General features: G+C 51.1%; 51 protein-coding genes (2 of these 51 running past the window's edge). 10 read left to right on the top strand and 41 right to left on the bottom strand.

Features of this window, described 5'->3' with window-relative positions:
* Together CGC65_RS04355 and CGC65_RS04350 are read left to right on the top strand one after the other, a co-directional pair.
* Positions 1-62 carry the final stretch of a LytR/AlgR family response regulator transcription factor gene (locus CGC65_RS04355; RefSeq protein WP_002568144.1) on the top strand. Its footprint begins 649 nt before the window's first position, so the window shows 62 of its 711 coding nt (coding positions 650-711); its start codon lies off the left edge, out of view; its stop codon occupies positions 60-62.
* Between the two features lie 31 nt (positions 63-93).
* Positions 94-1,398 carry a sensor histidine kinase gene (locus CGC65_RS04350; RefSeq protein WP_002568145.1) on the top strand — a complete coding sequence of 435 codons (1,305 nt, stop codon included), beginning with the start codon at positions 94-96 and terminating at the stop codon, positions 1,396-1,398.
* 73 nt (positions 1,399-1,471) lie between these two features.
* On the opposite strand, the gene CGC65_RS04345 is transcribed toward CGC65_RS04350, so the two are convergent.
* The gene (locus CGC65_RS04345; RefSeq protein WP_002568146.1) at positions 1,472-2,923 is read right to left on the bottom strand and encodes a HAMP domain-containing sensor histidine kinase; all 1,452 of its coding nucleotides are present in this window, start codon (positions 2,921-2,923) and stop codon (positions 1,472-1,474) included.
* Positions 2,920-3,621, bottom strand: coding sequence for a response regulator transcription factor (locus CGC65_RS04340; RefSeq protein WP_002568147.1), 702 nt, complete (start codon positions 3,619-3,621; stop codon positions 2,920-2,922). Before CGC65_RS04340 ends, CGC65_RS04345 begins: the two co-directional genes overlap by 4 nt.
* A gap of 219 nt (positions 3,622-3,840) precedes the next feature.
* On the opposite strand from CGC65_RS04340, the gene CGC65_RS04335 reads away from it, so the two are divergent.
* Entirely contained in the window at positions 3,841-4,317 is a 477-nt protein-coding gene (locus CGC65_RS04335; RefSeq protein ID WP_002568148.1) for a hypothetical protein, read from the top strand.
* Positions 4,318-4,382: 65 nt separating this feature from the next.
* Here CGC65_RS04335 and CGC65_RS04330 read toward each other — a convergent pair whose 3' ends face one another.
* On the bottom strand, positions 4,383-5,258 hold the full coding sequence (locus CGC65_RS04330) for a LysR family transcriptional regulator (RefSeq protein WP_002568149.1): 876 nt from the start codon (positions 5,256-5,258) through the stop codon (positions 4,383-4,385).
* A gap of 181 nt (positions 5,259-5,439) precedes the next feature.
* Between CGC65_RS04330 and CGC65_RS04325 the strand changes: the two genes are divergently transcribed.
* Complete coding sequence (locus tag CGC65_RS04325; protein WP_002568150.1) at positions 5,440-6,480, top strand: YeiH family protein; 1,041 nt, start codon at positions 5,440-5,442, stop codon at positions 6,478-6,480.
* A 68-nt stretch (positions 6,481-6,548) separates the two neighbouring features.
* Here CGC65_RS04325 and CGC65_RS04320 read toward each other — a convergent pair whose 3' ends face one another.
* From CGC65_RS04320 to CGC65_RS04200, 24 genes are all read right to left on the bottom strand, one after another.
* Positions 6,549-7,298 (bottom strand): GntR family transcriptional regulator, encoded by a 750-nt coding sequence (locus CGC65_RS04320; protein WP_002568151.1) that lies wholly within the window; start codon positions 7,296-7,298, stop codon positions 6,549-6,551.
* Between the two features lie 13 nt (positions 7,299-7,311).
* Positions 7,312-7,959, bottom strand: coding sequence for a hypothetical protein (locus CGC65_RS04315; protein ID WP_002568152.1), 648 nt, complete (start codon positions 7,957-7,959; stop codon positions 7,312-7,314).
* Positions 7,960-8,008: 49 nt separating this feature from the next.
* Positions 8,009-10,138, bottom strand: coding sequence for a hydantoinase/oxoprolinase family protein (locus tag CGC65_RS04310; RefSeq protein ID WP_002568153.1), 2,130 nt, complete (start codon positions 10,136-10,138; stop codon positions 8,009-8,011).
* A 132-nt stretch (positions 10,139-10,270) separates the two neighbouring features.
* Positions 10,271-11,614, bottom strand: coding sequence for a hypothetical protein (locus tag CGC65_RS04305; protein WP_002568154.1), 1,344 nt, complete (start codon positions 11,612-11,614; stop codon positions 10,271-10,273).
* A 489-nt stretch (positions 11,615-12,103) separates the two neighbouring features.
* The gene (locus CGC65_RS04300; protein ID WP_002568155.1) at positions 12,104-12,934 is read right to left on the bottom strand and encodes a MurR/RpiR family transcriptional regulator; all 831 of its coding nucleotides are present in this window, start codon (positions 12,932-12,934) and stop codon (positions 12,104-12,106) included.
* Between the two features lie 49 nt (positions 12,935-12,983).
* The gene (locus tag CGC65_RS04295) at positions 12,984-13,880 is read right to left on the bottom strand and encodes an ROK family protein (protein WP_002568156.1); all 897 of its coding nucleotides are present in this window, start codon (positions 13,878-13,880) and stop codon (positions 12,984-12,986) included.
* A 153-nt stretch (positions 13,881-14,033) separates the two neighbouring features.
* Positions 14,034-14,489, bottom strand: coding sequence for a NanQ anomerase/TabA/YiaL family protein (locus tag CGC65_RS04290; RefSeq protein WP_002568157.1), 456 nt, complete (start codon positions 14,487-14,489; stop codon positions 14,034-14,036).
* A 23-nt stretch (positions 14,490-14,512) separates the two neighbouring features.
* Positions 14,513-16,015: a sodium:solute symporter family protein gene (locus tag CGC65_RS04285; protein WP_002568158.1), complete on the bottom strand. Its 1,503-nt coding sequence runs from the start codon at positions 16,013-16,015 to the stop codon at positions 14,513-14,515.
* 188 nt (positions 16,016-16,203) lie between these two features.
* Positions 16,204-17,121, bottom strand: coding sequence for a dihydrodipicolinate synthase family protein (locus CGC65_RS04275; RefSeq protein WP_002568159.1), 918 nt, complete (start codon positions 17,119-17,121; stop codon positions 16,204-16,206).
* Positions 17,122-17,187: 66 nt separating this feature from the next.
* Entirely contained in the window at positions 17,188-17,874 is a 687-nt protein-coding gene (locus CGC65_RS04270) for an N-acetylmannosamine-6-phosphate 2-epimerase (RefSeq protein WP_002568160.1), read from the bottom strand.
* Positions 17,875-18,104: 230 nt separating this feature from the next.
* Positions 18,105-19,718, bottom strand: a complete 1,614-nt coding sequence (locus CGC65_RS04265) for a response regulator (RefSeq protein WP_002568161.1) — start codon at positions 19,716-19,718, stop codon at positions 18,105-18,107.
* Complete coding sequence (locus CGC65_RS04260) at positions 19,702-21,513, bottom strand: sensor histidine kinase (protein ID WP_235622202.1); 1,812 nt, start codon at positions 21,511-21,513, stop codon at positions 19,702-19,704. Before CGC65_RS04260 ends, CGC65_RS04265 begins: the two co-directional genes overlap by 17 nt.
* 52 nt (positions 21,514-21,565) lie before the next feature.
* Positions 21,566-22,723 (bottom strand): MalY/PatB family protein, encoded by a 1,158-nt coding sequence (locus CGC65_RS04255; protein WP_002568163.1) that lies wholly within the window; start codon positions 22,721-22,723, stop codon positions 21,566-21,568.
* On the bottom strand, positions 22,714-24,066 hold the full coding sequence (locus CGC65_RS04250) for an extracellular solute-binding protein (protein WP_002568164.1): 1,353 nt from the start codon (positions 24,064-24,066) through the stop codon (positions 22,714-22,716). The genes CGC65_RS04255 and CGC65_RS04250 overlap by 10 nt, the downstream gene beginning before the upstream one ends.
* 35 nt (positions 24,067-24,101) lie before the next feature.
* Positions 24,102-24,953 carry a carbohydrate ABC transporter permease gene (locus CGC65_RS04245; RefSeq protein ID WP_002568165.1) on the bottom strand — a complete coding sequence of 284 codons (852 nt, stop codon included), beginning with the start codon at positions 24,951-24,953 and terminating at the stop codon, positions 24,102-24,104.
* Positions 24,954-25,877, bottom strand: a complete 924-nt coding sequence (locus CGC65_RS04240) for a carbohydrate ABC transporter permease (protein ID WP_002568166.1) — start codon at positions 25,875-25,877, stop codon at positions 24,954-24,956.
* Positions 25,878-26,034: 157 nt separating this feature from the next.
* The gene (locus tag CGC65_RS04235; RefSeq protein WP_002568167.1) at positions 26,035-27,450 is read right to left on the bottom strand and encodes an extracellular solute-binding protein; all 1,416 of its coding nucleotides are present in this window, start codon (positions 27,448-27,450) and stop codon (positions 26,035-26,037) included.
* A 94-nt stretch (positions 27,451-27,544) separates the two neighbouring features.
* Positions 27,545-28,582 (bottom strand): zinc-binding metallopeptidase family protein, encoded by a 1,038-nt coding sequence (locus CGC65_RS04230; protein ID WP_002568168.1) that lies wholly within the window; start codon positions 28,580-28,582, stop codon positions 27,545-27,547.
* 272 nt (positions 28,583-28,854) lie between these two features.
* Complete coding sequence (locus tag CGC65_RS04225) at positions 28,855-30,363, bottom strand: AMP-dependent synthetase/ligase (protein ID WP_007036617.1); 1,509 nt, start codon at positions 30,361-30,363, stop codon at positions 28,855-28,857.
* A gap of 22 nt (positions 30,364-30,385) precedes the next feature.
* Positions 30,386-30,616 carry an acyl carrier protein gene (locus CGC65_RS04220; RefSeq protein ID WP_002568170.1) on the bottom strand — a complete coding sequence of 77 codons (231 nt, stop codon included), beginning with the start codon at positions 30,614-30,616 and terminating at the stop codon, positions 30,386-30,388.
* Between the two features lie 121 nt (positions 30,617-30,737).
* Positions 30,738-32,144 carry a condensation domain-containing protein gene (locus CGC65_RS04215; protein WP_002568171.1) on the bottom strand — a complete coding sequence of 469 codons (1,407 nt, stop codon included), beginning with the start codon at positions 32,142-32,144 and terminating at the stop codon, positions 30,738-30,740.
* Complete coding sequence (locus tag CGC65_RS04210; protein WP_002568172.1) at positions 32,141-33,100, bottom strand: alpha/beta hydrolase; 960 nt, start codon at positions 33,098-33,100, stop codon at positions 32,141-32,143. The genes CGC65_RS04215 and CGC65_RS04210 overlap by 4 nt, the downstream gene beginning before the upstream one ends.
* A 57-nt stretch (positions 33,101-33,157) precedes the next feature.
* A complete protein-coding gene (locus CGC65_RS04205; RefSeq protein WP_002568173.1) occupies positions 33,158-33,475 on the bottom strand; it encodes an SCP2 sterol-binding domain-containing protein in 318 nt (105 codons plus the stop codon).
* Positions 33,472-34,023, bottom strand: a complete 552-nt coding sequence (locus tag CGC65_RS04200) for a 4'-phosphopantetheinyl transferase family protein (protein WP_002568174.1) — start codon at positions 34,021-34,023, stop codon at positions 33,472-33,474. Before CGC65_RS04200 ends, CGC65_RS04205 begins: the two co-directional genes overlap by 4 nt.
* Positions 34,024-34,183: 160 nt before the next feature.
* On the opposite strand from CGC65_RS04200, the gene CGC65_RS04195 reads away from it, so the two are divergent.
* The 3 genes from CGC65_RS04195 (at position 34,184) to CGC65_RS04185 (ending at position 38,161) form a co-directional block, all read left to right on the top strand.
* On the top strand, positions 34,184-34,801 hold the full coding sequence (locus tag CGC65_RS04195) for a TetR/AcrR family transcriptional regulator (RefSeq protein WP_002568175.1): 618 nt from the start codon (positions 34,184-34,186) through the stop codon (positions 34,799-34,801).
* A gap of 206 nt (positions 34,802-35,007) precedes the next feature.
* Positions 35,008-37,827, top strand: coding sequence for a transglycosylase domain-containing protein (locus tag CGC65_RS04190; RefSeq protein ID WP_002568176.1), 2,820 nt, complete (start codon positions 35,008-35,010; stop codon positions 37,825-37,827).
* Positions 37,814-38,161: a hypothetical protein gene (locus CGC65_RS04185; RefSeq protein WP_002568177.1), complete on the top strand. Its 348-nt coding sequence runs from the start codon at positions 37,814-37,816 to the stop codon at positions 38,159-38,161. Before CGC65_RS04190 ends, CGC65_RS04185 begins: the two co-directional genes overlap by 14 nt.
* Before the next feature lie 197 nt (positions 38,162-38,358).
* Here CGC65_RS04185 and CGC65_RS04180 read toward each other — a convergent pair whose 3' ends face one another.
* From CGC65_RS04180 to CGC65_RS04165, 4 genes are all read right to left on the bottom strand, one after another.
* Positions 38,359-39,015: a shikimate kinase gene (locus CGC65_RS04180; protein WP_002568178.1), complete on the bottom strand. Its 657-nt coding sequence runs from the start codon at positions 39,013-39,015 to the stop codon at positions 38,359-38,361.
* Entirely contained in the window at positions 39,012-39,623 is a 612-nt protein-coding gene (locus CGC65_RS04175) for a flavin reductase family protein (RefSeq protein ID WP_002568179.1), read from the bottom strand. Before CGC65_RS04175 ends, CGC65_RS04180 begins: the two co-directional genes overlap by 4 nt.
* Before the next feature lie 33 nt (positions 39,624-39,656).
* Positions 39,657-41,327 carry a putative manganese-dependent inorganic diphosphatase gene (locus CGC65_RS04170; RefSeq protein WP_002568180.1) on the bottom strand — a complete coding sequence of 557 codons (1,671 nt, stop codon included), beginning with the start codon at positions 41,325-41,327 and terminating at the stop codon, positions 39,657-39,659.
* 381 nt (positions 41,328-41,708) lie between these two features.
* Positions 41,709-43,163: an N-acetylmuramoyl-L-alanine amidase family protein gene (locus CGC65_RS04165; RefSeq protein ID WP_002568181.1), complete on the bottom strand. Its 1,455-nt coding sequence runs from the start codon at positions 43,161-43,163 to the stop codon at positions 41,709-41,711.
* Between the two features lie 326 nt (positions 43,164-43,489).
* Here CGC65_RS04165 and CGC65_RS04160 point away from each other — a divergent pair, with 326 nt between their 5' ends.
* Complete coding sequence (locus CGC65_RS04160; protein WP_002568182.1) at positions 43,490-44,038, top strand: GNAT family N-acetyltransferase; 549 nt, start codon at positions 43,490-43,492, stop codon at positions 44,036-44,038.
* 44 nt (positions 44,039-44,082) lie between these two features.
* On the opposite strand, the gene CGC65_RS32665 is transcribed toward CGC65_RS04160, so the two are convergent.
* From CGC65_RS32665 to CGC65_RS04145, 3 genes are all read right to left on the bottom strand, one after another.
* Positions 44,083-44,313, bottom strand: a complete 231-nt coding sequence (locus CGC65_RS32665; protein WP_227125332.1) for an RraA family protein — start codon at positions 44,311-44,313, stop codon at positions 44,083-44,085.
* A 104-nt stretch (positions 44,314-44,417) separates the two neighbouring features.
* Positions 44,418-45,920: a 4-alpha-glucanotransferase gene (gene malQ / locus CGC65_RS04150; RefSeq protein WP_002568183.1), complete on the bottom strand. Its 1,503-nt coding sequence runs from the start codon at positions 45,918-45,920 to the stop codon at positions 44,418-44,420.
* 196 nt (positions 45,921-46,116) lie between these two features.
* A complete protein-coding gene (locus CGC65_RS04145; protein ID WP_002568184.1) occupies positions 46,117-47,136 on the bottom strand; it encodes an AraC family transcriptional regulator in 1,020 nt (339 codons plus the stop codon).
* Positions 47,137-47,280: 144 nt separating this feature from the next.
* Between CGC65_RS04145 and CGC65_RS04140 the strand changes: the two genes are divergently transcribed.
* Together CGC65_RS04140 and CGC65_RS04135 are read left to right on the top strand one after the other, a co-directional pair.
* A complete protein-coding gene (locus tag CGC65_RS04140; protein ID WP_002568185.1) occupies positions 47,281-49,569 on the top strand; it encodes a glycogen/starch/alpha-glucan phosphorylase in 2,289 nt (762 codons plus the stop codon).
* 107 nt (positions 49,570-49,676) lie between these two features.
* Positions 49,677-50,930 carry a S8 family peptidase gene (locus tag CGC65_RS04135; protein WP_002568186.1) on the top strand — a complete coding sequence of 418 codons (1,254 nt, stop codon included), beginning with the start codon at positions 49,677-49,679 and terminating at the stop codon, positions 50,928-50,930.
* On the opposite strand, the gene CGC65_RS04130 is transcribed toward CGC65_RS04135, so the two are convergent.
* The 7 genes from CGC65_RS04130 to CGC65_RS04100 form a co-directional block, all read right to left on the bottom strand.
* Positions 50,908-51,969: a lactonase family protein gene (locus CGC65_RS04130; protein WP_002568187.1), complete on the bottom strand. Its 1,062-nt coding sequence runs from the start codon at positions 51,967-51,969 to the stop codon at positions 50,908-50,910. The genes CGC65_RS04135 and CGC65_RS04130 overlap by 23 nt on opposite strands.
* Before the next feature lie 51 nt (positions 51,970-52,020).
* Positions 52,021-52,680 carry an RraA family protein gene (locus CGC65_RS04125; protein WP_002568188.1) on the bottom strand — a complete coding sequence of 220 codons (660 nt, stop codon included), beginning with the start codon at positions 52,678-52,680 and terminating at the stop codon, positions 52,021-52,023.
* A gap of 1 nt (position 52,681) precedes the next feature.
* Positions 52,682-53,704: an aldose 1-epimerase gene (locus tag CGC65_RS04120; RefSeq protein ID WP_235622203.1), complete on the bottom strand. Its 1,023-nt coding sequence runs from the start codon at positions 53,702-53,704 to the stop codon at positions 52,682-52,684.
* Positions 53,705-53,775: 71 nt separating this feature from the next.
* A complete protein-coding gene (locus CGC65_RS04115; protein ID WP_002568190.1) occupies positions 53,776-54,519 on the bottom strand; it encodes an SDR family NAD(P)-dependent oxidoreductase in 744 nt (247 codons plus the stop codon).
* A gap of 22 nt (positions 54,520-54,541) precedes the next feature.
* Positions 54,542-55,609, bottom strand: coding sequence for a mannonate dehydratase (locus CGC65_RS04110; protein ID WP_002568191.1), 1,068 nt, complete (start codon positions 55,607-55,609; stop codon positions 54,542-54,544).
* 23 nt (positions 55,610-55,632) lie between these two features.
* On the bottom strand, positions 55,633-56,649 hold the full coding sequence (locus CGC65_RS04105; RefSeq protein ID WP_002568192.1) for an ABC transporter permease: 1,017 nt from the start codon (positions 56,647-56,649) through the stop codon (positions 55,633-55,635).
* Positions 56,646-57,671 carry the 3' portion of a sugar ABC transporter ATP-binding protein gene (locus tag CGC65_RS04100; protein WP_002568193.1) on the bottom strand. 468 nt of this gene lie beyond the right edge of the window, so 1,026 of the gene's 1,494 nt are visible here — the last part of the coding sequence; its start codon lies beyond the right edge, outside the window; it ends in the stop codon at positions 56,646-56,648. Before CGC65_RS04100 ends, CGC65_RS04105 begins: the two co-directional genes overlap by 4 nt.

Below are 57,671 nucleotides of genomic sequence, written 5' to 3'. Positions count from 1 at the left end.
GCAAGCACAAGCGTCGGGAAGTGAACCAGGAATTCTTAAGCTATATGGAGGCAAATCTATGATGAAATTCCCAGCCTGCATGGAGGCAGACCTATGATGAACGTCATTCAGCATGCCTGGGTCAGCTTTGTGCTGTCCGTGGCCGAGACCCTGATTCTTTATTGGCTGTGCAGCAACTTTCTTCACCGGAACCTGCGGCCTATGTCCCAGTACACGGTGGGCATCCTGATTTATTTTATATTCCAGTGGGTAACCTACTGGTTCAACGCGCCTCTGTTCAGCATGTGCGTTTTTTACTGCGCCTTCACAATGCTGGTAAGCTGCATATTCTTTACGGATTCCCTCAGGACCAAGGTGCTGGTTGCTTATCTGTTCGTTGTCCTCAACTATGCCTGCAAGCTGCTGTCCGCAGTGCTGTTGCGTTTTCTGCACAACGAGCCCCTTCCCTCAGAGCCCAATTTCCTGATTCAGAGCCCCCTGGCCCAGATGACGGCCTGCATCCTTTTTTTCTTCTTCACCCTCTTGTTCATCCTGTGCAGAAACATGAGAAAGAGCAACAAAGCTACCCTTTACAATGCCATTTCCTTCCTGGTCCCCTCCGTGATCCTGTTCATTACCATCCAGATTTTTCACATGAGGAACAGCGTATCCCACTTTTACCTGGAGATATCGGGAATCCTTTTCTGCTCCTCCATGTTCCTGTTCTATCTGGTGGACGATTATGCCATTATCAACGAGGAAAGCCAGAAAAATATGATTGCGGACAAACTCCTTACCATGCAGTCCTCCTACTATCAGAAGGTGGAGGACTCCCAGAGGGAAATCACCTCCCTGCGCCACGATTTAAAAAAACACCTCCATTCCCTGGTGGTGTTTTTAAAAGCAGGCCAGTATGAGGAGGCCCTTACATACATTGAACAAATCTATGAATCCGCCAACGGCATGAAGGTGCCCCTAACCGGCGGAAACAGCATGGTCAACATCCTGGTCAACAATGCCCAGCAGCAGGCCGCTGCCTGCTGCGTTCCCCTGACAGCCAACATCATGGTGCCTCCTGAACTGCCGTTTGAGAACGTGGACCTGTGCATCATCCTGGGCAATCTCCTGGACAATGCCCTGGAGGCATGCTGCCGTATGGGAAAGGGGGCCAACCGGTTCATCCACACGGAAATCCGCTGCCAGAAGGCATTCCTGATCATCAGCATCTCCAATTCCTACAATGGCCAGCTGCGCATAGAAGGCAACCGGTACGAAAGCATCAAGATTGGAGAGCAGTACTGCGGCATAGGGCTGTCCAACGTATCCACGGTCATCCATAAATATAACGGCGACATGAAAATCAGCCACAATAACGACGTATTCACGGTATCCGTCATGCTGCCTCTGGTTTGCAGGTAAACGCCGGCTGCCGCCTGCCTCTGGTCCGCATAAGCGCCTGCCGATGCCTGCCTCTGGTCCGCATAAGCGCCTGCTACCCTTTCCTGCCAGCCGCTTCCTCCACAGGCAGCATCAGCCGGAACTCGGCTCCATGACAGGGCGGACGCCTGTTGCGGGCTTGGACCCGTCCTCCCATGTACTCCATGGCAGCGCGCGCGATGGAAAGCCCGATTCCAAAATTCCCTTTATTGCCCTTATAAAACCGCTCAAACAGATGGGGAATCTCTTTTTCATCCAGACCGGGCCCATCGTCCTTTACACAGACAGCAGCCCATTCCCCCTCCCTTTTAAGAGAGACTGTGACACTGCTTTGTGCATATCTGGCGCAGTTGTTCACCACATTCTGAAATGCTTTTCCAAGCAGGGACGGGTCTGCACTGACCCTGATATCCTCCTGCTCCTTTTCCATCCCAATGCTCACCTTCTCCGCTATCCCTAACCCCTGTAAAATGTCAATCTGCTCCTCTATAAACTCCCCAAGGCTTATGACCTCTGTACGCAGCCTTGTGTCATGGCTGTCCAGCCTGGATATAGTCAGTATGCCGTCCACCAGCTCCTTCATCCTCATGGTTTCAGACAGAATCACAGCGGCTGCCTGGGCATGGTCCGGGAACACATTGCACTGAATTCCCTGGGCATAACCGCAGATGGACATAAGCGGGGTCCGAAGCTCATGGGATGCATTCTGGAAAAAGGCCAGCTGTTTTTGTTCGGTCCGGTCCAGCTCTGCCGCCATGCCGTTCATTGCATTCTTTAAATCTTCTATTTCCGAGATCGGATAATGAACCCGGGACGGCTCAAATTCCCCTTTGCCTATGGCGCCGGCCTGCCTGCACAGCCCCTTAAGCTGCCCGGATATGCTGCCTGCCACAAACCAGGCAGCAACCAGGGACAGAAATGCCAGAACACCGGCAATGGCAGCAAGAAGCCCTCCCGTGTAGGACAGAAGGGCTTTTGTGTCGGGTATCTCCACATATCCCACCAGATATTTTCCCCTTATATTGCCGGAGCTCTCTGTCTCATAGAGCCGGAACATGTACTGCCGCTTTCCCACAGCAGCCGTGACATCCGCCCCTTTATTTTCCTCAAACATCCCGCCGGCAATCATCTCACGGCACGCCCCGCTGATTTCCTCTCCTTCCCATTCCTCCTCCCCCTGCCTGGGAAAGGTAAGCTTCAGTCGGGAATTAAAGGCAATGAGACTGGCTTCCGGGCGTCCCTTTCGTATATACTCCCTGACCTGGCTCAGAAATTCCCTGGAATACATCTTCTCCTCATCCCTGGTCAGAGTTTCGTTTCCATCCCGCGGATACACCTGATCCGCCATGGACTGGACGGATTCCATCAGATGCTCTAAGCTCTGGCTGGATATCCGCTTTACGTACCAGCCTGAGGCAGAGGAAAACAGTGCCCAGGAAAGGACAGGAAACAACACAATCAGGATTACCACAGGAACAAAGATGCGTGAACGAATGGCAGACATCATGATCTCTCCCCCCTGTCTTCCTCCAGCCTGAATCCATAGCCCCATACGGTTTCAATGGCTGCCCTGCACCCGGCCTCCCTGAATTTGCGCCTGAGGCGTTTTACCAGATCATCCGCCACCCTGGTATCCAAATCGTAATCCGGCAGCTCCCACACTTCCTTCAAAAGCACCTGCTTGGAGACCGCCTCCCCCCTGCGCTCCATCAGATACTGCAGGAAAGCAAATTCCGTGGGTGTCACGGAAAAGTGGGCGCCGTCCACGGTCATGCAGCGGGAGCGCGGGTCCAGGCTTAAATTAGCGCAGACCAGCGTCTCCCCTGCATCCTGCCGGATGTATCCGGCCCTGCGAAACAGCGCCTTGACCCTGGCTACCAGCTCCAGAGGAAGAAAGGGCTTAACCATATAGTCATCGCTGCCAAGGGTGATGCCCGTGACCCGGTCCATGGGAGCGTCCTTGGCTGACACGATGATAATGGGAACCCGGCTCTCCCTGCGGATCGCCGTACACAGGGCAAAGCCGTCCATTCCAGGCATCATGATATCCAGAATGATCAGGTCCGGACAGGATGCATGGAATGCCTCAAACAGGCTCTTTCCATCCTCAAATGTCTCCACCTCATATCCCTCGTTGACAAGGAATGTCTGTATCAAAGTGCGGATATGCAGTTCATCATCCGCCACATATATGCGTTTCGCCATAATAACCTCCCTGCATGTAACAGTATTTACGGATAGCATACCATCCCGTCAGGAATCCGTAAACCGCTGCCACATTTTTGCCGCATTTTTAACCTGTATCCGCCCTGTGCATCTGTGCTATCCTGTTGGTGTGGACGGCGGATACCGGTACCGCTGTTCCGTATTATCCCGGACATATTCCGGACTGACATTCACAGCCACAGAAAGGAGTTTTCATTCATGAAAAAAATAACAGTCTTTATATGCGCTGCAGCCCTGGCCTGCTCCATGAGCTTCCCTGCCTTTGCAGCCCAGACAAAAAAGGAGTATAACACCGAAACAGCCCAGGTCCGCCAGGAACTGGCCGACACATCTGCCTCCATCAAAAATCTCCAGAAGAGCAGCCGCACTGCCTCCGATGCAGCCAAGACAGTCCGCCAGGGCTGGAAGGACAGCGGCCAGTTAAAGGAACACAAGGATACATGGAACCAGGTCAGGGAATTAAAGGATGATATCACAGAAGTGCAGGTGTCCTATACGGAAGCCAGCGGCCAGGCCAGGCTGTTGAAGGCCCAGGCAAAAAACGATGTGAAGGATGGAAAGTATGACGAGGCCATCGCCAAACTGAACCAGTGCCTGGAACAGAAGAAAAAAGCCCTGAGCTCCATGGAACAGATAAATGGAATCTGGGCGCAGATTGACAGTCTGTTAAAATAACAAATAAGGCATTGTCCGTCCCTCCGGGGTTACGGCAATGCCTTTCTTTTGGCCGGATCATTCCTTCACTGCAGTTCCCTGCAGATCTTCCTGTACGTATCCGCGTATATGCTTCCCTTATTCCATATAAAGGCAAAGTCATGTTCCATCTGGAAATCCCTCAGCTCCAGTTCCCTGAACACGCCCTCCCTTATCCCCTCCTCCACCGCGGTCCGGTACAGGAAGGTGATTCCCGCATCCTTTTCCAGCAGCTGGAGAATGACATGCATACTTCCGATTTCCGTAATGTGGGCAAAATCAGACAGGCGGATATTCTTGATATCCAGATTCTTCTCCAGGATATCCCTGGTTCCCGACCCAGGCTCCCGTATGAGCAGATGTTCCTCTAAAAGGTCCCTTAACTGGACCGGCTCCCCGGCAAATACATGACCGGCAGCACATACAGGTATGAAAGGCTCTGTCCTGAAAACCATGGAATCAAAATCCACGTCATCGTAGTATCCCTCAACCAGGGCAAACTGAATCTCCCCGGAAACCAGCTTGTGCAGAAGCTCGTCCGTGTTGTTGATGACAACGCTGATGCGGTCCTTGGGATGGCTGTGGATATAGCGGGCCAGGGGGGTGGATATCACTGACTCCCCGATTGTCCTGGTGGTCCCAAACCGCAGGCTCAGTCCCTTCCCGGCCCCCTCAAACATCTGTTTTCGCAGGAATACCTCATCGTTCTTAAGGGTGGTGGCTGCGTGAAGCAGACGTTCTCCCGCCGGGGACAGGTGTATCTTCTTTCCCTCTGCCAGGAACAGCTTCACCTGGTACATGTTCTCCAGATACCGTATATGCTGTGACACGGCGGGCTGCGTGATGTGCAGCGCCTCCGCAGCCCTTGTATAATTCATGTACTCACAGACAGCAAGAAATGTGTAAACCCTGAAATCCAGCATCTGATTTCCTCCTTTTGTTCTCCCTCTGTTTCTCTTAATCATAACACATTCTTATTAAAATATAAATATATATAATTTTACTTTATGCTTTCCATAAGTTACCATATAAACCGTGTGCTGGGTTTTACACCCGGCACCCTGTCAAATATCAAGCTATCGGGAATATGAGGAGGAAAAAGAAATGGCATCATTACAAAAGAAATGGAAAGGATTGGCATTCTGCCTGCTGCTGGCTGTCCCTTCCTGGTTTCTGGGGAAAATGTTCCCCATCATCGGCGGCGCTGTCATCGCCATCCTTGCCGGCATGGTCATAGCCGTATTCATGAAAACTAAAAACGGGCTGGAGGACGGTATCAAGTTTACCTCCAAAAAAATACTGCAGTGGGCGGTCATCCTTCTGGGCTTTGGCATGAACTTAAATGTGGTGCTGGAGACGGGAAGGCAGTCCCTGCCCATCATTGTGTGCACCATCACCACCTCCCTGGTGATTGCCTTTGTGCTCCATAAGCTCATGCATATCCCATCCAACATTTCCACTCTGGTGGGTGTGGGCTCCTCCATCTGCGGCGGTTCCGCCATTGCAGCCACGGCGCCTGTAATCAATGCGGATGACGATGAGGTTGCCCAGGCCATATCCGTTATTTTCTTCTTTAACGTGCTGGCAGCCATCCTGTTCCCCACCTTCGGCAAGTTCCTGGGATTTGACACCGCTTCCGGCAATGCCTTTGGAGTCTTTGCAGGGACAGCCATCAATGACACGTCATCCGTCACTGCCGCGGCAGCCACCTGGGACAGCATGTGGAATCTGGGGGCAGCCACCCTGGACAAAGCAGTCACGGTAAAGCTCACCAGGACCCTGGCCATTATTCCCATCACCCTGTGTCTGGCCTTTATCCGGACCAGGAAAGAAGAAAAGGCGGATCAGGCCAGCGGACAGTCCGTAAGCTTTAAAGATATCTTCCCGTTTTTTATTCTCTACTTCATCGGGGCTTCGGTCATCACCACCATTGCCATGGGAGCAGGGATTCCTGCCTCAGTCTTTGCCCCCATTAAGGAGCTGAGCAAGTTCTTCATCGTCCTGGCCATGTCAGCCATCGGACTGAACACGGATCTGGTAAGGCTCATCCGCACCGGCGGCAAGCCCATCCTCATGGGAGCCTGCTGCTGGGTGGGAATCACCGCAGTGAGCCTGGCACTTCAGAGCACGTTGGGAATCTGGTAAAATACATACATGTAACTTCAAAAGGGCTTTCCCGGCAGCAGTTAAAATGCAGCCGGGAAAGCCCTTTTTTACGCATGATATTTAAGTTTTGTCTCCACCAGGAAATCCACGCCCAGCTCGTCCGGCTCCCTTCTCACCTCCACATTTTCCCGTTCAAAGAGGTCCGGATATTTGGACAGCAGGGCACGCTCCTGATTCACAAGGCGGTTCAGATGAAAATTCAAAATAGTGTGAAGCCGCTCCCAGTCCTTGGCCAGAATGGCGTCTGTTATCTCCTTATGCTGCTTAAGGGCTTCCCGGTCTATGCCCTGGTCCGCCATGGCCAAAAGACGAATCCGCATGTAATGGCCTGAATTGGCCGATATGATGTCGTTGCAGTATCCCTTGTTGACCCCCACGTAAAAAATAGAATGAAAGTACATATCCTCGGCCAGAAATGCCCGTATGTCCTCCTCCTCCACAAACTTCTCCTGACGGTCCAGGGACATCTCCAGCTCTGTGATGGCCTTTAAATCACACACTGCCATAAACTCCAGAATCACCTTCTCCTCCACACAGGTCCTGAGAAAGCGCTCGTTAAGCACCTTGTCATAATTAATCTTGGATATCATGGTTCCCCGCTGGGGAAGAAAGGTGATAAGCCCCTCCTTGGAAAGGCTAATGAGGGCATCCCTCACCGGCGTCCTTCCCACCTGGTAGGCCTCGCTGATATCCCTGATGCTGAAAATCATCCCGGGACGCAGCTTCAGGTTCAGAATGTCCGTGCGCAGTACGTCATATATGTTGTCTTCCGAATTCCTGCTGTCTGTGCTGCCCATAGAACTCCTCCTGTCAGATCTCTGCTACCTCCCTGTACATGTTCAGGGCTGTCTCTGAATTATAATTATAGTACAAAAGGATATCTAAGGCAAATGGGGAATAGGGAAAACCATTTAATTTTTTGGAAAAATACATTCCGGCTATCTCCGACAGGGCCCTTATGGTGGAACGGTTCTCAAAACCAAGGATTTTCCACAGGCGTATCTTCTCGGTCCTGGTATAAATCCCATCGTACTCCTCTTCCAGATAGTGGTAAATTTCATGGCCCAGAATCAAATCTTCCAGCTGCTCCCTTGTGGTAAAGCCGTCCAGTGAACCGCCTTTAACCGCCTTGTCGATAGGCTCCCTCATAATTTGTATCAGGTCGGGAGGGGTGAAAAGGGCAAATAGCACCCTGTCCGCTATCTGCCCCTTATCCAGGTATTCCACCCTGAGTCCCAGCTTTCCGGCAATCTCCCGGGGATTTGAAGTACCCGTCTGGTCCATGATTTTATCCGCTGTTTCATAGCCGCAGCAGATGGATTTTTCTATCATCTCTTTTTTCCGGCCGCAGTCCACCTTATCCCGGAGCGCATCCCTGGAGAATGCGTACATTCCCCAGGTCATGTCGTCCACGGCAGCCAGCCCCTTCATCATTTTCCTCAGGTTCATCTCTTCCATATCTCTGTCCTCCAGACCGGTCCCATGGCCCCCTTAGCGGGTCCGCGCCTTAATTCTGCCTGATGTTGGCAGCCACCACCAGGATTTCTTCATCCGGTTCCAGTGAAGATACCTCCAGGTCCGTCAAAAGCTCCAGCTGCTCAAAGTCCTGGGCCGTAAAATCCATGACCCTGGCGCCCATGCACAGGTAGTAATCCGGCCTTGCAATCAGCTCTGTCTGGTATACTGCCATATCGTCCCAGAGCTGTTTCAGCGCGTCCAGATAGGCTGCTGCCGTGGTTTTTAAACACATGGCCCTTCCCCGCTGTACCTTTATGAATCCCTTCTTATCCACGATGCGGACAGCGCCCGGCGTACCCGGCTCTGTTCTTTCGCCGTACACATAGAAGTAGGGTGACGTTGCCAGAAGGGCTGTATCCCCATCCGCCAGCCTCATGTCCTCTGCTGCCAGATGCCTTGCCTCAGTCTCATCGCATTCCTTTAGCAGGTCCGCTGTCTTCACCTCCGTTGAACCGGTGGCAATGGCCGTCACCTTGGAGGTCTGGGGATCTATTTCAATATGAATCTCCACGGATTCCGCTGTTGCACCTGACTCAATGGCCTTGTTAAGGGCCTCATTTTTAATGGCCCGGATATCGTCCTTGGACGGGGAAGGCATGATGCGCTCCACCACGTCACGGACCATGGACAGGGCCACTCCTATGGATGAAATGACCTCGGCATTCTCCGGAATGGAGTACTTGACCCCCATCTTATTGCTGAAATACACGATCAGGGAAGCGGCTCCGCCTCCGACGCCCACCAGGGATATCTGGTCCTTTTCCAGCTTATATTTCTCAGCCAGCTCCAGTATCACCGGCTCAATCTTGGCATACGCCTTTTCCATAATTTGCTTTGCAATGTCCTCCACCGTTGTACCGCAGTAGTCAGCCAGGGCTTTCATGGCCTTTCTGGCGGATTCCACATTGCCGTAGGAGAAATGTTCCGGCTTTACCAGTCCCAGCACATTGGCTGCGCAGGAGTTGGTGAGGGTGACAGCGGATCCGTCCTCCATCCGGATTCTCACATAGTCGTCCGGATCCCCCTGCTTGGGTGAGAAGAATTCCACCTTCGGCCCCCTGATTTTATCTGTATCCGTGAACACGGCATAGTCCAGTCCTGCTATATGGGCGGAACGTGGTCCCACATCCACCACGCCCTGCTTGTTAGCCCGGACCATGGAGCCGCCTGCCACGCCCAGCACCCGCACATCCAGGGATGAGATATAGGTGGCATGGCCGCCTACGATGGAATAGTCAATGGCAGGCCGCCCGTTCTTGATAACGCCTATATTGGTGGTGGTGCCGCCCACCTCAAAGTACACGCCGTTGGAGGCCCTCAGATACATAAGGGATCCCATGACAGAAGCAGCCGGGCCGGACAGCATGGTCAGCACGGGGCGCTTCTTCATCTCCGTAATCTCCATGACTCCGCCGTCGCCTCTCATAATCATCAGAGGCACATGAACCCCTGCTTCCCGGACAGAGCCTTCCGTTGAATTGGCTGTATCTAACATCTTTGGAAGGATGGAGGCATTGATGGCAGCGGTTCTGGTCCTTCTTGTAAGACCGTAGAGCTTGGTGATATCGCTGGCCATGGTGGTGGGGATGCCCCTGGCGCTGGCCGCCTCATACACCTCTGCCTCAGGGCCTCCGTCGTCCACGCCGAACGCCATGGAGGATACCAGTACCTGGGCCCCTGACTTCTGCATGCTATTTATAGTATCTTCAACAACGGCCATGTTCATTTTCTTCACGTTGATGAAGTCATTTACAATTTTAATTTTCTTCTGGTTGCCCAGGTCTATATCATCCAGTTTTGTCTGTTTTTTTGCCAGGAAACCTTCCAGGCCTCCCTTTGCCATGCCGATGACACCTACAGTGGCCACATCGCCCTCAATCAGGGCATTGGTTGCCTGGGTGGTGGAGTGGGCCACAAATACCACATCATCCGGGCTGATTCCATTTTCATTCAGGCAGTTTTCAAAGGACTTAACCACACCCGCGGCCACTCCTCTGGGGTCGTCGTGGGTCGTCTTAACGGAAGATTTCCCGATAATCTCATGGGTGGCGTTATCAATTGCCACTGCCTTTGTGTGGGTGCCGCCTACGTCTATACCCATCCTAACTGATCTTCCCATTTTAAAACCTCCTCATCTCAAATCATCAAACCGTCTTATAAGGGGGAGCCGGCAGGTATCCCGCCAGCTCCCATCCGGACAGCAGGGAATCCTTCCCTGCTGCAGCCGGCCGTCTTATACTCCCGTTCACATCTACATCAGGCCGCCGTACAGTACGAATACTGCAGCGCAGCAGATAATGCCTACAATCCATCCGGTAGGAATGGACATCTTCATATAATCCTTGGTGGAAACCTTGGTATATCCAAATCCCCATGCAACCCAGGACTGGGTGATATCCAGATGCTGAGGCGCAATGGTGGTCACTGCAAACAGCGGATACAGGAAGGCTACCGGTGCATTGGGAAGGGTGGCCACTACAACTGCCAGGATTGCGGTTCCGCATCCAACCAGGTTCATGGGGCCGCGGAAGAAGCCGAGAGGTGTCAGTATGGCGAACACGATGGCCAGGGTAATGGCTGTGGTAGGCACAAATCCTCCCAGGATAGCTGTAAAGTAAGGCGCTGCATAGGTTGCCGCGTTATTGAACATGGCCAGGGTAAGCAGGAATCCTACCATGGGGGCCACATCAATGGAACCATCGGTAAACAGTTTTGCAAAGAGGCGGCAGATTTCGGAATAGCTTCCCTTCATTTTTCCCGTTGTAATCAGTGCGTAGATGCCGGAAAGACAGAATCCTAAAATAATGGGAATCTTGAAGAGCACCACGCCCAGGACAGGAAGGATAACGGAAATCCAGGAAATGGCCGGGGCATTGTCACTTGCCGAGGAAGCAGTGGCCGCCCATGCGTGGGCTGCCTTTTTGTTCATGGAAAGGTTGGCAACCACCAGCACTACCACGATGGCTACCACCATGCAGGTAACGCCAATCTTGAAGTAATCGTTGTAGGTGTAATCAGCTGCCGCCGCATTAAAGCCCGCATATATGGTCTGGTACTGCTGGAAATTGACGATATTTCCAAAGATGCCTGCCATGATAGATCCCATAAAGCTGAACATGGCCACAGGAGCCGGAATGCCCAGTGAAAGCAGAATGGGCAGTACGATAACCGCGATGGAAATAACAGGTCCGATACCGGTCATGGACATAAAGATAATGGCCGTAACGATACACAGGAGCGCCATGGTGATTCTGGGCTTATCGCCGCCCAGCTCAACCACCTTACGAATCAGGGTGGCCGCTATGCCGGTGTCCACCAGGACCCTGCCGAAGAATGCTCCGAAGAATACATTGACCAGAATGGACTTTGCATATCCGGCAGGACCCTCTGCATATACATACTCCAGCACCTGGATGAAGGTTTTGCCTTCCATGGCCGATGTGGGCGAAAATGCGTTGCCCACCAATGCCAGGGCAGTCCAGAACGTTGCCATGATTGCAAATCCCACCATCAGGTTGAATCCCTTCACACAGTACCATACCATGCCTAAGAAGGACAGAATCATGATAATACCGATAATTACATTGATGTTCATACGAACCCTCCTTTGATGAAAATAGTTGAATGCTCTCCCTCAGAGACTCCCTTATGCCTCTGCTTTTCTGTACCGGAGCGCAGGAATGACGGGAATGAATCTCCGGATACGTTCTGGTTACATACGCACCTTTCATTCATCTTAACCCCTTGTTGCTGATACTAATATATTAGTACTGATATATTAGTTTGTATAGAGTCATTTTCCACTGTTTTTCATCTTATTTTTATACATATTTCACAAAATATCACATTTTTACACAGTGTTTTTACACCGTTTTAGCGGTTTTTTAACATTGTCGCGTCTCGTTTATTGCTATCTAATATATTAGCTCGTCCAAAACAATCCAAGGATGCGGTAAGAGTTCATACTCTAACAAAAAAATCGGCATGCCGTGATTAACAGCATACCGAAAGTTTAATAGCCCTCATGGTCCTGAAACGTCCTGAGATACATTTTATCCCGCCGGGAATGGGCGTCTCCCGGCATTTACATTACATTCTCTCTCCTCCCCTTTTCCAGGGCCCTCAATGTACTGTCATGGAGCACTTCCTTCTTATACGGGTCCTGGGACAGATAGTAGGAATAGAGGATGTCCGTCAGCAGGAGAATGGGGAACTGGGGTGAAATCACATTTCCATGGTTCAGATGGAGCAGTGACGGAAGAAGCACCACCTCATCGCAGAAGGCATCGAATTCAGGCCTGTTCCTGGCAGTGAGCATCACGGTCCTGGCGCCCCGCTTGTGGGCTTCCTCCAGAAGGTATAATACTTCCTCCTTCTCACCGCTGATGCTGACGCCAAAGACAAGGCAGTTCTCGTCCTGGAACACGCCGCGCATACGTATCATGTCGCTGTGGTCCATGGACGTGATGTCCAGGCCGATACGCATAAAACGCAGCTCCATCTCCCTGGCAGCCAGGCCTGAACTTCCTGTTCCGCAGACAAACACGCGTCCCGCCTTGGCCATATACCGGCACACCCTCTCAATCTGCTTTTCATTTACCAGGTTATACGTCTTATTCAGAAGTTCCTGGTAGGCATTGAGCACAGTCCTGGTGTTGCCTGTCATGGAGTCCTGCCTGACCACAAAATTTTCCTCATACTGGTAAATGAATTCCCTGTAACCCCTGAATCCGCACTTCTTTGCAAACCGCGACAGGGACGCCTCCGACACAAACAGCTTTCCGGCCACTGACTTAGCTGAAAAATCCATCTGCTCCCTGTTATAGATAAAAAAATCCGCAATACTGCGCTCCACCGTTGTAAAATTCACATAATTGGATTCTATGACCGGTATCACTGATTTCAGATATTCCATAATACCTCCTCCTGGTTAAGACCACAGACCTGCTTTCGGCCAATACCGGTCAGCTCCGGGCCTTTCCCTGCCTCTCCAGGAAATGATAGTAGGCTCCCCGCATCCCCGCGTCATTCTGGTGCCTGGCAAAGGCCAGCTCTGTCTTTTCATATATGCTGGATACCAGATACCGGGCAAGAGCCTTTTCCAGTCTGGGACGCAGGTACTCCTCCTGGGCCATGATTCCCCCTCCCAGCACTACGATCTGGGGATTCAGCACATAACATATATTGGAAATGCCTTTTCCCAGACAATCGCACATCTGGTCAATGGCCTCCACGCATATAGAGTCCCCTTCCCCGGCCAGCTGGAAAATACGGTAGCCGTTCCACTGGGCCTCAGGCTCCCCCTTGGCAGCCGCCACCCGTTTTACCAGTATGCTGGCAGCTCCCAGGGTCTGGAAATCACTTCCGTCCATGTGCATGTATCCCACCTCGCAGGCGCTTCCGCTCCACCCGTGATACACCCTGCCGCCGATGATGATGCAGCCGCCGATTCCGGTTCCAACCGTAAGGCACAGGGCCGACTGGGCCCCTGCCGCTGCCCCGGACACAGCCTCCGCCAGGCCGGCGCAGTTCACGTCATTCTCCACCTCGCAGGGAAGTCCGAATTCCGCCTCCATGCTGGCCTTGAGCTTTGTTCCCGCATACTCAGGAATCAAAGGGGCTGCATAGAATATCTCCCCCTTTTCCACATCCACCATGCCGGCAGTGGACACACAGATTCCCTCTGTCTTCCGGTCCTTCAGGTAGTCCGCCGCAATCCCCATGACCTTTTTTAACAGGGCAGGCCCGCCTTTAAAGGCCTCGGTGGGCACCTTACCCTTTGCAAGAAATTTCTCATTTTCGTCCAGCACCCCGTGCTTGATTTCCGTTCCCCCGATATCAATGCAAATATACTGTTTCATCGTAGCACCGCTCCTTTAAATCTTCTTTTCACCCTGACGCCGCCCTTTACGCCGCCCTGCCGCAAAAGGCAAACCTGCCCGGAGCGCAGACGGGATGCTCCGTCCTGCGTTCCAGGGTCTTTGGTTTGCCTCTGTATCCGGGTCTATATGCTTTTAATGGTCAATCCGCACCTTGAATATGGCCTTCTTGATTTTCTCAGGTTCGTTTACGGCCACGGCTGTGCGGTGTCCGTCCTCCGGGTAGCAAATCAGGAAATCCCCCGGCCTGAGCACCACATGGCTGTTGGGTGCGCCGTCCATGGGAAGGAAGTCATCCTTCTCCACATACTCCTTCTGCTCCATGTTCTCTATAAAGTTTAAATCAATCTGCTCCTGCCCGTCAAGCATTAAATGTACATCCAGGTAATTCCTGTGGGCTTCCCAGAAGCGGTTCTCAGGCCGGGTAGTCTCATACTCCACCACATTGACAAACAGCCTTTCTCCGTCGATGGGATGGCATCCTTTTTCGTAAGACGCCAAATCATGCTCCTTTGCATAGGCAAAGCATTCCTTTAAATCCTCAGGAAGAAAGGCATAGGTCTTTTCCTGTGTAATGTTTCCAAATATCATGATTACCTCCTGTTAATGAATCATTAATTGTGGTAAATCGTAGCGTCCTTTACAGGCTTGGATGTATCCCCGTCCATCTTTCTTGTAATCATGCTCACCGGGATTCCCACTACCAGTGAGATGGCGATGGAGATGATGGAATAGGACCAGATGGATACGGAGCCCGCAGGAGCCATGTACTTGATGCAGACCATGGTAACCGCTGCCACAAAGAATGCCACGTATGCGCCCTTTGCATTGGCCACCTTTGTGAATGTACCCAGGGCAAATGTACCGCCCAGCACGCCCAGCACCAGTCCCATGAATCCGTTGAACCACTCATAAGCTGACTTGATTTCGCCGTTTGCCAGTACCATGGACACCAGAATGGCCACAATGCCCACGCCCAGGGATACATACTGTGCGATTTTTGTCTGAAGGGCAAAGCTCATCTCCTTCTTGGAAAGACGCTCCTGGATATCCAGGGTCCAGCTGGTTGCCACTGAATTAAGGCCGGTGGACAGAGTGGACTGGGATGCCGCATAGATGGCTGCCAAAAGCAGTCCTGTGATACCTACCGGAAGCTCATAAGCAATATAGGACGCGAAAATCTGGTCCTGCTGGGCTGCCGGAGGAAGCGCGTTCTGGCTGTAGAATACATACAGTCCTGTACCGATGAGGTAAAATACGGTTGCGATGAAGATGGACAGAGCGCCGTTGGTCAGCATCATCTTGTTCAGTTTCTTCATATCTGTGGTGGTGGTGAAACGCTGCACAATATCCTGACTGGATACATAGGAGGAACAGGTGTTAAGACCTGCGCCCACAATCAGCAGGAATACGCTGTCCTTCAGTATATTGGGATTAAAAATAGGCTGGTCTGCCGCCAGGAATTTACCTTCGCCCATGGTCTGGAAAATGGCTCCGAACCCGCCGTTTATGCCGTTGGCCAGGTAGAACAGCGCAAAGGTAACGCCAACCAGAAGGACGCTGCCCTGGATGAAATCGGTCCAGAGAACGGATTTAAGTCCGCCTGTGTAGGAATAAATAATGGCAATCACACCCATGGCAATAATCAGGAGATTTACATTAAGGCCTGTAAGCTTGGAGAGTACCATGGATGGAAGATACATGATGATGGACATGCGGCCCACCTGGTACACGATGAACATGACGGCGCCCAGGACACGCAGGCCCTTGCTTCCAAAACGGATTTCAAGATAATGGTAGGCTGTGTCGATGTCCAGCTTGCTGTAGATTGGCAGGAAGAATTTAATGGTAATGGGTATGGCCACAAGCATTCCTAACTGTGCGAACCACATAATCCATGTTCCTGCATAGGAATTTCCTGCCAGGGACAGGAAGGAAATGGGACTTAATAATGTTGCGAATATGGAAACGGAAGTAACCCACCACGGAATGGTGCCGTCTCCCTTAAAGAACTCTTTTCCCTTCATCTCCTTTTTGGAGAAGAAGAGTCCGGCAAATAATACAGCCGCAAGATAAACAATCAGTATAATCAAATCAATTGTAGTAAAACCCTGCATAAATCAATCTCCCTTCTTTGCTATACGGAAAACCCTGGGAAACATCCTCCTTTTCCCAAACGCATTCCGGTCCCATGCCGGCCCTTTCTCCCTCCAGAAAGGACCGGGGACCATTTACATTATCTTCAGTACTGCACAGGTAACTGTGAACAGAGCGCCTGACATCCCCGTCAGAAACACACCTGGTCTTAGCAGTATGCTGCAACCGCTTCCTTCACCATGCGGGCTGCTTCCTGTGCAATGGCAAGGTCGGATTCAATCAGCTGAGGCAGCGGTTCCCTGACCCCGCCCAGATCCAGGGACTCGTTGATGCGAAGCATCTCTTTAATCATACCGTACATATTGCCGTGTCCGGAGCACATCTTGTAGATAATGTCGTTGGCAGCATACTGTACCTTCATAGCCTCTTCCATCTTACCTGCCTTCACCAGCTCATCCATTTTCAGGAACAGCTCAGGCATCACGCCGTAGGTTCCGCCGATACCGGCCTCTGCTCCGATGACACGGCCGCTGATAAACTGCTCGTCCGGGCCATTGAAGATGATGTAGTCATCCCCGCCTGCCAGCTTGAACATCTGGATATCCTGCACAGGCATGGAGGAATTCTTTACACCGATGACCCTTGGGTTCTTCCTCATCTCGGCGAACAGGCTCTGTGTCAGGGCCACGCCTGCCAGCTGGGGGATATTGTAGATAATGAAATCCGTGTTGGGAGCTGCCTGGCTCATGGCATTCCAGTAGGCGGCAATTGCATACTCCGGCAGATGGAAGTAGATGGGCGGGATGGATGCGATGGCGTCAACGCCCAGGCTCTCTGCATGCTTTGCCAGTTCCACGCTGTCTTTGGTATTATTGCAGCCCACATGTGCGATGACGGTCAGCCTGCCCTTGGCAGCTGCCATTACATTTTCCAGTGTAATCTTGCGGTCTTCCAGGCTCTGGTAGATGCACTCTCCTGAAGATCCATTTACATAAACACCCTTAACGCCTTTTCTGATATGGTACTCAGTCAGAGCCCTTACCCTCTCCGGGCTCACATTTCCCTCTGCGTCGTAGCATGCGTAAAATGCAGGAATAACACCTTTATACTTTTCTAAGTTTGCCATAATCTTACTTCTCCTTTCAATGACCCGTTGGGTCCCCTTTATAATGAAATGGTTAACATGTTTGTACTAATCCAGCGCCTCTGCAAAAGACTTTGTTATCAGCTGGGGCCTGGTGATAATGGAACCCACCACCACACTGAAGGCCCCCAGTTCAATAACCCTCTTCGCCTTTTCCGGCGTGTTGATGTTTCCCTCCGCAATGACACGGTGTTTCACCTTTGCCACAATCTGGCGGATGATTTCAAAATCGTTGGATTCAATTTTAAGGTCTCTGCTCTGGTCCGTATAGCCCACCAGTGTGGTCCCGATAAAGTCAAATCCCAGCTGGTCTGCGTGAAGGGCTTCCTCCACTGTAGAGCAGTCCGCCATCAGCAGCTGTTCCGGATAGCTTTTCCGGATTTCCCTGTAAAATTCATCCAGGGTCCTGCCGCCCGGCCTCAGGCTGTGGGTAGCGTCCAGCGCTATGATATCAGGTTTGACTTCCATCAGCTCGTTGATTTCCTTCATGGTAGGCGTAATGTATACCTTGCTGTCCTCATAGTCACGTTTCACGATGCCGATGACAGGCAGGTCAACCCGGGCCTGGATTTCAGCGATATCCTCCTTGGTATTGGCACGTATTCCGTACGCTCCGCCCTCCTTGGCAGCCAGTGCCATCCGGCCCATGATAAAGGACGAATGAAGCGGCTCATGGGGCAGGGCCTGGCAGGATACAATCAGCTTCCCTTTCAGGCTCTCTACTTTTTCGTTCATATGAGTTCCTCCTTGTTATGAATGCCTGGCAGCCTTGTTCCGGCTGCTCATCTCTTGTAGCTTTAGTATAACAGGTTTGATTTTATTTTCAATAGCACTTAGATGTTCAGAAAGTTCTTTCACTTTTTTTAAATCAGGGCGCCATATTACACAAGTTTTTGTCAGGTGATTTATATATTATGCACAATAAAACGTTCTTTGTTTCTTCATAAATGCAAAAAAAAGGAAGCCTACAAGGCTTCCTGACATCGATCCCGGTACTGGGCCGGCGTTTCCTGGGTATGTTTTTTGAAAAACTTGGAAAAATAGTTGGGGTCCTCGATGCCCACGCTGCGGGCCACCTCATAAATTCTCAAATCCGTTCCCTTCAGAAGCTTTTTGGCTGCCTCGATGCGGATGGATACCAGATAGTCCATAAAGTTGATTCCCATAACACACTTGAAGGTCCTGCTGAGATACGAGTTGTTGATATAGTTGATCTTTGATATCTTAGCCAGCGACAGAGTGGAATCATCCATATGCTCGTTCATGTACTGGACAATCCGGTGGACCAGCATGGTGTTTTTCTTGTTCATGTACTCTTCAATCTGGCAGACCGTAAAGTCTGTAAACTGGCTGATATACTTCTCAATCTCCTCTGCCCCGGTGAGACGGAGTATCTTCTCATAGGGCAGATGGTCCGTGCTGTATATCTCTATGTAAGGAATTCCATTGTCGCTCAGGGTGGACAGGGTCACATTGACAATGGAATAAGATATAACAAGATAATCCGAAAGGCTGCTCTGCGGCAGGCCCTTAAGTGTCCCGTAGGCCGTGCCCACCAGCTGCCTCACCTTGTCCCCGGAAGGTATCCCCAGATATAGGGGCAGCTCCTCTGTCAGGGTCTGGATCAGCTCCTGGAGGCCTCCCATATCGGATTCCCTGCCCGATGAAAGAAATGCCTGGTTGTGGCTGTAGCTGGCAATCATGGCATTCTTATATGCCTGCTTGTAGCTGTAGCGGATCTCCTCCAGGGAATCCACCGGATTTCCGCAGCCCGCATAGATTCCCATGGACAGCTTTTCTTTAATCAGTACGGTAAAATGGGCGCCGTAGGACATGAGGCTGATTTTCTTATTCTGGCTCAGGAGAATCAGGTTCTGGTGTATGTCCTTTAGCAGCAGCACATCCGTAAGGCGGCTTACCGCCGGGGACAGCACCTCCATGCACTGCTGCCTTCTCAGCTCGTCCTCCTCCGGGTCATTGTGTTTCTCCGGCATCAGCACCATTACATTGTAGTGCCCTGTATCCCTTCTCAGAGGAATATCATAGTAGCGTATGGTACCCCACAGGCTTTCCTGGTCCACCTTATTCAAAAGCAGGTTGTTGAGGAAATTCTGGACAATCAGCGTCCTGGACTCCGCAATCCTGCTTTTAAGCCCCTCAAACTCAAAAATAGCTCTGCGCTCCTCCATGATATCGGTCCGCACATCCTTCATGACCTCAATCAGTTCCGCCCTCCGTATGGGCTTTAACAGGAAACTCTTGATGCCCAGCTCCACGGATTTCTGCGCGTACTGGAACAGGTCATGGGCCGTCAGAACGATGACCACGATCTGCGGATACTCCTCCGCCAGCATCTGGGCAAATTCCAGGCCGTTGATATAGGGCATCTCAATGTCCGTGATAACCACGTCAGGATGCTCCTCTTCTATCAGTTCCATGGCCTGGTTGGCGCTGGCCGCGTCCTCCACCGGCTCATAGCCGATGGACTGCCAGTCCACAAAAACCCTGAGAAGTTTCCTGGTTTTCTCCTCATCATCCACAAACATCACTTTTAACAGCTGGTCATATCCAGTCTCCATGGTCCTCTTCTCCCCCGCAGGTCACCGGCAGAAGGAAGGTGATTTCCGTTCCTCCCTCTGGCACGCTTCTAATCTGGTAAGACGCCTGTTCACCGTATATCAGTACGATTCTCTGTATGGTGCCAATCAGGCCAATCCCGGTTCCCGACACGTCAATATCAATATTCCATATTTTATGGTAGTCCTGAAGTTTTGACAGGGCGGAAGCATCTATGCCCACTCCGTTGTCCCGCACCTGTATTTTCATCCGGCCGCCCTCCTCCGGTCCAATCCAGATGCGGATATGCCCGTTTCCGCCCATTGGCTTAATCCCGTGGTACACGGCATTCTCCACTAACGGCTGGAGAATCAGGTGGGGCACCAGAACCCTGAGGCAGCTCTCATCCACCTGGTACTCCACATCGAACAAATCCCCGTACCTGAGCCTCAAAAGCTTTACATAATCGTTTACAATGGCTGTCTCCTTTTCAACGGTTATCATCTGGTCCCCCTGGCTCAGGCTCTGCCTGTAAAAGCTCCCCAATGTCTCTATGGCCTCATAGGTCTGGGACGGCTCCTCCGTCAGGGCCATATAGCCGATAGCATCCAGGGTGTTGTAGAGAAAATGAGGCTTTACCTGCTCAAACAACGCGTGCAGCTCCGCCTTTTCCTTGATTTTCTGCTCCTCCACCAGCCTGGACAGCAGGGATGATATCTCGTCCACCATGTTATTGTAATTCGTCTGTAAAATCCCAATCTCGCTTTTGGGGTATTTGACAGGTATCTTCCTGAAATTCCGGTCCTTTACCGTATTCATCATTCCAATCAGCGCATAGATGGGATTGGATATGGACTTGGATATGTAAAGGGAGCCGAAAAGCATCAGCACCACATTCACCAGAAAAATAAGGGTGGCGATCAGGAACAGGTCCTTAAAAGCGCTGCGGTTCACCTGACTGGGTATCCTGGCAATCAGGTGCCATCCATAGTCCGGCAGGTAAAGGGAAGTGGTATGCTCCCCATCCCCCTTGCGGCTTACCAGAAGTTTTTCCTCATCACTGCTTCCGGCCGGCGTTTTAAGGAAATCCTGGTATTCAAATCCGGGCGTACCCGCAATCAGGTTTCCATCCTGGTCCATAATCCCTATCATGGCCTGGCTTCCATAAGCAGCCGCGCTGCAGATTTCCGCTATGGCATCTGTGGGAATATTCATAATAATGAATCCCTGAGGCTTCTGGGTCTCCAGGCTGTTGATGGTCCTGATGACAGACACAAACCTGGAATTGTATCTTTTATAGAAAATGCCTCCTGCCTCATACTCCAGTATATAGCTCCCCCCTGCTTCCAGGGCTTTCCTGTACCACGGACATTTCAATGTGGAATCCACGCTGAGCCGCTTCATGTCATGCTTGTCCACGCCGTACAGGTGCGCCGAAAAATCCAGAAGATAGATGGACTCCAGATAATGGTTGCTGTCAAGAGCGGTAAACAGCATGTTGTCATATGTTTTTCTGTCCTCCGGCCTGGGAAGATGGTTCACCACATCCAGGGTGCCTCCTTTTAACAGCATATTGAAATCATCGTTCACATTAAGGACCATCTCATCCAGATTGTTTCTGACCCCAGTGACCATCTGCACCGATGACTGCTCTATCATGGAGTCCTCCTGCTTCCTGGCAGCCCACGAATACAGGGAATAGGTCAGAAAAAAGCTGATGAGGAAAAATATCACGAACACGGCCATGATTCTGCGTGAAATATGTTCATGGAACAGCCAGTCCCAGGCCCCTTTTACATTCTCACATAACCCTTTCATATACATCCCCATAACCGGCTCATGCCGGACCTGGGACCGGTGTTATCCGGCCCTATGTCCAGCACAGCGCAAGTCTCTCAAGTATTTTATTTACCTGTTCCCCTGAGGTCCCCATGTTCAGCCTGAACCAGCCTCTGCCGGCCTCCTTGAAATGGGTTCCCATAAGCGGTATCAAATGGCCCTTTTCTTCCAGCAGCCGTCTCATGTCCTCCTCGGATAAACCGGTGCGTCCGTATCCAATCCACATAAGATAGGTGCCGTCAGGCACATAGGCATCCAGCCAGGGCAGTTCCCTGTTTATGAACTCCTGGGCAGTCTTTATGTTTTCATAGACCTGCGCCCGCATCCGGTCCACCCACTCCCCGCATTCCCGGTAAGCAGGTTTAAGGATATCGGCCGCGAACACATTGGGGTTGTGAAGCCCCCACCGGTCTATGGTTTCCTCCATGGCCCGCCGCATTTCGGGATTAGGGAGAATGACACTGGAAAAAATCAGTCCGGGGATATTCAGGGTTTTTGTCAGGGAATTGAACACAATAACCTTTTCCTGCTCCGGATTATGGTACATCGTTAAAAGCGGCTTATACACATGGCCCGGCCACACAAAATCCCCGTGTATGTCATCTGACAGCAGAAGCAGGTTATGGCGTTTGCAGAAGGCGGTGACCCCTGACAGTTCTTCATCCGTCCACACCCTTCCGGTGGGATTGTGGGGATTGCAGAGGATATATGCCCTGGTTTTCTGGTCCGCCAGCCTTTCCAGACCGTCAAAATCAATGGTGAAACGCCCATTTTTAAGAATCAGGGGACTTTCCTTCAGATTCCGGCCCCATTTTTCTACTGCCCCTGTCAGCGCAGGATAGGCGGGTGTATTGACGATAATGGAATCTCCCGGCTCTGTGAAGGTGTCCACCGCCATGTTAAGGGCCATGTTGATCCTGGGAGAGAACAGCACCCATTCCTGCTTTACCTCACAGTGATACCGCTCACGCATCCAGTCTGAAACCAGTTTCTCATAACCGTCCGGCAGTTCGGTATAACCAAAAACCCCATGGTCCAGCCTGCGTTTCATGGCTTCTAAAACCGGATCCGGCGGCGCCAGGTCCATATCCGCCACCCCGCAGTACAGATAATCGGGATTATCCCTGTATTCCTGTCTGTATTTTGCGCAAAGGGTGTCATGCCGGTCCGTTACATATCTCACTTCCATCCTGTTTCCCTCCTGTCATCTGTTTCATCTTGCTTTAACCCGTTCATACGGCTTATAAATTCCTCCGGCGTGATATCCCCGCGAAACAGGCATTCCAGGCTGTCCAGATATCTGGCCGCGTCGGTTCCTTCCAGGAGATTATCCCACCATATGGTATAGCTGGCGGCATGGTCCGTGTACTCATGAATCTCCTGCATAAGCGGGTTTAACTGGGCGTCACCCGTATCCACGTTGATATAGGGGAGGTCATTTGACTTGCATTTATAAAGCTCCACTGCCAGCCCCATGGCCATATACTCAGCCAAATCCACGGTAAGTTCCGGGTCCTTTGTACTGCTGCTCACTGCAAAAGCGCTGTCAGGCCCCCCTGTGAAATCATATATAGTGGATTTTCCTGACCCTGTCACCGGAAAGGGCGCGGCCTTCACCTTGCCCGCCACCCTGGATGACTCCCTGTAGACACGGGATGAAGTCCAGCTGCCGTTAAGATACATAGGCGCCTGACCCTGCATGAAAAGAGCCTCTGCCTCCTCCCTGAGCGCAGTGGCCGAGTCAGCCGTAAACGCCCCCATATCCACCAGCTGACGCAGTTTTCTGGCAGCTTCCAGGAAACCTGGGTCGCTGTAGTCCGTCCGCTTTGCTGCCGCGTCCGCAACCTTTTCCGGCCCCACTTCCCGGAGCGCCAGAAGGTCATAATACATGGCAATGGTCCACGGCTCATTGCCTCCCACCGGCATAGGGGTTATGCCGTTGTCCACAAAAGTCTGGCATACCCGGATGAACTCATCCCAGGTCACAGGTATTTCCAGGCCATACCGGTCCATCATTTCCATGTTGTAATACACCATGGCCACAGAACTGTCCAGGGGCAGCGCATAGGTCCCGCCGTCAAACTGGATTCCCTTCATCATGGCATCGTTCAGATGGGACTGGAAATCATCGCTGTAATACCGGCTCACCTCCAGCACCTTTCCCGCGTCCACCATGGGTTTTAAGAATTCGTGGCTCCAGGTATAAAAGATGTCCGGAAGCTCATTGGCCGCAGCCGCGGCCTTAATCTTTGTCTTATACCCTTCATTTTCAGCTGTATCCACTTCTATGGTAACATTAAATTTATCCTCTGCCTCCCTGGTCAGCTGCTCCATGATACGCGCGGCCTGGTCGTCATCACTTCCATAGATATGCCATAACCGTATGACCGGCCGCTCTCCCGGACTGTCCTTTGCAGGCGCCGTCATATCCACCCGGACATCCTCATCCTTTTCCGCCCTGCTGCATGCCCCCATTCCAAGAACTGCGGCCAAGACGCACATCCATATGGTTAAATGTCTCAAACCCTTCATACCTTCCCTCGCAGCATCTTTTTCCGGTACCTGCGTTATCCCTTTACAGCACCGGCCGTGGCGCCTTCCAGTATGCGTCTGGAACAGAGCACAAACATGATAAGTATTGGGATAACCGACAGAGCGACTCCGATATACACAGTTCCATAATCATTCTTATATACTCCCTGCATCTGCTGCACCAGAATGGGCAGTGTGAATTTGTCCTGGGAGAACAAAAGAATGGACGGCTTCACAAAGGCGTTCCAGGATTCCACAAAGGTGAAAATGGCCTGGGTTGCCACTCCCGGCATTATGATTGGAAAAATGATTTCGTTGAAAATACGGAACTCCCCGCATCCGTCTATGCGGGCGCTCTCGATCAGCTCATCCGGCACATAGGAATCAATGTACTGCCTGTTCCAGAATACCATGGCCGGCGGTGCAAAACAAGTGATAAGAAGGGCCGCGTAATTGTCCAGCATATGTATGTTGTTCATGAGCTGGAAATACCCGATGATTCCCAACTGGCCCGGAAGCATCATGGTAGCCAGTACCAGCCAGAATAACTGCTTGTTGTACTTAAATTTATACTTGGCAAAGCCGTAAGCTGTCAGCGCGCCCACGTAAACCGTAATCACCGTGCTGGCAAGGGAGATAAACAGGCTGTTGAACAGCCCCCTCCATATATTTACATTGGCAGCCAGGTGCTGGTAATTGGTTTTTAAGGATTTTCCCGGCGTCATCTGGAAGGAGGTGGCCAGGGCGGCGTTGTCATGGGTGCAGTTGATAATCATGTTGTAAAAGGGCACGATGCAGATTAGTGCCAGCAGAACCAGGACCCCATAGGTAATTGCCCGGAAAAACTTTGTCTTTACACTGTACTTCTTGAGTTCCTTTTTTTCCATTTAAAAATTCCTCTCCTTCCCTGCCGTATATTTCATAAAAATCAGAGAAAATACGATGATGATGACAAACAGGCCGTACGAAATAGCGGAACCATATCCGTAATCATAATTCTGGAACGCGATGTTGTACATATACATGACCATGGTGAGGACAGATTTGCTGGGTCCTCCCGTGGCCCCCGCAAAGGTGAAGGGCAGGTCGAAAAGCTGGAGTCCGCCTATGATGGATGTGACAAAGGCATAGGTCATGATATTGCGCAGCTGGGGCAGTACAATGTGGAAAAAGGTCTGGAATTTATTAGCACCGTCCACCTCGGCTGCCTCCATAATATCATAGGGTATGCCCTTGATTCCCGCGGTAAATATGATGGTATAATATCCAAAATACTGCCAGAACAGCACAAAGGCCACAATCAGCTGGGTAAACAGCCCGTTCATCTTCCAGTTAACCGGCTCCGCTATGATATGTAAGGCCATCAGAAGTTTGTTTACGCTTCCCGCCTTAAAGTCAAACAGCAGGCTGAACAGGACGCCCAGGGAAACTGCGGTTACGAGGTTTGGAAAATAAAAAATGGTTTTGAACAGGTTCCCGCCCCTGAACCGGTGCTGGTTCAGCAGAAAGGCCAGTATCAGGCCGAATATCATCTGGGGCGCCATGGCCAGCAGGGCGATGAACACTGTATTGAAAATAGATTTGAAAAACACCGCGTCATTTAAAAGACGCCTGTAGTTTGCCAGGCCGGTAAAGACAGGAGTCCCCAGGCCGTCCCAGCTGTGAAAGCTGAGTTTAAACGTGTACAGTATGGGATACAGTGTAAAACATAAAAATATAATAAAATAAGGCAGGATAAAAAGCAATCCCCGATTGCTCTTATCCAGGCTTCTCCTTTTTGAGGGCTGTATGCTCTTCCCCTTCTCCGTCATGAAATCCTCCCATCTGAAGGCAGGCCAAAGGCTTCTTTAAAGCCCTGCCCCTTCTTCCGTGAAACAGATGCAGGATATGAATTATCTCACACCCTGCATCCTCTGGTCATTTACAAATCCGGCAGCCGCACTCAGGTCTGCCGTGGTCCGGCATGTTCTAGTCAATTACTATCTCAGGATAGATGCGCTGCATATCCTCCTTGAATCCCTGGCATGCCTCCTCCGGAGTGGCGCCGCCGCCTGCCAGTAAATCCATCTGGGCAGTCATGCTGGTCCATGCCTGGCGGTCGTACTTGGTCATGGGGTCTGCCTTGACGTTCATTGCCGTGTCATAGAAGCTCTGGAAATACTGCTGGTCGCCTGTGACGATGTCCGTATGCCCCTCTTCGATACACTGCTCGATAGCCGGTATATATGCCGGGAAATCGCCTAACTGGCCGGCCAGGCCATTGACCAGGTAATCCTTGTCAGCTGTCATGGTCTTTACCCAGGCATAGGCAGCTTCCTTGTTCTTGGAACCAGAGTAAATGCCGTACCAGGTTCCTCCGTTCTGGTAAGGCGCGGGTGCCTCCATATAGCCCCATGTATCCGCTGCCTTCTCCATTTCTCCCTCCGGGATGCCCGGCTTGATGCAGAAGTTAAGGGCCCAGCTGGGAAGTCCGATCAGGATAAACATATCCTGGGAGTACATGCCTGAGGTCCAGCCTGCCGACCACTGGTCTGCCCTGGCATCCACATTGTTGTCAACCACGCGCTGCATCAGGTTGAGCTGCTCCATCAGGAAATCATCGGAGATGATATGGTTGTTCTCATCCACCCACGGAGCGCCTTTATAGGAACAGTAAATCTGCTCTACGGTCTCAATGTCGTCCAACAGTCCTATTTTGCCTCCGGATTTCTCATTCACCTGCTTGCCCACCTCGATGATGGAATCCCAGTCCTTTAACATCTCATGTAATTCTTCGGGATCATCTGTTCCCAGATATTCCCTTGCCAGAGCCTTTTTGTACCAGAAACCGCCTGGAGTAGCCTGGTAGGACAGCCCTCTTAAATTACCGCTGTTATCCCTTGAGAGCTCGTCCACATAGGGAATCATATCCTTGGAAAGAGCCTCTGCGTCGTAGCTCTCCGTACTCAGGTTCTCCAGCAGGTCGGTGTTCTTGTACATACCAAAGTCTGAAATTTCAAAGGTAGCCACGTCAGGCGCATTGGTGCCAGTGCGGAATGCGTTCTGGAGTTTTGTGCGGTACTCGTTGCCCGGCATGACAGTGACTGTCACCTTTACACCGGGAACCCGCTTGTTGAATTCTTCCACATAGAAGTTCATCTCGCTCTGGCTTAAGTTGGTCCACACATTGATTTCCCCGGTGGCTCCGGACACGTCCACGCCGGCTGCGCCGCCAGCCTGGCCCGCTGCCTCTGTCTTTCCCTCTGCTGCCTGGGAGGATTCCTTACCGGAAGCCTCTGCCTTTTGCGCTGCTCCGGTGGGCGCGGATGCCGAAGAACCGCATCCTGCCAGCGTACCTGCTGCCAGGGCTGCTGCTGTCAATAAAGCTAATGGTCTTTTTCTCATGATAATTCCCCTTTCTATTCTGCATTCCGGGACATGTTCCCGAAATGTTGTTACCGTTATCCTGATACCTTGCTGTTTCCGGCCGGCTGAAGCACTAGCATGGCCGCAAATCAGTCTGTCCGTCCACCATGCACACAAACTCGCTGATTAGTTCAATACAGTCCCTGACATCCTTCAGGGAACACACTTCCGCCGGAGTATGCATATACCGGAGGGGCAGGTTCACCAGCGCTGCCGGCACACCGTGTCCGCTGATATGTATGGCGTCCGTATCTGTAAAGGTTCTTCCGGGCGTTATGACCGGCTGCGTGCGGATGTCCAGCCGCCCGGCTGCCTGTTCCAGAATCCGGTTCATTACCGGATGTCCCATAATCCCCACACAGATACCGGGACCGCCTCCCAGGGCCACCCTGCCGCGTACCCCGTCATCCCCGCCCGGTCCATCGCTGGCAAAGGTCACATCCACCGCAACGGCCATGTTTGGCCTGATACCGGCGCCGGCCCAGGCCCCGCCGCTAAAGCCGGTTTCCTCTCCCACCGTTGTCACGGCATAGACTCCGTTTCTGCATTTCTTTTCCTTTGCCCGTCTTAAGGCTTCCATGACAATGAATGCGCCGGAGCGGTCATCCAGGGCCCTGGAGGTGATGCATTCCCCCAACAGGGGCCTCCAATCCGTATCAAACACCACACCGGACCCCACAGGCACATGCCTTCTGGCCGCCTCCCGGTTTCCGGCCCCGATGTCGATAACAAGGTCTGTATCAGACAATTCTTCCTTTTTCTGCAATTCCCCGGAACTTGCCACTGCCCCGTATACCAGGTCCTTTCCCGTGTCAATCCGCACCTTCTGTCCCAGATACATCCGCGGGGTAATTCCCCCCACTCTGGCTGCCCGCAGAAAACCTTCCTCTGTATGGTCCGTGACCATAAGTCCAATCTCATCTATGTGGCCTGCCAGCAAAATCTTAAAGCTGCTGTCCGGATTCAGTATGCCGGTCACATTGCCGTTTACCTCACGCCTAACCTCATCCGCAAAGCCTTCCATATACGCTGCTGCTGTTTTCTGGATATTTGTTTCCCTGCCCGATACTCCCTGGCAGGAGAGCAGCCGGTAAAAAAATTCCTGGTCCATAACTTCCCTCCATCTGAACACGTTTTAGATTATATCTTTTTTCAGTTCCGGTATGAATAAAATAAATTGATGGAAAACCGTATGATTTTGACTGATTTTCGCCCGGATTTTCTTTGCGGATGCCGGACAGGACAGGAAATGACGTTTAGAATGGACAGCTTTTACTATTTATAGTAATCTTTTTACCTTTCCGGGCAGCAAAAAAGCGGTTAGCAGGAAAACAGAGTATATATCTGCTTTCCCCTAATCCGCTTATAATGTACGGCAGGGTTCTAAAATCTTTTAATTTTCTTTGACGGCGTCTTCTCAAACTCCGTCTCCCTGACAATCAGGCTGTAAATTCGCTTATAGACCGGCATATCCTTGTTAAACCCGTCAATCAGTTCCTGTAGTTTTCCCTGGATATCCTTAATATGCTTTTTCTTCGCGTACTCGTAATCCGGGAAAATTTCCGCCTCTATTATCTTATCCTTTTCCCGGACCAGGATTTCCTTTACCAGTTCCGAGCGGCTCAGCTCGTTCTCCAGCTCCTCCGGGGATACATTCTCGCCGTTGGCAAGGATAATCAGGTTCTTGCGGCGGCCTGTGATATAGACGAAATTGTCCTCATCCACATACCCTAAGTCTCCGGTCTTAAGCCATCCGTCCTCCAGGGTCTCGGCCGTCTGCTCCGGCATCTTGTAATACCCCTGCATGACGCTGGATCCCCTTACCCAGATTTCTTCGTCCACCACCCTGGCCTCACAGTTGGGAAGAAGTTTTCCAACAGAACCCTTCTTATTCTCCCATTCCAGATTGGTGCTGATAACCGGCGAGCATTCCGTCATGCCGTAGCCCTGAAGGATGGTAATTCCGTATTCCCTGAAACGGTCTACGTAGTCCGGATCCAGGTAGGCCCCGCCGCTGCATATGATCCGCAGGCTGCCCCCAAAGGCGGCCTTTGCCACCATCTTTTTGGGAATCAGGCTTCCGGCATCCTTTAACTTTCCGTAGATAGACTCAATGACAAGGGGCACCAGCAGCACAATTTCCGGCTTGAACAGCTTCATATTGCGCTGTACATGCATAATGGAATCATTGATGCAGATAATCATTCCTATATAAAGCCCCTTTATGATATCCATGGTCAGACAGTAAACATGGTTGATGGGCAGCAGGGTCATGGACACGGTTCCCGCAGGTATCCTCATGTCCAGGCAGACCGCATTGTCCGTCAGGTTCCTGTGGCTCAGCATGACTCCCTTGCTCTTTCCGGTGGTGCCTGAGGTAAAGAGTATGGTGCAGAGCTGACCGCCGGCAAGCTCTGTCTCATATGTACCGGCATGTCCGGCTATCAGCCGGGACAGCGAGAGCACATCCCCCACCGTCTCCCGGGCCTGCATGGATACCACGTGCCTGATGCCCGGACATTTCCCGCGCACAACGCCTGCCACGTCAGAGCGCAGTTCATCGTACACCAGCATTTCTACATCCGCCCTGTTTAAGAGCTCACACACGGCTTCTGCGGGAAGCTGCGCGTCGATGGGCACTGCCACGCTGCCGCTGTTCACGATTCCGAAATAGGTGGTAATCCACTGGTAGCTGGTAGTGCCTATGACTGCAATATGCTTTCCTTTCATCCCAAGGGCCTCCACGGCACGGCTTACAGCCATGGAATCCAGGTTCACCTCATTGTAGGTCTTGTCAATGATTTCCTTCTTTACCTTGTACCGGAATGCTGTCTGCTCTCCATAAGCCTCTGCGCCGTGCCGTATTATATCCCTTAATGTCTCTGCTGCCATATCTGCCTCCTGCCTTTTCGGCCTACTCTGCCTGCAGGGACTGGATATAAGCCACTGCATCCTTCACGGTCTTTACATTGACCACTTCCCGTTCCTCTACCTCCACGTCGAATTTCTCCTCAATCTCCCCCACCATGCTCATGAAGTCATAGGAATTGAAGCCCAGGTCCTCAATGAACCGGGAATCCTCCTTAATAGTCTCCGGCGCCACATCCACATACTCACAGATGATCTCTTTTAAATCCTCAAACATATCTTTGTAATCCTCCTGCTTTTTTATTTCTTTTTTAATTCTCTTTTTTAATTCTCTTTCTTGATATTCTCTTTTTGTTATATTCCGTCTTTGTATCCGTCGCATCAGCTGTTCTGCTGTTTTACACCATCTCTATGATTTCCCCTACCGGGCGCTCCGGGTCTTCCACACCCCGGAATATGATTCTGCACAGGTAGTAATAAATATACTCCAGCTTCTCCGGCGTCACCACGCCGGTCTGGTACTCAAAACCAAAGTCCAGGCCATTGTCCTCTGCCCTGTGGCTCACGGTGAGATACAGGGTGTGGGCAGCCACACCGTTGGAATAACGGGCAGTCTTATACTTGATATCGCCCAGCTTGTCCAGGCCGGGACCGTCATACTTCATGGCCAGGGGCTGATAGGTAAGGCTTAAGGGCTCATAGGTCTGCCCGTCCTTAAGCTTATAATAATCATGCCTGTAATTGAAATACTCCGACGGGCTGTAACCCGCATGGCGGAAATACTGGTTCTGGGCATCCCTTATTTTGAGCAGGCCCTCCATGAAGGTATCCTCCCTGGACACAATGGTCCTGAAGGGGAAACAGTGAATCCTGCTTCCGCCGCAGCGCTTCTCCGACAGGGTGGCCCGCCTGGAAATGGTGGTGGTGACGGAAACGTCGTCCTGGTCATTCTCCTTCTGGAGATAGGTCCGAAGGCCCATTAAGAGAAGGCAGGTCATGGAAATACCGTATTTCTCGCAAAAATCCAGCAGGCGTCTGGAAGGCTCCCCTTCCAGATGGAAGTTGGTGATATTTGCCTCCACATTATCAGATGTGTTGGTGGCTGCCCTCAGCTTCGGGTTGCGGGCAGCCTTTCTCTCCTCCAGCAGCTTCTTCGGACCGTAGATGTCCGTGAAAATGGGTTCGGAGGAAGCAATCAGTTCCTGGAAAAACTGCCTGTCTTTTTCACAGGCCCTGCTTCCGGCCTCGTAGGCCAAATCCTTTTCCAGCTGCCTGATATAGGAGGACATTTCCTTTGGATGTTCCACCTCGTCGTAAAACCTGCTGGCATACAGTTCAATCACATCCCGGAAAAACAGAATCAGGGACTGGGCATCCATGGTCATGTGGTCCACGCAGATGTAAAGCCCCTGGTACCCATCCGGCATTTTGATCATTACAATATGGTGCATGGGGGAATCGTACCGCTCAAAGGGAACCTCTGTCCACTCCCTGAGCTTTTGCTCCGCGTCCTCCTCCTTCCAGCCGGTAAAGTCAAAGTGTTCGATTTCCTTTGTCTCCTCCTTCACCACATACTGGTAGATGCTGCCCTCCTTGTCATGGGTAAAGCGCAGGCGCATGGTATCGCAGCGGGCAATGGCCTCCTGAATGCAGCTTTTAAGCACGTCCCAGTCTAAGTCCACCTGGATGGTCAGGCTGGATCCGATGTTTAACACCTGCTTCTTGGGGCAGTATTTCAGGCAGTAAAAGTGAAGCTTCTGCGCTGATGTCAGCGGGTATACCTTGTAGCCTTTCCTTGTCTTCATACTCTGTTCTCCTCTTTTCCGAAAACCCGGGCAATCAGTTCCTCAATTGCATGTTCATAGCGGTCCGTATCCTTATAGTAGGCCTCTGCGTGGCTGGCTCCGGGTATGACTAACAGCTCCTTGGGCGAGGCGCAGGCCCCGTACAGCTCATGTACCATGGAACAGGGCACAAAGGTGTCCCTGTCCCCATGGATGAACAGAATGGGAATACGGGCCCTCATTACCTCTTTCCTGGCATTGCATTCATCCAGGCCGTATCCGGCCTCCCTCCTGGCCATGCGGTCCGCAATCTGCATCACGGGAAAAGCCGGCATATGGTACATACTCCTCAGCACATGGCTGAACACTTCCCAGGCAGAGGTAAAGGCACAGTCTGACACAGCGGCCTTTACCTGCTCTGGAAGCTCCAGGCCCGTGGACATCAGCACGGTGGCGGCTCCCATGGAAATACCGTGAAGCATCAGCCCGCAGTCCTCTCCCAGACGCTCCACCACATACTCCATCCACTGCAAGGCGTCATAGCGGTCCAGACAGCCAAACCCGATATAGGTGCCCTCGCTTTTGCCGTGAGCCCTCTCATCCACCACCATCAGGTTAAAGCCCTGGTTCAGATAAAATTTCGCAATGGAAGTGTAGTCGTTGAGTCCTTCGCTGGTATAGCCGTGAAAGCACACCACTGCCCTCCTGGAACCTTCACAGCAAAAGAATGTGCCGTGGAGTCTGAGCCCGTCCCTGGATGTTATGTACACATCTTCCTGAGGCTGTCCTGCCAGCCATTCCCTGCTGGCGCGGATACCCGGAATATAAGCGTCCCAGTCCGTGCCCGCCATCTTCTGTGTCCTGTCCCGCTTTGCATTTCCCCGGACCACGGTCCGGTGGAAAAAATACCGCGCTATGCCGTATTCTCCCGCTGCTCCTGCTGCCGCCAGTCCCAGCATCCATCCTTTGATTCCCATATACCTCACTCCTTTACCGCGGACTGACCGGCTTTCCGGCGCCGCACACGCACCTGCCTACACAAACATCTGCAGCATCAGAGCCTTTTCCAGGCTCCCCTCAACCTTCAGTTTTCCTGTGGTAAACGCAAAGACCGGGTCCAGCTTACCCGACGCCAGCTTCATAAGCGTATCGGCGGAACAGATAAACTTTGCGTCCCTGTCATAATACTCATACGGCTCCACCCTCAGAACGCCGTCCTTAACCTCTGCATAAAACACGCCTTCACCCTCGCCCGTAATATTGAACTGAAAGGCCAGATGCTCCTCTACCCTGCTCACATCGGCCTTCATGAAAATCTCCTTTACCTTTGTAAATACTTCTTCGTAACTCATACTGACTCTCCTTTTTCGTCCGCCGCGCAGACGGATATAATATATGATTGGTAAACCCTGGACTGGTAAAACCGCCAGCCCGGAATACTCCCTTTTATAACGCCCTCCTCCAGGGAAAATGTGATATCCCCCAGCGGAAAGGCCAGCCCTATGCCAATGGCCTTGGCATAGCTCTCCTTAAGGGTCCACAGCCGGAAAAACCGTTCCCGGCGCTCCGCCTCAGACCTTCCTGCCATCACAAAACTGCGCTCTGTTCCGGAACACACGCGCCTCATCAGGCCCGCCTTAAACGGACGAATCTGCTCCGTATCCGCGCCCAGCGCTCTGTCCGCCACAGCGCAGACCACCAGACCCTTTGTATGGCTGATATTAAATTCCACGCCCTCTGCACCCTTAAGACGCGGTTTTGAACCGGCTTCCTGCTCTACCTCCCAGGTCCGTCCATATTCCTTCATAAGACCAAAGTTCAGCAGGCTCCTGCCCAGTATATGTTCCCGTTCCCGGTTATAAAGACTGCCGCCGGGTTCATATGAAGCCAGATAAATCATGACGTTTCCTCCTGAACCTTGTACTCCTGCTTTTTCGACCAGTGGTCGAATCGAAATCAAACTAAACATAACACGTTTTCGACCGCCAGTCAAGTCTGGCGTTTTCATTTATATTCTGCTATACTTGGATGTATTCTAAAGAAAAAACCGAGGATTTTTTATGCAAAACCATAATAAAAAGGACATGATACTGGATGCCATGCAGGAACTTATGGGTTCTGCCAATGTCCAGGCCATTTCTGTCAGTGATATTGCCCAAAAAGCCGGTATCGGGAAAGGAAGTATCTATTACTATTTTTCCTCCAAGAACGATATCATAGACGCAGTGATTGAGAGAAACTACTCCCGGGTCCTGGACGAAGGCAGGGAGCTGGCCGCGTCCTCCCACCTGGATGCCTTTAAAAAACTGGAAATCATATACCACGCCTGCCTGGACTCCTCCATGGAATTGAGACGCCGGGAGGAAATACACACCTTCAATGAACAGCTGGAAAGCGCCTTCATACACCAGAAGTTCTCCCGCATCATCATCACCAAACTGAAACCCATCCTGGCCGACATCATCCGCCAGGGGGTGCGGGAGGGCAGCATCCAGTGCAGCTTCCCGGAAGAGACAGCCCAAATCGTGCTGACTGTGCTGACCATCACCCTGGATAACCACCTGATTCCCTCTGACGACGAAGAGATCGCCCGGATTCTGTCTGCCTTTACCGAGATGCAGGAAAAGGGCATGGGAATCCCCTCCCACACCCTCCGGTTCCTGATGCGCAAAATATGATATTTATTTCCAAAATAAGGACTTTTCCCCCACTTTTGGCGGAAAAAGTCCTTATTTTTATACTTTTTCCCTATCCTTTTTTTCCATTCTGGCTTATAATATCAATGGTTTACCGGGCTGGCAATTGTTTCCAGCCCTATTGAGATATCAGCGCCCATTTTCATATCCATCCACATAACCCGGGCGCAGAGAGGATAAAGAGGACTATGAAAGATACACTGAAACAGGCCGCCCGAAAAACCCTGCTGGTGATCCGCGACATAGGAGTCAGTCTCCTGGGCATCACAGGATGGCTGTTCCACGCCCTTCTGGCCGTGATCACCGCCGGATTCATATTAGGTGCCATCCTGTGCCTGCTGATTTACGCCAAGGTCAAGCCGGATCTGGATGAGTGCCGAGAGCTGGCTTACGACAAGCTGGCCCAGATGGAGCGTACAGATTTCTCAAAACTGTCCGATACCGTGATTTACGACAAGGACGGCCGTCAGATAGGGCTTATCAATGCCGGCCACTACCAGTATGTGGGCATCACCGGCATCAGCATGAACATTCAGAACGCATACATTGCTCAGGAGGACAGACGTTTTAAGAGCCATACAGGCGTTGACTGGATTGCCACCTTCCGCGCCGGTCTGGCTCTGGTAAAGCACAGGGGACAAGTCACCCAGGGAGGGAGCACCATCACCCAGCAGGTCATTAAGAATACATACCTGACCCAGGAACAGACCTTCACCCGTAAAATTGTGGAAATCCTTCTGGCCCCTGAGATTGAAAAAAAGTACTCCAAAGCAGACATTATGGAGTTTTACTGCAATACCAATTTCTATGGCCACCAGTGCTACGGCGTGGAAGCTGCCAGCCGCTACTACTTCGGCAAGCATGCGGCAGACCTGAACGTGGAGGAAGCAGCTGTCCTGGTAGGCATCAGCAACAGTCCCTCGGCCTACGATCCGGTAGCCCATCCCAAAGCATCCCTTGAAAAGCGCAATGACGTATTAAAGAGCATGAATGAAATAGGCGAACTTTCCGATGAGGATTACGAAAAGGCCCTGTCAAAGCCCCTCACCGTGGTCAAGCAGGAATCCGAGGGCACGGACGAGAATTACCAGAGCAGCTACGCCATCCACTGCGCGGCCCTGGAGCTGTTAAAGAAAGACGGCTTCCAGTTCCGCTACACCTTTGAGGACAAGGATGACTACAATTCCTACATGGAACGCTATACAACCGCCTACACGGAAAAATCCGACTTAATCCGCGCCGGCGGCTTCAAGATATACACTTCCCTGGACAGCAGTCTCCAGGACATGCTTCAGGCAGACATAGACCAGGGGCTGTCCTCCTACACCGAGCTGCAGGACAATGGAAAGTATGCCCTCCAGGGCGCAGGCGTTATCGTGGACAACCGGTCCAACTACGTGGTGGCCATCGTAGGCGGCAGGGGAAGCGGGGACCAGTTCAACCGTGCCTATTTAAGCGCCAGGCAGCCGGGCAGTACCATCAAGCCCCTCATTGACTACGGCCCTGCCTTTGACACCGGAGAGTACTACCCCACGCGCATGGTGAACGACCACAAATGGGAGGACGGGCCTTCCAACAGCGGCGGCAATTACCACGGCAGCGTAACGGTCCGTGAAGCCTTAAACCGCAGCCTGAACACAGTGGCATGGCAGATACTGGAGGACATCGGCGTGGACTACGGCCTCAGCTATCTGGGAGAGATGGAGTTCCAGAAGCTTACATACGTTGACAACGGCGTGCCCTCCCTGAGCATCGGAGGCTTTACCAACGGCGTCCGTGTGGTGGACATGGCTAAGGGATACAGTACCCTGGCCAATTATGGTGTGTACAACGACCGGACCTGCATCACCCAAATCATCCATGAGCACGACGGCGACCTGACCAAGGACTTGCCGCCTGCCGCCAAACAGGTCTATCGTGATGATTCCGCCTTCATGCTCACCGATATCCTGAAAGGCACCATGACCTCCCCCTACGGCACAGGACGCGGACTGGAGCTGGATAACGGCATGCCCGCAGCGGGTAAGACAGGAACCACTAACAGCAGTAAGGACACCTGGTTCTGCGGCTACACCCGCTACTATACCACGGCTGTGTGGGTGGGATACGATATCCCCCGCAAGATGCCCGGCATATACGGAAGCACATATGCCGGAAAAATATGGAAAAACATCATGAACCAGATACATGAGGGCCTGGAACCCTGGGATTGGGAGCAGCCTGAAAGTGTGGAATTAAAGGCGGACCCCAGGACGGGAACCCAGGATTACTTCAGCACCACCGCTGAATTCCGGGCCCAGCAAAGCCTGCACGACAAGGAGCAGGCAAAGCTGACCGCGCAGCTGGAACAGGATATCCAGGAATTCACCACCAGGGAAATCAGTTCTGTGGAGGATACCTACTCGGTTAAGAGCCAATATCAGGATATCACCTCCCGCCTTCCCCTTCTGGACGACGGGGAGCTGAGGGCCGGCATGCTGGAGCAGGTGGAAAACCGGTACGATTACTTTACCGGAATTATCAGCCAGATGGGCGATACCATTGCCCTTTACGAAAAGCAGAAGGCCATTGACGATGCCAGGGCCAGGGAAGAAGCCCAAAAGCAGGCCGAGGAGAACCGGAAGCAGGCTGAGAAGGATACCAAAAAGAACGAATTCCTGCAGGCCTTAGAGACTGTGGAGGAACTGGAATACCAGCAGAAGAATGCCCAGGATCTGGTGCAGGATGCCATCGGCAAGCTTTCCCTGGTGGCCGGGGACCCGGAGCAGCAGGCTCTGTCCGACCGGCTTCAGGCAGCCATCACGCGGATCTCCGGCCTGCCCACAGAGGAGCAGTGGAACGCATCCCAGGCCGAGAGCCGGGCATCCGAGGAAGCTGCCATGAAGCAGGCCGAGCAGCAGGTGCAGGTACAGCAGAACCAGCTCCGCTCCTCCTTAAACAGCGAGAAATTTAAGTGGAACAACATGGAATATTACGGACCAGGAGGCAGACCGGATGATGAAAACTGATTTACATAAAAAAGCAGGACATACAGGCGCCCCGCGTCTGAGGCTGCCCAAAAAGGCCCCCGTGGAACCCGAAAAGGATACTGCCAATCCCTACCGCATGCCGCCCAGGCGCTGGTTCCTTACATTCATGTGCATGAACATCCCTATCGCGGGATGGGTTTACCTGCTCTGTCTGGCCTTTGGAAAAAAAGAGAACCAGCTGCGGGATTTTGCCAAGGCTTACCTGGTCTATAAGCTGGTATTCCTGGCAGCGGCTTTGATCATCCTGGGTATTCTGGTATACATCGGACTGGACCTGGCGGATAAGCTGCTGGCTTATATGGAAATGCTGTAGGTCTGCCTGTCAAATAATAAAAATAAATAAAACAATAAAAAGGTTCGTTCTGAATCTTTGGATAACCTAATAATCCAAAGATCAGAACGAACCTTTTTCCATCCGTGGCCCAGCCTCTATATGGCTTCTTCACCCGCAGTTTCCACCGCCTCAATTTCCGCAGCCGATAGTTTCCATCGCCTCAGTTTACGCAGCCGCTAGTTTCCGCAGCCGCCAGTCTCCGCAGCCCTGAAAAGGGCCAGCTCTTCCTTAAGTGCTGCAATCTCCGCCTCGTAAGCTTCTATTTTACGGTCCTTTTCCTCCAGAATCTTTTTCTGTTCCTCCACAATGCGCTCAATCATACTGCGATCCATCATTCCCTCAATGATGTCCCTCAGCGCATCCACTGTTTCCCCGGGAGTCTTGCCCTCCTCGTCAATGGTAATGTCCGCATATTTCTCATAATAAGGCACGCGCTCATTGTAAAGGTCCCGAAGGGTAAAACCCGGTTTCAGGGCAACGCCCCGGTCCACCACATTGCCAATGCGGTTTTCCATCTCCTCATAGCTCATCTTCAGATAGACCACTTCGCTGATTTCCTTCAGGTGCTCCATGGCCTTCTCACCGTATATAACGCTTCCGCCGGGAGCAATGACAGAGAGGGTCACATCCAGTCCGGCATTGATTCTCTCTTCCACTTTAAGGAATCCGTCCATACCCTCCTGTGCGATAATTTCTTTAAGAAGCCTTCCCTCCTTTTCCTGTATCACGATATCCACGTCCACAAAGGAAAATCCCAGCCTCTTGGCCAGCAGTACCCCAATGGTGCTCTTGCCCGATGACGGCATGCCTATCATGGTAATGTTCGGTTTCACGCTTTTTTCCTCCTTGCAGTCCTTTTCTTATCACTCTGCCTTTTCACCGGCTTTTTCACCGAATATCCAAAGCTCCCCAGCTTCTTTCCCAGCTCAAAGTACTCTCCGTGGGAATAGCTCACAAGTCCGGATGCATTGAGGTTGAACTTTCCCCTGTCGTCCATGTACTGGTTGTCAATGGTCACCCCCATCACCTTGGCAATGAACATATCATGGCTTCCCAGTTCCTTCACTTCCACCACCTTGCACTCAATGTTCACCGGGCTTTCCTCCACTCCCGGCGCCTTCACATACCTGGATGCCTGGGGGTTCAGCCTTGTCTCCTTAAATTTGTCCACATCCCTGCCGGATTTTACGCCGCAGTAATCCGTGGCCCGTACCAGCCGCTTATTCACCAGATTGATGACAAATTCTCCTGTATCCCTGATGATGCTGTGTGAAAAACGCTCTTTGCGCACAGAAATAGATACCATGGCAGGATCCGAGCAGATGGTGCCCGCCCAGGCCACTGTGATGATGTTAGGTGTCTCTCCCTCCCTGCCGCAGCTGACCATAACAGCCGGCACCGGGTAGAGCATGTTGCCTGGTTTCCAGTATTCCTTTGACATATCTTAATCCTCCTGCCCTGCCGGGCCGTTGTCCTAATCCTGCTCCGCCAGCATCAGCTCCGGAATCAATTGTTTTTTACGGGATACCACACCCGGCAGGCTCAGCACCGGTTCCGGCTTTTCCGTGGCTTCCTCTATATCCAGATGAAAGGCCTTGGCCGCCAGCTGCACCGCGCCCTGCCCGTAACAAATCAGGTCCGTGGATTCCTTCAGTATGTTGGTCAGCATGAAAAATGCCATATCCAGGCTGTTGCTCTCCTTGGCCTTTTCCATATAACCCAGCATCTTCTCCTTCAGGGTTTCCAGCTCTATATCGTTTAACGACGTAATCTGTCCCACGCCAATCAGCGCCTTGCCAACAGAAAACTTCTTAAAATCCTGGTAGAAAATCTCCTCATCGGACTTATCCTTAAGATTACTTCCCGCTCCGAACATTTCCATGGCGTATTTCTCTATATCCAGGCCTGCTATGGCTGCCAGGGACCTGGCAGCCATCTCATCCACCGGTGTGCAGGTTGGTGAGCGGAACAACAGGGTATCCGACACAATAGCGCTGCACAAAAGCCCTGCAATCTTCGGCTCAATATCCACCTTGTTTTCCAGGTACATCTGGTAAATGATGGTGGCCGTACAGCCCAGGGGCTGGTTGCGGAAGAACACCGGAGCCATGGTCTGGACGGTTCCCAGCCTGTGATGGTCGATGATCTCCATGATTTCGGCGCTCTCAATACCTGCCACAGCCTGGCTCTTCTCGTTGTGGTCCACCAGGATAACCTGTTTGCCCTTGGCGCCCAACAGGTTCCGGCGTGAAATCATTCCCAGATACCTTCCCTCCTTGTCCAGGATGGGGAAGTCCCGGTGCCGTTTGCTGGCCATGACCTCCCGGATTTCATCTGTATAATCATCGCTGTTAAAGGTTATGAGGTGCTCCCTGGTCATGAAATAGCTGATAGGCATGCTCTGGTTAATCAGACGGGCCGCCGTATATGTGTCGTAGGTGGTGGCAATGACCGTACATCCCCTGTCCTGGGCAATCTTCTTGATGGTCATGGACACGCCTGCACCCTCACACACAATGATGCAGTCAGCCCCCATCTCGATGGCGCAGAGCTGGGACTCATAACGGTTGCCCAGTATAACCAGGTCATGGGGTTCAATGTAAAATTCCATCAGGTCCGGATTGGCGGCTGCAATCAGCACCTTTCCCTTGTCAAAATAGACGTCCGCATCCCCCACCACAATATCAGCTTCCAGTGTTTCAATGATGTTGGAATACTGGGTATGGGCCTTGGACAAGATGCTGCTGTCATATATATTCATATAGGTCTTTGTGATATCGCCTACCGTGATAAGCCCCTCCAGGGTACCGTCGGGCCTGACGGAAGGAATGGTCACCACATTGTTTTCCTGCATGATGTTCCATGCCTTTTTTAAGGAAATGTTATCCGCAACTCCCCTGGTCTTGCGGATTTCAATGTCCTTTACCTGGGTTCTCACGTCCTCCACCAGCTTAGGCTCCTCCATGCCGAAGTAATCCAGGACAAACCTGGTCTCTCCGTTCACATGGCCTGCCCTGGCCGGAATGTACGCATCCCCTGTAATGGCCCGCTTCAGGTTGGCATAACAGATAGCCGAACAGATGGAATCCGTATCAGGATTCCTGTGGCCGATGACCATTGTCTTTCTCTTTAATTCCTGCTCCATTTTCTCTCCTTCGATTCTGCATCTATGGTAATATATAATGTTTCATAATCTGTTTACAACAAATTCACATTTCGTTCACATTTATTTTTTATACTATTTTCATAAGAGCAAGTCACATATACAAATGATAAATAGTAAAATTGCACATAGATTTTTCATAATTGCCCCGGTTGTTATACAATCGGGGTCTCCTCATTTTATAAGGCTTTTACGGGCTGAAAACTCCGGCTCTATCTTTATACTGTATACAAGATATTTCCCGCCATTTCAGTATATCAGACCGTATTTCTTTTTTCAACCACAACCTAAAAGGGACGGCCCTTCCGCCAGTATGGCGGAAGCCGTCCCTTTCCAAAGCTCAGAAACAAAGCTTATAAAACATCAAAGCTCATATACCTGATCACAGGTGAAATCCGGAAGGGTGGCGCTGCTGTCTGCCTTCTTCGTCTTTTTCCCGTTGTCATCCGTATAGTAAACTTCCCTGTCCTCAACCAAATAGACATAATCCCCATCGCTCTTATAAGCCTTCTCATTGGTCTGTACCTTACCGGATTCATTGACCAGGTAATATTTGCCGTCCACCTGATAGACCTCGTACTGGGAATCCCCGTCCGCTGTCACCAGCAAACCGTTGTAGTACAGGAATCCATCCTTTTCTCCGCTGAAGCCAGCTCCCTTGTTGGATCCCGAGGTGTTGAAATAGAAGGTGCAGCGTTTGCCGTCATCGTCAGCAATACCGGTATTCCTGCCGGTGAGCATCCTGCCGTCAGTCCCCTTTTCTCCGAAATATCCCACCAACACATGGCCGCCGGATACTATCTTGACCAGTCCGTTCCTTCTGCATCCATACTGGTTCACAAAATAATTTTCGCCATCCACCCGGATGGTGGCGGCATTCATGGTGGAGATGCCTGTTTTAAGGTAGGCGGGAGTGCCGTTGTTCTCAAAGTAATACCACTCCTTATCCCCTTCCCTTGGAAGCTCCTCATCCCCCTTCTTTAAGATGGCTGCCCCGTCGTCGGAATCACCGGGATGCTCAGACAGCTGTTTCCACTGTCCCTTTGCAATGGCTCCGTCGTCCTTACCGCCCAGGTATACGAAACGGCTGATGCCTGTGGCATCATCGCTGTCCGCTTTCTCCTTCACCGCATGCCAGCCCGTCAGCATGGCACCGTTCCGGTCAAAATAGAATTTTTCTCCGTGAATGGTCTCCTGGTCATAATTGCCGGTAAGAGAGCGTTTGGCCTTACCGTTATTCTGAAAGAAAAACCACCGGGAATTCTCATCTGCCTTCTTATATTCCTTGGAGATATCCCCAATCTCAGGCAGATCATCCTCATCAAATTCCAGGCATACCCAGCCCCGTCTCATGGCACCGTCGTCCTTGCCGCCCAGGTAGTAGATATTATCGCCCTCGTAGAACCAGCCCGTGCGCATCTTACCGTCGCTGTCAAAGTTGTACCGGCCGTCTCCTACGTTCTTCCAGCCTTCCTCTGTCTTGCCGTTCTTGCCCAGGAAATACCAGCCCTCTTCCTTCAGGCCGTCCTTGCCGTCTGTGTGGACCCAGGAATTCTTCACCATGACTCCCTTGTCGTCCACATAATATGTATTCTCTATCCAGGTGCTCTTCTCAATCTCCCCGTCGCTGCCCAGGAAGTATGATTTTCCGTCCCGTGTCCTCCATTCATTGGTCACATAGTTACCCTTGTTGTCCACAAATTTAAGAACTCCGTCCTCTGTCTTCCATCCGGACTCCGCACCCAATGCAGTGCCGGCAGCCATCACTCCCAACAGCAATCCTATGGCCCATCCTGTCAGTATCCTTCGTCTGGTCATATCCTCCACCTCCTTATAGTACCATTTTATCAGAAAGTGAAAGGAAATAACAGGATGAGAAAGGGGAAAAATTGTGTAAGAATTACTTAATTTTATTTATGCGTGCAAATAATCTCACAGTTTACAGCTCAAACTCGTAATTGCATGAAAAGGCTTTCCCTGATGACCTTTGTGGAGACGCCGCTTATGACGGATGCCGTTGTAAATATTCCTTAACAGACAGTGGAAATTATGTGACATCAGTGATAGAATGTAGGTTGCAATACAAACCTTCAAAAACATATATATATCTGAAACATTTATATATTTAGAAAGGAGTCCCCCATATGTCAGACACAGCCGTCACCATCCGAATGGCAGAAGAAGCAGACGCGGCCGCCCTCCTGTCCATATACGCGCCTTATGTAGAAAAGACCGCCATTACTTTTGAATATGAGGTTCCCACTGTCCAGGAATTCAAAAACCGCATCACATCCACCCTGAAACGGTATCCATATCTGGCAGCAATCCGGGATGGACGCATCATAGGATACGCCTATGCATCCCAATTTAAAGAGAGGTCAGCCTATGACTGGGCTGTGGAAACCTCCGTCTATGTATCCGGGGATGCGAGGCGCACCGGCGCAGGCTCCCTTCTCTACGAGGCATTGGAAAACTACCTGAGACGCCAGAACGTCATCAATGTCAATGCCTGCATTGCCTACCCCAATCCGGGCAGCATAACCTTTCATGAAAAATACGGCTACCATACCGTGGGACATTTCACCAAATGCGGCTACAAACTGGGCCAGTGGTGGGATATGGTCTGGATGGAAAAAATGCTGGGCCCTCACCCGGAACAGCCGGAACCTTTTATACCGGCAGGCAGGCTTTAAGGCCTGCCTTTTCTATCCCATCATGTCTTTTACCCATGAAGGAGTCAACTCAGGTAGTTCTGTCCCTTCTTTTTTACACTTCCTATATTGCTCAATTGTATCACATATCCAGGCTTACAGCTGTATATCGCTATATGTATGGGAAGATTATCACCGTCTTTTGTATCTACAGTACAAGCGGTTCCAACCACCTTCATGTTATCAGATACAGGTTTAATCTGTTGGCACATACACCGGTTCGCAAGCAGCCCCAGCTTATTTAAACCATCGCAAATTCTTGAGTAAATTCAAATACCCAGCGGAATCCTGTTTCCTATTCCGCCGGGTATCATTACACAATATAATACGATTGTATTATAAATATATTTTTTCTTTCCTTCTACGCCTCCCCCAGCCGCCCATATATCCCGGCCAGCCGCCTGCACCGCTTCACAGTGTCCTCATTCAAATCTTCCCTGCTCATCCTCCACCGCCAGTTCTTCCCCAGGGTAGACGGCTCGTTGATTCTGGCAGACGTATCGTATCCCAGATAATCCTGGACCGGAATCACTGCCAGGTCAGCCACGCTTCCCAGCGCAGCCCTGACTAAATCCCAGTGAATCTCTCCCTCCGGTGTGTATCCGGCTCCTATGTACTCCCTGACAAAATTTCTGTCATGTTCATCCAGTGACGCGAACCAGCCCTCTGCTGTATCATTGTCATGAGTGCCGGTGTACACCACACAGTTGGAACCGTATTTGTGAGGCAGATAATCACTGTTCTCACCGGCGTCAAAGGCAAACTCCAGCACCTTCATCCCCGGAAATCCCGTATCCTTCAGAAGCTGTCTCACAGTAGGGGTAAGGAACCCCAGATCCTCTGCTATGATAGGCAGCTTGTCCCCGCCGAAATGCTCCTGCATCTGCCGGAATATTTCGATACCCGGCCCCTTTTCCCAACGGCCGTACTCAGCCGTGGCATCGCCGTAGGGTATGGCGTAATACTCATCAAATCCCCGGAAGTGGTCCACCCGCACCAAATCATACATGCGAAAACAGTACTCCATCCTCCGCATCCACCAGGCAAATCCAGTTTTCCTGTGGTATTCCCAGTTATACAGAGGATTTCCCCACAGCTGGCCTGTGGCTGAAAACCCGTCAGGCGGACAGCCCGCCACTGCCCCCGGCATATTATTCTCATCAAACTGGAACAATTCGGGCCGCGACCAGCTGTCGGCGCTGTCAAATGCCACATAAATGGGAATATCCCCTATAATCCGGATCCCCTGCTCATGGGCATATCTCTTAAGGGCATCCCACTGCTCCTCAAATTTAATCTGCTGGAATTCATAAAACCCAATCTCATCCGTCAGCATGGCTCTGTATGCCTCCAGTGCCTCCGGTTTTCTCAGACGGATACCTTCGTCCCACAGATTCCAGCTGCATGAATCAAAATGGTTCTTTACCGCCATATAAAAACAATACTCCCTGGTCTCATCCCCCAGTTTCCGTCCCGCCAGCTCATGAACCAGCTCCGGGGACCGGCCGGCCTTCCAGCGCTCATAAGCCTTCCTTAAAAGCGGGAATCTGCCATCGTATATCTTCTTATAATCAATGTCCCTCTCATCGTTTCCAAAGTCCGCGTCCAGGCACTCCTCCCTTGTGAGAAGTCCTTCCTCTGTCAGCTTTTCCAAATCAATAAAATATGGATTTCCCGCAAAGGCCGAAAAGGACTGGTAGGGCGAATCTCCGAATCCGGTGGGGCCCAGAGGCAGAATCTGCCAGAAGCTCTGTCCCGCTGCCTTTAGTGTATCAATAAAATCATATGCTTCCTTAGAAAATGCCCCGATGCCATACCGCGAAGGCAGGCTGGCAACCGGAAGCAGCATACCGCATTCCCGCATAGTGATAATCTCCTTTATGTCCGGTGTGCCCATTCATTTCATGCTGTACGATTATTCTGCCACATAATCACTCTGCCACATAATCACTCTGCCACATAATCACTCTGCCGCACAATCATTCCGCCGCACAGCTGCACTGCCGCAATCTGACAGGCCCCGGAAAATACCGCTTCATTTTATCACACTTTCATATCCCCTACAAGTAAATCTCCCCATTCTTGCGGTATTCCCCCGGCGTTTTCCCGTACTTTCTCCGGAACAGCCGGTTAAAATAGGATATGTTATCAAATCCGCATCTCTGGGCCACCGCCGTCACCGGATCCGGGGTGGTCAGCAGCATTCCCGCCGCCTTTTCCAGACGGAATTCATTGAGATACTGTATGAACGGCACACCCATATACTGTTTAAAATACTTCATAAAATGGGAATTACTGTAAAAACAGAGCTCTGCCCCGTCCTCCACAGTTATCTTTTCACCGTAGTGCTCCTCCATGTATTCCAGCAGCCGTTTCATCCTCTCCCTGGATTTACGGGGCTGCCCTGCGGCCTCCGGGCCCCAAATCCCTGCAATCAGGCCCAGGAACCAGAACAGGGTTCCTTTTACCCCCATCTGGTAGGCATAGTTCTTTTTCCCGCACAGCTGGTCCAGGATCCCGATACATTCCATAAAAGCCCCGTAATCCGGCAGACCTCCTGTAATATGAAGAGGCTTTCCGATACCGCCCTCTGTCATGGGCCGCAAAAAATCATAGGTGCACAGGTCTGATTCAGCCGACATAAGCATAGAAGGAAGAAAAATAATATTTTCATACTCCATCGCCTCAGAGCCGCACTGACTGATGCCATGAAGCTGTCCGGGAAACACCACCACGGCCTCCCCCGCCCTTGCTTCATACGGCTCCATATCCACAGTCACCACACCCCGTCCCTTTTTCACCGCAATAATCTCCATATCCTCATGCCAGTGAACAGGAACCTGCCTGAAATCAGCCGGAATAGAGCAGGGGTAAATATTAAAAGGGAAATCCCTTCCCGCATGCTCTTTTATCTCATGGTACCCATATTGCTCACGCCCGCGTCCTCTATATTCCTCACGCCCGCCTTCTCCATATTCCTCACGTCCGACTTCTCCATATGCCCCATTCCCCTGCATCCCGCTCCTGTCTCTCCCCTGATAACCGCTCTCCGTGCTTCCCATTTTCATGCCGTCCTGCATCTGCAGACCACCTTTATCATAAATTTGATAGTATTGTACTATATCATCACATAATTATGCAAGATTTTCTTTTTTCATCCCATTATAATACAGACAAACGTACAATCATGCCGCTACGGCACCCCTTACGGAGGAATGTAAATCATGAATCAGAACCAATTGGAGCAAATGCTGACAGAAGCGTGCAAAAAAGACATTTCAAGCTGCACTGACAAAGAGCTGTACACAGGCCTTCTCTGCCTGGTAAATAAACTGTCCAAGGGCCGGGAATCCGCCCGGGGAAAAAAGAAATTATACTACATTTCCGCTGAATTCCTTATAGGCAAGCTGCTGTCCAATAATATGATAAACCTTGGAATCTACAGCCAGGTCAAATCCATTCTGGCAAGCCGCGGCAAAGACCTCAGTGTCCTGGAGGAACTGGAGCCTGAGCCATCCCTGGGCAACGGCGGGTTAGGCAGGCTGGCAGCCTGTTTCCTGGATTCCATAGCCACGCTGGGACTGAACGGGGACGGAATCGGGCTGAACTACCATTTCGGCCTGTTCAGGCAGTTATTCAGGGATAATCTTCAGAATGAGGAGCCCAACCCATGGATGGAAAACACCTCCTGGCTGAGTAAAACCAATGTTACCTACCAGATTCCATACCGGAACTTTACGCTCACCTCACGGATGTATGACATCGAAGTCACCGGCTATGACAACCGCACCAACAAGCTGCATCTTTTTGATGTGGAGACCGTGGATGAGTCCATTGTAGAGGACGGGATTTCCTTTGACAAGACTGATATCAGGAAAAACCTGACCCTGTTCCTTTACCCGGATGACAGCGACAGGGCTGGTCAGATACTGCGCATTTACCAGCAGTATTTCATGGTCAGCAACGCGGCCCGCCTCATACTGTCAGAGGCAGCTGCAAAAGGCTCCACCCTTTACGACCTGCCCGACTATGCGGCCATCCAGATCAACGACACCCATCCCACCATGGTCATTCCCGAGCTGATTCGCCTTCTCACCACAGAGCACGGCATGGAAATGGACGACGCCATACAGGTGGTGACGGATACCTGCGCTTATACCAACCACACCATCCTGGCGGAAGCCCTGGAGACCTGGCCCATGGACTACTTTAAAGAAGCGGTTCCCCAGCTGATTCCCATTATGGAAGTGTTGGACGACAAGGTCAGGAGGAAATTTGATGATCCGTCCGTGTATATCATTGACAAGGGCGACCGGGTGCACATGGCCCACATTGACATCCACTACGGCTTCAGTGTCAACGGCGTGGCTGCCCTTCACACAGACATACTGAAAAAGAATGAGCTGAACAACTTTTACAGGCTCTACCCGGAGAAATTCAACAATAAGACAAACGGCATCACCTTCCGCCGGTGGCTGCTTCACTGCAATCCCCAGCTGGCTGATTATATATCAGAACTCATAGGCGATGGTTTTAAGAAGGATGCATTTGAACTTAAGAAACTGGATGACAGGGCATTCACAGCCAACATAAAGACCCTGCACCGCCTTTTAGCCATCAAGGACAGTAAGAAACAGGAGCTGGCAGACTACCTTAAGGAAACCCAGGACATTGACATTGACCCCAAATCCATTTTTGACATACAGGTAAAACGTCTTCATGAATACAAGCGCCAGCAGATGAACGCCCTGTACCTGATACACAAATACCTGGAAATCAAACGGGGCAGCAGGCCGGCCACTCCCATCACCGCCATCTTTGGAGCCAAGGCAGCGCCTGCATATACCATTGCAAAGGATATCATTCATATGATACTCTGCCTCCAGCAGGTCATTGACAGCGACCCGGACGTAAAGCCATGGCTGAATGTGGTCATGGTAAATAACTACAATGTGAGCCTGGCTGAAAAGCTGATTCCTGCCTGCGATATCTCGGAACAGATATCCCTGGCCTCCAAGGAAGCCAGCGGTACCAGCAACATGAAATTTATGCTCAACGGAGCCGTGACCCTGGGCACGGATGACGGAGCCAATGTGGAAATCCATGAGCTGGTAGGCGACGACAACATCTATATCTTCGGTGAATCCAGCGAAACCGTCATCCGGCGGTACGCAGAAGGCAGCTACTGCTCCCGCTCCTACTATGAGGCGGACCCTGACCTTAAGGAAGCCGTTGATTTCATCATCAGCCCCGCCATGACGGCAGCCGGTTCCGTGGAACACCTGGAGCGCCTGTACAACGAGCTTCTGAACAAGGACTGGTTCATGACCTTCCCCGACTTTAAGGCTTACTGCCAGGCCAGGGAACAGGCTCTGAGCGACTACGAAAACCGTACGGCCTGGGCCAGGAAAATGTTAATCAACATCAGCAAGGCCGGTTACTTCTCCTCTGACCGTACCATTGAGGAGTACAACAGGGATATATGGAAGTTAGATACGGGTCTGGTACCATAATTTGTAATAAAATCGGAAAGATTTTCATAAAATTTTCAAAGTCTTATGCTATCTTATGTGTTATACTATTACAATGGTATAATGAAACATCAAAAAGGAGCATAGTCATGAAAAAACTCATTACGGCCACGGCGCTTTTCCTGGCACTTGCCACAGCGTCCGGGGCCGTCCCCTATAATGCGGCGGATAACGCATTCTCCGCCTATGCGGTAGGCCCCGGCCTCAACAACCTGTCCATCAAGGACGACAAGGCCTCGTACCAGTGGGCCCTTAAAAATGACGGCCAGGCGCAAAAAATAGTCCAGGAACTGGATATTGATTCCCTGGACCCCGCCTATGTACACAGAAACAAAAGAGGAAAGGTAGACGCCATAGCCCTTCCCCCGCTGGAGCCGGCCAATATCCTGACCAGCGCCATTGATGCTGTTCCCGGAATTGATATCAATATCCAGCCAGCATGGGAGGCCTACTCCCAGACAGAGACAAAGCGCCCCCTGACCGTGGCGGTCATAGACACAGGCGTGGACATCTCCCATCCGGATTTGCAGGGTTCCATATGGGTCAATGAGGACGAGATTCCCGGAGACGGCATTGACAATGACGGAAACGGATTCGTGGACGATGTAAACGGCTGGAATTTTTACAGCAATACCAACCAGGTTTACGAAGGCCCGGAGGACGTCCACGGCACCCATGCAGCCGGCACCATTGCGGCCTCCAAGGATAACGGCGGCATCGTGGGAATAGCCGACAACAATTACGTAAAAATCATGCCTGTAAAGGCCCTGGGAGGAGAAGAGGGAAAGGGTTCACCGGACAATGTGATTGCAGCCATCAAATATGCGAAGGCCAACGGCGCCCAGATATGCAATCTGAGCTTCGGCTCCCAGAACTGCACCGAAGAATTCAAGGCAGCTATCCGCGACTCCGGAATGCTTTTCATTGTAGCCGCGGGCAACGGGGATGACAACGCAATCGGCTATAACATAGACGCCTCCCCCATTTACCCTGCCTCCCTTCCCTTTGACAACGTGATAACCGTAGCCAACCTGATGTTTGACGGCAAACTGGATGAGAGCTCCAACTTCGGCGCGGGCAGCGTGGACATCGCTGCCCCCGGCACCTTCATCCTGGGCATCACTCCGGACAATGGCTACGCCTTCATGAGCGGCACCTCCATGGCCGCTCCCATGGTCACCGGCACAGCAGCCATGCTCTATACCTCCAGACCGGAATTGAGCCTGACAGACATCAAAAACGTAATCCTGGCCTCAGCCCGCAAGATGGACAGCCTGAACGGCAAGGTATTAAGCGGCGGAATGCTGGATGCCAACGGGGCTATGCAGTGGGGACGGCAGTAAGGCAGACAGGAGCATGACAGAAAGTCTCTCCCATCCTCCGCGTCAGGATTCCCGTATCTTCATTCCTATAGAAACATGTAATGGTATTGCTGTCCTGGTTCGCAGACAAAATCATGTCCTTAAGTACCAGAATATCTCTGGGAGTCCTGCCGCCGGCCTTTTCTATCTGCACCAGATGGAGAAGGCCGTTTTTTGGATCAATCCTGAATACAGCAATGCTGTCGTCTCCGCGGTTGGACACATATAAGAAACGGCCGTCCTCCGAACATTTGATGGCTGCACAGGAGCTTTTATCATTCGGTGCGCTCAGGGAGGAAATTCTCTGCAATATTTGGCATCCCTCTTTTAATATATTCACCGCAAACACCTCTGAACTCAATTCACAGACCACATACATCCTGTGCGCGTTTCCCGGCTGAAACACAAAATGCCTGGGGCCGGTTCCCTTTGGCAGCATAATATCCCGCTCCGGCCTATGGCTAAGGGTCATGGTATGAACATCTATTCCATAAAATAATATACAGTCCAGGCCCAGGTCCACACACCAGATTCCGTCCTTTTCCGGAGACAGACCGCTAAAATGCACATGGGGGCCTTCCTGGCGCAGGGTGTTGGGTCCTTTTCCCTTATGCTGTCTGCAGTCACTCATTTCCCCTAGACTTCCATCCGGCATCAGAGGAAACATGGACAGGCTTCCGCTCATATAGTTAGCCGCATAAATAACCCCTGCTTCCTCATCCAGGGTCACATGGCAGGGAAGGGTGCCCGTAGTTCCTCTGGAATTGAGAATCTCCAGAGAATTCTCACGGCATTTTATGGCGCACACGCCTCCCCCCGCTTTCCCATGATACTCCATATCCTCCATCACTGCATACATCATGGTCCCGTTCTGCGAAAGGGCCAGATACGACGGGTTTGATATACCCGGAAGAGCCAGTTCCCTTTCCAGTATTTGGCTGTTTCCATCCATCCTGTATCTGAAAATACCATTTTCATCCGCACCCGCATATGTTCCTGCATAAATCCTATATTCCATCATACATCCCTCCCCGTAACCTGTTTGAAAAACATTGTTCCAAAAAGATAGGTACTAAAGTATACCAAAGGTAGCAAATGCCTCCGTCGCGCTCATGCCTTTCTCAATAGCCTTTCTTACGTTCTTCTCTCCTCTTGCTTTTTCAAGGGCTTTTTCAATCACATATTCAATATGCTCTGCCGGAATAACCAGAACACCGTCCACATCACCAAAGATCAAATCGCCGGACATAACGGTTACGCCTTCTATTTCGATCCGGCAGCGGTAATCCACCACCTGGGTGCGCACAGAAGAATCCTGGGCATAACATCCCCTGGAAAATACAGGCCAGTTCTGGTCCAGCACCTGAGGCGTATCCCTATGCCATCCATTGACAACTGCACCTGCCGCCCCGCGCTTTTTTGCAGTGGCCGTTAAAAGCTCTCCCCAATACGCGCAACGCATGGTGCCTCCGGCAGCCACATAAATTTCGTCCTCCTGCAAGTCATCCAGCGCCTCTGTCAAATAACCAAAGGGCTTTTTCTGCTGGCCGAATACATCAATCATTAAAACGGTCATAGCATAACCTGCCAGCTTCATATCATCCCTAAGGGGCCGGACTGCCTGGGGGAGAAACTGGTGGTATAATCCCATCTGGTCCAGTATATCCCCTACCACAGGAGTATACAGCTCTTTCTTTATAACTTCCAGCAATTCATGTTTTTTTAACACCATTTTATATCTCCTCCTTTTTAATCCAGAAGCAAAGTTCTGTTTGCCTTATCTCCCCTGCCTCAAGACAGAGAGCGCTTCCATTCTCAATGGCCTTTATTAAACCCGATGACGGGTAACTGGTCCATGGCTCCAGCGCCAGGTTATAAGTTCTTCCATACCATGGATATCCATAAGAACCACCGCATACCTGCCACATCCACATATATGGGAACAGTTTTCCGTCCCAGCTCATTCCATAACTTATGTTTTTAGTTTCATTATGTACCCGGTACCAGGCACGCTCCGGAAAACCGGTTATATAAATCATATCCGCAGTATCAGCATCCTCCTCCGGCACGTTTGAAAAATCCACTCCATTGCCGGCAGCAGGCCATTCAAACCTGGTTCCCGGCTTCAGACGCTGTGTCTCAAAATCGCGCTGATCCATGGAAAAACCCACAGTCCCATTTGTGTCAATCCGGCAGCTGCTATCCAGAAAAGGTTTTCCCACGGTGGGGTGATGGCCCCACATAAGCTCCATTGGCTCCTTTGCCAGATTGGTAAGGCTTTCCCGGATTGTGATGGCGCTTTCATCCATCTTTAAGGATATTTCCTTCTCCAGACGGAACGGGGAACGCAGGGTGGTAATGCATGCCTTAAGGACAACCTCCTCCTCAGAATCCTTTATGATCCTGCAATCCCACGGCACACTTGAAATCTCCCCGTGCATCCCCAGACAAGCGCCTTTGTAGCTGCACTCTCCTCCTCCGTTGGGAAGTATCTCCTGCCATCCTCCTGAATTATGGTCCAGGTAATTCCCCAGACTGTCCCCGGAATTAGACAGATACTCACTTCTTTTATGAAGCCCCGCCGGAGACCGCCACATAAAATCAATATCCTCCGGCTTGTACAGCATTTCCACACAGTCCATGCCCCTGTCAGCCAAAAATGTCAGCCGCAGCTTTTGATTTTCCATGACAACCGCCTTGTTGCCATCCATGATTATCTGGTCTGTGATCCTGCACCCATAATTACGGCTGTACATTGCCACTCTCCTTTCTGCGCACTTGGCAATGCCAATATGCATCCCCACTCCGCAATTCCACTTCCCAGCCTTTAATACCGCAGCAGATTTTCACTGTATCCCCCGTCCACATACAATGTGGTTCCGGTTACATAGGAGGAGGCATCAGAAGCCAGGAATACGGCAGGACCAATCAGCTCATCCGCACGGCCAACCCGTCCTATGGGAATCCATTTTTCAAAATCCATGGCCTCCACCAGTTCACGGTTCATATCCGTAAGAATGGCGCCGGGGGCCAGATTATTGACACGGATTCCATACTTGGCCAGCTCCAGGGCAGCCACCTTGGTAAACATACCTAACGATGCTTTAGCCATGCAGTAATAGCCATTTTCCCGCACCGGCACCTTCTGATGAATGGAGGTCACGTTGATGACGGATGCCCGCCCGGCCTTTTTCAAAGCCGGAAGCAGCTTCTGCAGCAGGAAATAAGGCGACTTGGTATTTACATTGTAGATGGCGTCCATTGACTCCTCCTCAGCGTTTTCAATGGCGCTGTGAGTCTCAAAACCGGCATTGTTAATCAGCACATCCAGTCTGTCCTCCCTGGACAGGAAAGGACGCAGCATTCCGTCTAACCCTTCCTGGTCTCTGAGATCGCCGTAAAGATAGTCAAATCCATTTTCCTCTGCAATCCTTCTGGTCCTGTCCTCACTGCTGCCATGAATCCATACCCTGCCGCCTGCCTGCTTCACTCCCTGTGCAATTGCAAAGCCAATTCCCCTGGTTCCTCCTGTAATCAGGACATTCTTATCCGTCAAATCAAATAACTGCATATACAGACCTCCTTTTATCTTCCTATCCTTCCAGCCCCATTAACTCCGCCCTTATAAATCCAAGAGCAAAGGCCATTCCCGCATGCCATGTATCCTGGCACTGAATCTGCGGCGTATGGTCAGGAATCAGAACACCTTCAAAGTGATTCTTTTTTAAAATCTCCAATGTTCTCTTTATATTGATATCCCCGTCATCCACAAATACTTCCGTATAATCTGGAACCTTGCCCCGTACATTCCTGACATGGGCATAGCCAATCTTTCCCTGGGAGGAATACTGCTCCAAGGCATCATAGATATTTCCATCTGTCATCTCCTGGATACTTCCCATGCAAAAGTCGATTCCATTGCATGGACTTGGAACCAGGTCCAGCACTTTCTGATACAGCTGCGGCTGGTAGACCAGGCGCGGAGTACCTCTTAAAAATGGCATAGGCGGGTCGTCCGGGTGCAGGGCCATCATTACTCCTGCCTCCTCTGCCACCGGAAGAATACGCTCCAGAAACCATTTTAGCCTATTCCACAATTCCTCGTATCCGATATCTTCTATGTATTCTCCCCGGGCATTCTCTGCATAGGTCATATTCCATATCTCACCCTTTGGAATCCTGGCATCCAGATTGAGCTGTCCGGCATGAAAACAGGTACTGATCGCTCCTCCTCTGGCCTTTTTGGTTTTTTGGTGGCCCCACACTCCAGCAAGACTGAAATTATATCCGAAACATCGTATACCTGCTTTTCCTGCATTGCGTATAATTTCCTTCAGATGCTCCATCTGTTCTTCCTTTTTAGGTCCATCCAGCAATATATCATACCAGTCCGCCGGACTGAAATTCTCAATTCCGTAAATATTAAGCCCCTTTTCCTTTGCCTGCTTCTGGAGAACCATCATGTGGTCCAGACTCCAAACAGACTCCCCTGCTCTGGCGATTCCGTAATTTTCCTTTTCATCCGTAGCTTTGACAATATCATTTTCTCCATCGTAGTAATTTGCCAGATGGATAATTACATCCGAGCATCCGCACTGTCTTGCAAAGGTAAATTCCTCATCCTTTAGCATGTAACGATATAATCCGACTCCCAGCTTCATTTCCTTCCTCCAAGCCACTCTCATTAATTATTTCTTTTTTTCGTCATGTATGTGTTAAACATAACTGCAAAAAACATCAGGGCGCCATTAATCACATACTGCATGAACTCGTTTACATTCAGCAATGTCATGGCGTTGGTGATTACACCTGTAAATAGTACGCCTATCAAAGTTCCCCATATGGTTCCAATACCGCCCAACATACTGGTACCGCCGATTACTACAGAGGATATAATCTGCGTCTCCCAGCCGCGTCCAAAGGTAAATGTGGCAGAACGGACCTGTGCGGAATTCATAATACCTGACAATACACACATCAGCTGCACCATACACATGACAAAAATCCTGGTTTTCCACACACTGATTCCATTCAAACGGGCAGCCTCCGCATTACCTCCCACTGCGTAAATTCTTCTTCCCAGGTCAGTTTTCTCTGTCAGGAACCAAAAAAACAGGAAGATTAAGATAAAGACAATGGCGGGAAAGGGTATTCCCAGAATCCTTCCGCTTCCCAAAAAGGCATACCAGGTTGGGAAGGCATTGGCGATAGGAAATCCGCCGCACACGATAGCCGCAAAACCATACATCACATTCAGGGTAGCCAGTGTGATAATGAAACTGGGCATATTAAATTTCTGTCTGGCCCATGCGTGGAACAATCCTGTCAAGAGAGCCACCAGGGTGGCTGCTGCAATTCCCACTAACGCGCCAAGCTCAATGGGCATGATTCCTGCCTCAGCAAGTCCCTTTGAGATAAATCCTGCCAGCACTCCGCTTAAGGCTACCTGGGATCCAACGGACAGGTCTATTTCACCTGAAATGATTACCAGACACATTCCGTAAGCAATGACACCCTTCATAGCCGCATTCCGCAATATGTTTAAAATATTTCCCGATTTCAGAAAGGACGGCGCCGCAATACTTACACCAATAATCAGAACCAGCAGAAGAATTTCAATCAGGTGGTCCAGAATTAAATTTTTTGTTTTTTTGCAGGAAAATAGTTCCATATGCAATGAGTCGATTTTTACAGATTTCATTCTACCTTTCCTCCCATACAATACGCGTATAATGCATCTATGGTCACATGGTCGTCCAGACACACTTCCCCAACGATTTTTCCCATATGCATAATCAGAATCCTGTGACATACCTCCACCAGTTCCTCCAGCTCTGATGACACAAAAATACTGGATATTCCTTTTCTGGACTGCTCCCACATAATCTGGAAAATCTGTTGTTTTGCTTTTACATCTATTCCTCTGGAGGGCTCATCATACATCATAATCTTGGGAGCCGTATTCAACCAGTTTCCAATAATTACCTTTTGCTGGTTGCCGCCGGAAAGAGAGCTTACCGGGGCCATCAAATCCGGAATTTTAATCTGTAAATCCCTAATCTGTCTCTCTGAAAATTCTTTTCTGGTTTTTTCATTTATCACATGGCGCTGTGTCATCTTATCCATACTGGCATAGCAGAGGTTATCACGGATGGAATGAATCAAAATCACCCCCTGCGTTTTTCTCTCTTCCGGCGTCAGCCCCAGCCCCATCTGCATCATTCCGATGGGACCGGCATTTTTGGGAGCAGTTTTCTGATCCACCAGGATTTCACCGCTGTCGTATGGGTCTGCACCAAATATACAGCGCAGCAGCTCTGTACGGCCGGACCCCAGCATTCCTGCAATTCCTAATACCTCTCCCTTTCTCAGCTGAAAGGATACGTCCTGGAACTTCCCCTTGCGGGTAAGATGTTTTACATCCATTATGATGCCATCCTGCACCTTAAGGTCTCCGGGTCTTTCCTTGATTTCCACATCACCGAACATCATAGTAATGATATCCTTGTGCTGCAGCGAACTGATTGGCTCTGTTCCTATGTATTTTCCATCCCGCAGCACTGTAACGCTGTCTGCAATCTCCCACAGCTCCTGTAATCTGTGGGAGATGTAGATAATGATTACATCCTGCTTTTTTAACATCCGTATTGCCTCAAACAGCTTCTGGGTTTCATTGGCGGCCAGAGCCGATGTGGGCTCATCCAGCATAAGCACCTTCGGTTT

The organism is Enterocloster bolteae (assembly GCF_002234575.2).
In the GTDB taxonomy this organism is placed as follows: domain Bacteria; phylum Bacillota; class Clostridia; order Lachnospirales; family Lachnospiraceae; genus Enterocloster; species Enterocloster bolteae.
This window is presented reverse-complemented; position numbering and strand designations above follow the sequence as displayed.

Coding starts and splice junctions, on each gene's coding strand:
- CGC65_RS04160 (WP_002568182.1), top strand. CDS start 43,490: ATGTCAGACACAGCCGTCACCATCCGAATGGCAGAAGAAGCAGACGCG.
- CGC65_RS04295 (WP_002568156.1), bottom strand. CDS start 13,880: ATGAAACAGTATATTTGCATTGATATCGGGGGAACGGAAATCAAGCAC.
- CGC65_RS04340 (WP_002568147.1), bottom strand. CDS start 3,621: ATGGCGAAACGCATATATGTGGCGGATGATGAACTGCATATCCGCACT.
- CGC65_RS04330 (WP_002568149.1), bottom strand. CDS start 5,258: ATGCTGGATTTCAGGGTTTACACATTTCTTGCTGTCTGTGAGTACATG.
- CGC65_RS04210 (WP_002568172.1), bottom strand. CDS start 33,100: ATGGGAATCAAAGGATGGATGCTGGGACTGGCGGCAGCAGGAGCAGCG.
- CGC65_RS04165 (WP_002568181.1), bottom strand. CDS start 43,163: ATGACCAGACGAAGGATACTGACAGGATGGGCCATAGGATTGCTGTTG.
- CGC65_RS04205 (WP_002568173.1), bottom strand. CDS start 33,475: ATGAGTTACGAAGAAGTATTTACAAAGGTAAAGGAGATTTTCATGAAG.
- CGC65_RS04250 (WP_002568164.1), bottom strand. CDS start 24,066: ATGAAGGGTTTGAGACATTTAACCATATGGATGTGCGTCTTGGCCGCA.
- CGC65_RS04270 (WP_002568160.1), bottom strand. CDS start 17,874: ATGAACGAAAAAGTAGAGAGCCTGAAAGGGAAGCTGATTGTATCCTGC.
- CGC65_RS04200 (WP_002568174.1), bottom strand. CDS start 34,023: ATGATTTATCTGGCTTCATATGAACCCGGCGGCAGTCTTTATAACCGG.
- CGC65_RS04305 (WP_002568154.1), bottom strand. CDS start 11,614: ATGAACATCAATGTAATTATCGGTATTATCATGATTCTGTCCTTCTTA.
- CGC65_RS04300 (WP_002568155.1), bottom strand. CDS start 12,934: ATGGAATATCTGAAATCAGTGATACCGGTCATAGAATCCAATTATGTG.
- CGC65_RS04110 (WP_002568191.1), bottom strand. CDS start 55,609: ATGAAGCTGGGAGTCGGATTATATCGTTACATGCTAAAGGATGAGGAA.
- CGC65_RS04275 (WP_002568159.1), bottom strand. CDS start 17,121: ATGGCAAACTTAGAAAAGTATAAAGGTGTTATTCCTGCATTTTACGCA.
- CGC65_RS04235 (WP_002568167.1), bottom strand. CDS start 27,450: ATGAGAAAAAGACCATTAGCTTTATTGACAGCAGCAGCCCTGGCAGCA.
- CGC65_RS04225 (WP_007036617.1), bottom strand. CDS start 30,363: ATGGCAGCAGAGACATTAAGGGATATAATACGGCACGGCGCAGAGGCT.
- CGC65_RS04320 (WP_002568151.1), bottom strand. CDS start 7,298: ATGGGCAGCACAGACAGCAGGAATTCGGAAGACAACATATATGACGTA.
- CGC65_RS04230 (WP_002568168.1), bottom strand. CDS start 28,582: ATGGACCAGGAATTTTTTTACCGGCTGCTCTCCTGCCAGGGAGTATCG.
- CGC65_RS04310 (WP_002568153.1), bottom strand. CDS start 10,138: ATGGGAAGATCAGTTAGGATGGGTATAGACGTAGGCGGCACCCACACA.
- CGC65_RS04145 (WP_002568184.1), bottom strand. CDS start 47,136: ATGCAGGACGGCATGAAAATGGGAAGCACGGAGAGCGGTTATCAGGGG.
- CGC65_RS04285 (WP_002568158.1), bottom strand. CDS start 16,015: ATGCAGGGTTTTACTACAATTGATTTGATTATACTGATTGTTTATCTT.
- CGC65_RS04265 (WP_002568161.1), bottom strand. CDS start 19,718: ATGGAGACTGGATATGACCAGCTGTTAAAAGTGATGTTTGTGGATGAT.
- CGC65_RS04190 (WP_002568176.1), top strand. CDS start 35,008: ATGAAAGATACACTGAAACAGGCCGCCCGAAAAACCCTGCTGGTGATC.
- CGC65_RS04325 (WP_002568150.1), top strand. CDS start 5,440: ATGGCATCATTACAAAAGAAATGGAAAGGATTGGCATTCTGCCTGCTG.
- CGC65_RS04335 (WP_002568148.1), top strand. CDS start 3,841: ATGAAAAAAATAACAGTCTTTATATGCGCTGCAGCCCTGGCCTGCTCC.
- CGC65_RS04255 (WP_002568163.1), bottom strand. CDS start 22,723: ATGGAAGTGAGATATGTAACGGACCGGCATGACACCCTTTGCGCAAAA.
- CGC65_RS04185 (WP_002568177.1), top strand. CDS start 37,814: ATGATGAAAACTGATTTACATAAAAAAGCAGGACATACAGGCGCCCCG.
- CGC65_RS04115 (WP_002568190.1), bottom strand. CDS start 54,519: ATGCAGTTATTTGATTTGACGGATAAGAATGTCCTGATTACAGGAGGA.
- CGC65_RS04215 (WP_002568171.1), bottom strand. CDS start 32,144: ATGAAGACAAGGAAAGGCTACAAGGTATACCCGCTGACATCAGCGCAG.
- CGC65_RS04175 (WP_002568179.1), bottom strand. CDS start 39,623: ATGTCAAAGGAATACTGGAAACCAGGCAACATGCTCTACCCGGTGCCG.
- CGC65_RS04260 (WP_235622202.1), bottom strand. CDS start 21,513: ATGAAAGGGTTATGTGAGAATGTAAAAGGGGCCTGGGACTGGCTGTTC.
- CGC65_RS04290 (WP_002568157.1), bottom strand. CDS start 14,489: ATGATATTTGGAAACATTACACAGGAAAAGACCTATGCCTTTCTTCCT.
- CGC65_RS04350 (WP_002568145.1), top strand. CDS start 94: ATGATGAACGTCATTCAGCATGCCTGGGTCAGCTTTGTGCTGTCCGTG.
- CGC65_RS04315 (WP_002568152.1), bottom strand. CDS start 7,959: ATGGAAGAGATGAACCTGAGGAAAATGATGAAGGGGCTGGCTGCCGTG.
- malQ (WP_002568183.1), bottom strand. CDS start 45,920: ATGCGGGAATGCGGTATGCTGCTTCCGGTTGCCAGCCTGCCTTCGCGG.
- CGC65_RS04125 (WP_002568188.1), bottom strand. CDS start 52,680: ATGGTGTTAAAAAAACATGAATTGCTGGAAGTTATAAAGAAAGAGCTG.
- CGC65_RS04220 (WP_002568170.1), bottom strand. CDS start 30,616: ATGTTTGAGGATTTAAAAGAGATCATCTGTGAGTATGTGGATGTGGCG.
- CGC65_RS04345 (WP_002568146.1), bottom strand. CDS start 2,923: ATGATGTCTGCCATTCGTTCACGCATCTTTGTTCCTGTGGTAATCCTG.
- CGC65_RS04130 (WP_002568187.1), bottom strand. CDS start 51,969: ATGATGGAATATAGGATTTATGCAGGAACATATGCGGGTGCGGATGAA.
- CGC65_RS04105 (WP_002568192.1), bottom strand. CDS start 56,649: ATGAAATCTGTAAAAATCGACTCATTGCATATGGAACTATTTTCCTGC.
- CGC65_RS04195 (WP_002568175.1), top strand. CDS start 34,184: ATGCAAAACCATAATAAAAAGGACATGATACTGGATGCCATGCAGGAA.
- CGC65_RS04120 (WP_235622203.1), bottom strand. CDS start 53,704: ATGTACAGCCGTAATTATGGGTGCAGGATCACAGACCAGATAATCATG.
- CGC65_RS04135 (WP_002568186.1), top strand. CDS start 49,677: ATGAAAAAACTCATTACGGCCACGGCGCTTTTCCTGGCACTTGCCACA.
- CGC65_RS04170 (WP_002568180.1), bottom strand. CDS start 41,327: ATGGAGCAGGAATTAAAGAGAAAGACAATGGTCATCGGCCACAGGAAT.
- CGC65_RS04140 (WP_002568185.1), top strand. CDS start 47,281: ATGAATCAGAACCAATTGGAGCAAATGCTGACAGAAGCGTGCAAAAAA.
- CGC65_RS04245 (WP_002568165.1), bottom strand. CDS start 24,953: ATGGAAAAAAAGGAACTCAAGAAGTACAGTGTAAAGACAAAGTTTTTC.
- CGC65_RS04240 (WP_002568166.1), bottom strand. CDS start 25,877: ATGACGGAGAAGGGGAAGAGCATACAGCCCTCAAAAAGGAGAAGCCTG.